The sequence below is a fragment of the Gordonia sp. IITR100 genome (genome assembly GCF_002009645.1).
Taxonomy (GTDB): domain Bacteria; phylum Actinomycetota; class Actinomycetes; order Mycobacteriales; family Mycobacteriaceae; genus Gordonia; species Gordonia hongkongensis.
This window is the reverse complement of the sequence record NZ_MVKV01000013.1, coordinates 57,672-114,303: the sequence shown is the minus strand read 5'-3', so window position 1 is coordinate 114,303 and position 56,632 is coordinate 57,672. Positions and strand designations below refer to the sequence as shown.

The following is a 56,632-nucleotide window of genomic DNA, read 5'->3' as shown; positions in this document are numbered from 1 at the left end:
GTAACCGCCCCACGACGTGATGTTCGCGGCTGTCTGCTGCCGCTTCTTATGGGACGTGAAAGTGGTTGTGGTCGACCACAGCCTGGTCTTCGGGTTGTAATCGCGCAGGTTCATGCCTACCCCGACGGTGCGCGGCGACATCCGGTTGAGGCCGTCGACCCACCAGTAACTGTAGGTGCTCTGCTGATGCGAGGCGACCTGCACCGTGATCCGATCACCGGCGGTCGGATACCGAGGGCTGGCGTGCGCCGTCCCCGGGATGGCAAGTCCCAGCACGACGGCCACCGCGGCCGTCACAATCGTCGTCCAGCGTCGAATACCCATACTCGTCCCCTTCTTCGATCCCCGACCAAGGTGCGAGTGCTCCCCGGGCGGAACGACCTTAGCGGAGGCCGCCCAACACTCGGCGCCCACTCTCCACAGGTGGCCGTCCGAGTGCCTGGGTGACCGAACCTCGGCGGGCAGTCATAGCATCGTGGAAATGGCCCGCCTTCTCGCCGACACCGCGCCCCTGCGCAACCAGTACTTCCGGCGGCTGTGGCTGGCGAACATCGTGACCGTGATCGGCGCACAGCTGAGCGTGGTCGCCGTGCCGGCACAGATCTACGAGGTCACCGGCAGTTCGGCCTATGTCGGCCTGACCGGTGTGTTCGGCCTCGTCCCGCTCGTCGTCTTCGGATTGTGGGGCGGCGCGCTGGCCGACGTCGTCGATCGCCGCACCCTGTTGATCATCACGACCACCGGTCTCATCGTCTGCAGTGCACTGTTCTGGGCCCAGGCCGCGGTTGGCGGGCAGAATGTCTGGATCGTGTTGGTGCTCTTTGCTGTTCAGCAGGCGTTTTTCGCCGTCAACCAACCGACGCGGACCGCGGTGCTCCCACGACTGCTCGACACCAAGGACCTGCCCGCCGCGCTGTCGTTGAACATGACGGTCATGCAGGCGGGTGCCATCGCCGGGCCGCTGGTCGGTGGGTCGCTGATCCCGGTGCTCGGGTACTCGCTGCTGTACTTCGTGGACACCCTGTTTCTCTTGCCGACGCTCATCGCCGTGATCATGCTGCCGTCCCTGCGGCCGGAGAGTGACGCCGCGCCCAAGGTCGCGGGACTGCGTTCGGTCATCGACGGCCTTCGGTACCTGGCCGGGCACAAGATCCTCCTGGCGTCGTTCCTCGTCGACCTCATCGCCATGATCTTCGGCATGCCGCGGGCGCTGTTCCCGCAGATGGCCCACGAGAACTTCGGCGGCCCCGAGGGCGGCGGGATCGCCTTCGCCCTGCTGTTCACGGCGATCGCCGCGGGAGCCGTCGTCGGCGGGATCTTCTCGGGGTGGGTCGCGCGCGTGCAGCGACAGGGTCTCGCCGTCATCGTGTGCATCATCATCTGGGGTCTCGCGATCACCGGGACCGGGATAGCGGTGTCGTTCGCCGACGGTACGGCCATGCCGATGCTCGTCGTGGCGGTCGTGCTGCTGATGATCGGCGGCGCGGCCGACATGGCGTCGGCGGCGTTCCGCCAGACCATCCTGCTGGCTGCCGCGACCGACGAGGTCCGTGGCCGGCTGCAGGGTGTGTTCATCGTGGTGGTGGCCGGCGGCCCGCGGATCGCCGACGTCGCCCATGGCGCCGCAGCCGCCTCGATCGGGGTCGCCGCCGCGACAGCATTCGGCGGCATCGCGGTCGTGATCGCGACGATCATCGCGGCGTTGCTGATCCCGGCCTTCGTGCACTATCGCGCCGGTCAGCGGACCTGAGAACGGGTTCCGCCGACCAGCGCAGCCTCGCAATCGGTGCCACCATGGACGCCATGACCGCCGCCCCTGCCACCGGATTCGACGTGCCGCTCATCGACATCTCGCCGTATACGCGGAACGGCGATCCCGCCGATCGGGCCGTGGTCGCGGCGAGGTTCGACGACGCGGCGAGTTCGGTCGGCTTCATCCAGGTCGTGGGGCACGAGATACCGGCGGCGGTGATCGACGAGTTCACCGCGGTCATGGACGACTTCTTCGCCCTTCCACTCGAGCTGAAGAAGACCTACCGCACGCCTCCCGAGATCAACCGGGGATACGCACCACCGAAGTCGGAGTCTCTCTCCCTGTCGCTGGGCGTCGAGTCCGCAGGGCGTATGAACGACTTCTTCGAGGCGTTCAACGTCGGTGTCGAGGCGACGCAGTACCCCGAACTCGACCTGCCGGCCGACCAGTACGCGACGAACACCTGGCCGGCGGTCGCCCACTTCCAGGCGGCGGTCTCGGCGTACTTCGGCGAGGCCAGACGCGTCGCGCACACTCTGACGAGGATCTTCGCCGACGCCCTCGACCTGCCCGCGGACTTCTTCGAGGGATTCACCGACCACTCGCTCGACGTGCTGCGGATGAACAACTACGCCCTGCCCCCGGGCGAGATCGAACTCGACGGCGAGCTGACCGGCATGGGGGAGCACACCGACTACGGCATCGTGACGGTGCTGTGGGCCGACCAGGTCAGGGGTCTCCAGGTCCTCGACCAGGGCGGTGTATGGCACGACGTGACCCCCGCCGACGGTGCCCTGCTCATCAACCTCGGTGACCTCATGGCGCGCTGGACCAACGAGCGCTGGACGTCGACCCTGCATCGGGTGAAGCCGCCGGTTGTCGACGGCACGGTGGAGCGGCGTCGATCGGCGGCCTACTTCCACGACGGAAACCTCGACGCCATGATCACGACGCTGCCGTCGTGCGTCGGAGCCGGCAGTCGCTATTCGCCGATCACCGTCGGCGAGCACATCGGCGCCAAGCTCGCCGGCTCGCGCGCGGGGCGTCCCAATCCGCATGCCAGTCGTGAGGCGGGCCGCGTCCGGCAGGCGATGCGCCGGAGTCAGGGGCAGCAGTAGTCGTTCGGGCGTATGTCAGTCCGCGGTGAGCACACCCGGGTACGACGCCCGCCGTGCCGCGGTCACCGGGCAATAGTGCATCGGGTTGCCGCGCTCGCTCTGCGGCGGAAGATTGCGTTTGGGCGTGTGCACGATCGGTGCATCCACGGCGACCTTGCCGTGCACGCGATCCCACGCATCGCGCGGTCGGGGGTGGCGCAGTGCCCGCTTGGGTAGGAGCTTGTGCATCACGAGGTTGATGCCCTTACCCACCAGACGGAATCGACGTTCGTCCTTGTCGGTCCACTCGAGCCCGAGGATCTCGCGGATCGGCTCGTCGTAGAACCCGGTGGTCAGCCACATGAACAGTTTCTGGTTCTGCGGCACCAGGTACCGGTCCCACAGCCACGTCGGGACGAAGCTCAGGAACGGCGGGGGCGGCAGCTGGGTGATGTCGAGGACCGTGCGGACCGACACGTGATCACGAAGCACGTTGCGGCACATGTGGTCCCAATACTCCAGGAAGTCCTCGTAGGTCTCCGGGACGGGACGCATGGAGACGCCGTACTGGGCGTACCATGCTTTGGACTCCTCGAAGAGCTGACGCTTCTGGTCCTCGGTGAGGAAGGGGCCGAAGCGTTCGCACAGTCGGACGTTGCCGTACCAGAACGTGGCGTGGGCCCAGTAGAAGACGTCGGGATCCAATGCGTGATAGCGGGACCCGTCCTCCATGGTGCCCTTGACGGTGAGGTGGTAGTCGCGCACCTCTTCCCCCGTCCGGGCACCCGGGATGACGGAGTCGAAGACGACGCCGCTGATCGGGTACAGGGAGCGCATCAGGCGCTGCCACCGTTCGCCGAAGAAGTCCGAGTGGTCCCACACCGCCGCACCCAGCTTGGGATGCATGTTCTGGATCGACCCGGCCCACAGACCTTGGAACATCCCCGTCCAGGTCCCCCAGATCTGCCAGGTCAGCGAATCCGGGCCAAGGGGTTCGTAGCCGTGTGTCGCCGACGACGCCGCGCCGGCCGGGCAGGTGGCCTCGGCCGACGCGGCGTCGACGGGACAGGTGTCCTGGGAAGCGTGCAGAACCTCGGCCATGAGACGAAACGATAGGTTCGTCTCACTCGGGTGTCAACCGAGGTCTACCGGGAGTCACTCCGGATTCTCGTGGGTCACCGCCCGGTACCCGCGCGCTCCGGCGCGGTCGACGGCGGCGCGAACGAGACCGAACACGAGTCCTTGCAGCGCGGCGGCCACGAGAACCTCGGTGTTGCTGCGCTCGAGATCCTTGGGATCGGGCGCCGACTCGTCGTCGGAGATCCGCTTCCAGATCTGCCCGAACACCGCGCCGGCGGCGATACCGCCGAGCACGCTGGTCGCGAGGGACATCGGTTTGTACATCGCCTTCGATACGGCACTCATGACAGCTCCTTGCTCTTGGCTCGACTACAACCGTCCGACGGCGGACTCTCAGCGACGACGGCCGGTCAGCGACGACGGCGGCGGATCACGATGAACGCGCCCAGCGCCACCACCGCGGCGACGGCCGCACCGATCAACACGGTCTGGTTCTCCTGGGCCTTCACCTGCGCGGTATGCGCGGTTTTCGACGCCGCCTCGTTCACCCGCGCCGGGACATCCAGCTTGGCCGCGAGAGCGTCGACCGTCTCGGCCAGCTCCTCCCGCTGTTGTTCGATCGGCGGCGGATCGTCGGTCGGATTCTGGTCGGGATGTGTCTCACTCATCTACAGGTGCTCCTTCACAGTCGCCACGTCACGCTGGACACTCTCGACGGTTCGCTCCGGTGCCGGGGGCACAGCGGATTTCGCGCGCTTGGCGCCGATCGCCGCGGCGGCCCCGCCGATGACCAGCAGCACGACGCCGACGATCACCGCTGCCAGCCACGCCGGCACGGCGTTCGCCAGTCCGAGCACGGCCGCCGCGACCAGCGTGCCGAGGCCGAACAACACCAGCAGCGTGCCCGCGCCGGAAATCCCCGCACCCACCCCGATCCGGGTGCCCTTGCCCTTCATCTCCGCGACGGCGTGCTGCAGTTCGGTCTTCACCAGGGTCGTCGTCTGCTGTTGCAGACGTTCGACGAGTTGCACGGTCGACAAGTCGTTCACAGACGGATCACTCACGCTCGTACCTCCTATCGGGACGCTCGTATGCATTCCCGCGGCGGTCGAAGCCGAAACGTCGTGTCCGCGAGATCAGCACCGACGGAATCGGATCTCCGATCAGCATCGACGAAATCGGATCTCCGATCAGCACCGACGAAATCGGATCTCCGATCCGGGCACCAGCTGCGCGGCCAGGTCCACCGCGCCCGCGGCGAGGACCGCCACCACGGGGTAGCCGCCGGTGACCGGGTGATCGGCGAGGAAGATCACCGGACGGCCACTGGGCGGGACCTGGACCGACCCGTGGGCGATCCCCTCCGAACGGAGTTCGGCGGCGCCGGCGCGATGGGCGAGGAGCGGCTGCGCCGATCCCTCCGCGCGGTCGATCCGCACCCCGACCCGATTGCTGTCGGATCCGACCAGCCACGTTCCGACGAACAGGTCGGACGGCAACTCGAGATGTCCGGCCCGCGGGCCCTCGTGGCACTCCAGCACGACGACACGCGGGTGCTCGCGGTCGGCGGGGGCGGACAGAGTGGTGGGCCAGTCGCCGGCCGCATCGCCCACGGGCAGACGGTCGTCCGTGCCGAGAGGTGGCGGTCCGAGCCCGGACAGCGTATCGGTCGACCGGGAACCCAGTACGGGCTCGACGTCGATCCCACCCCGCACGGCGATGTAGTTGCGCAACCCCCAGCCAGGGGTGTCGAGCGCCAGCTCGTCACCGCCGCGCAGTACCAGTGCCGCGGCGAGCCCCGCGGGGACTCCGTTGTGGCGCACCACGGTATCCGCCCCGGTGACCGCCACCAGGACGTCGGCGTCGACGCATGCCCGGAACCCGCCCAGCGTCGTCTCGACGACTGCCGCCCACTCCGCGTTGCCCACAAGGCGATTGGCCAGCGCGAGGGCCCCACGATCAGCACCGCCGGAACCGGGGACACCGAGATCGGCGTAGCCGGGTCGGCCGTGGTCCTGAACAGTCGCGAGGGGTCCCGTCGCGAGAACGGTCAGCGAGGTCATGTGTCGTCGCGTCCGGCGTCGACGAAGCGGACCACCCGGCCCGCAGCGAGCCGGGCGGGGGGATCGGCACCGGCATCCCACAGCCGAACATGGGTGCGGCCCAGCAACTGCCACCCGCCGGGACTCGACCTCGGGTACACCGCGCTGTACCCGGCGGCAATCGCGACCGACCCCTCCGGAACATTCGTGCGGGCCTCCCGGCGTCGGCCGACGGCGTCGAACGGATGCGCTGCCTCGTCGTCGGCGACGAGATACCCGAAACCCGGTGCGAAGCCCATGAACTGGACGCGCCATCGGGTGCGACAGTGCAGCCCGATCACCTCGTCGGTCGTCATCTCCAGTGTTGCAGCGACATCCGGGAGGTCGGCACCGTCGTAGACGACCGGGATGACGATCTCGTGGGTGCTGTGGGTGTCGGGATCGCCCGCGCGCTTCCGACGCCGGAGCGCCCGGCGGACACCGAGTTCGTCCAGCCCGCGGCCGGGACGGGCCTGGACCAGGACGGTGTGCGCGCTGGGCACGAGGTCGGTGACCTCGGGGAGTTCACCACCCCGGATCGCTTCGCGGAGCGCCGCGACCGCGCTGAGTACGGCGGCCGACGGTGAGTCGTCGGCCGAGAAGTCGAGGACCACCGCGTCGGGGCCCGCCGGCAGTTCGTGCATCCAACGAACTTACCCCGCGCGACACGGTGTCCCACCGATTGAACTCGGGCGGAGGGGCCTGCGTCCGGTGGCAGACTCAGAGAGGACGGGCGCGGGATGGCCGACGCGGAACGTGAGGAGAGACAGTGAGAGAGATCGTCGTCTGCGGTGAGGCGCTCGTCGATGTCGTACAGCAGGGCGGTGGCCGGCACGACGCGACCGCCGGCGCTCTGGCGCCGTTGCAGCCCGCCCTCGGGGGTGGCCCGTTCAATGTGGCAATCACGCTGGGCCGGTTGGGGAGTGCGGTCTCTCTGCTGTCCGCGGTGTCCACCGACACCTATGGCGATGCGGTCCTCGACGCACTCCGGGCCGCCGGCGTGGGAACCGCGTTGGTCCAGCGTCGTGACGAGCCCACCTCGTTGGCCCTGGCGACCATCGCCGACGACGGTTCGGCGCACTACTCCTTCTATGTGGAGGGCACCGCGGATCGCGCGATCGGCGATCCCGGCGCACTGCCGCCGACGGTGGCGGCGGTGACCTTCGGGACCCTATCTCTGGTCCTGGAGCCCGGTGCCACGGTGTACGAGAACCTGATGCGCAGATGCCGGGCCGAGGGCCGAGTCGTGGTGTTGGACCCGAACATCCGGCCCGCGGTCATCGCGGACCCCGAGGCCTATCGTCGGCGCTTCCGGAGCTGGATGTCGTCGGTGGACGTGGTCAAACTGTCCGACGAGGACGCGGCCTGGCTCAACAAGGGGTCCGCGGGAAGTTCGACGACAGACTGGCTGGCCGACGGCGTCGCCGCGGTGGTCACCACGGCGGGAGCCTCGGGCATCACCGTCCGGACCGCGGTCGGTGAGGTGAGTTCGCCGGCGCCGGCCGTCGACGTCGTCGACACGATCGGTGCCGGGGACAGCGTGCTCGGGGGCCTTGTCAACCACCTGGATCGGCGTGGTCGACTCACGCCCGGAGCAGTGCGATCCCTGACCCTCCAGCAGTGGCGGGAAGCGGCTGAATTCGCAGCTCACGTGGCTGCGGTGACGGTCTCGAGGCCCGGCGCCGACCCTCCGTGGGCGGGCGAGCTGAGAAGCGACTAGGTTGTACCTGTGTGTCCTACCCGGTCACTGTAAAAATCTCTGATCTGAATAAGGGGTTCGTGTGTCTGCTGAAACAGTCCCAGCCGACCAGGCGTCCGACACGGCCTCAGCGACCTTCACCTACCCCGGTGGACAGCTGGAGCTCCCGATCCTGAAGGCCACCGAGGGCACCGACTCGGTCGCGCTCGGCAAATTCCTGGCCGAGACCAATCTGACCACCTTCGACGGTGGCTTCGTGAACACCGCGTCGACCAAGTCGGCCATCACCTACATCGACGGTGACGCCGGCATCCTGCGCTACCGCGGAATCCCGATCGACCAGCTGGCCGAGAAGTCGACCTTCATCGAGGTGAGCTACCTGCTCATCTACGGGGAGCTCCCGACTCCGTCGCAGCTCGAGGACTTCACCACCAAGATCCAGCGCCACACCCTCCTGCACGAGGACCTTAAGCGCTTCTTCGACGGATTCCCCCGCAACGCGCACCCGATGCCGGTGCTGTCGAGTGCGGTCAACGCGCTGTCGGCCTACTACCAGGACTCGCTCGATCCCAAGGACGACGAGCAGGTCGAGCTGTCGACGATCCGCCTCCTCGCGAAGCTGCCGACCATCGCGGCGTACGCGTACAAGAAGTCGGCGGGACAGCCGTTCCTGTATCCCGACAACTCGCTGAGCCTCGTCGAGAACTTCCTGCGGATGACCTTCGGCTTCCCCGCGGAGCCCTACGAGGTCAACCCCGAGGTCGCCAAGGCCCTCGACATGCTGTTCATCCTGCATGCCGATCACGAGCAGAACTGTTCCACCTCGACCGTCCGCCTGGTGGGCTCGTCGCAGGCCAACCTGTTCACGTCGATCTCCGGCGGCATCAACGCGCTCTGGGGCCCGCTGCACGGCGGCGCCAACCAGGCCGTGCTCGAGATGCTCGACGACATCCGGGCCGACGGTGGCGACACCAAGGACTTCATGAAGCGGGTGAAGAACAAGGAGGCCGGCGTCAAGCTGATGGGCTTCGGTCACCGCGTCTACAAGAACTACGACCCGCGCGCCGCCATCGTGAAGAAGACCGCCGACACGATCCTGGAATCGCTTGGCGTGCAGGACGACCTGCTCGACATCGCCAAGGGTCTCGAAGAGGTCGCCCTCAACGACGACTACTTCATCGAGCGCAAGCTGTACCCGAACGTGGATTTCTACACCGGTGTCATCTACCGTGCGATGGGCTTCCCGACGCGCATGTTCACCGTGCTGTTCGCGCTGGGACGCCTGCCGGGATGGATCGCGCACTGGCGCGAGATGCACGAGGACCCGACCACCAAGATCGGCCGTCCGCGTCAGCTCTACACCGGCTACACCGAACGCGACTACGTGCAGATGGGCGATCGCTGAGCGACCGTTCCGACGCACCGCCTGACCGCCGAACACCCGACTCAAAGGAGAGTCCAGTGACCAGCACCGAGAAGCCAGTGGTCGAGTTCCAGGCGGGACCCCCGCCGGCCGACCTCACCATCTCCGACCTCATCGTCGGCGAGGGCGAGGAAGCCGCTCGCGGCGGCATCGTCGACGTCCACTACGTCGGGGTCGACTACGAGACGGGCGAAGAGTTCGATTCGTCGTGGGATCGCGGCCAGTCGGCCAACTTCCCGCTGGACCGGTTGATCCCGGGCTGGCAGGAAGGCATCCCCGGGATGAAGGTCGGCGGACGCCGCCAGCTGACGGTTCCGCCCGAGCTGGCCTACGGCTCCGCCGGTGCCGGACACCGTCTCTCGGGACGGACCCTCGTGTTCGTCATCGACCTGCTCGGAGTGGGCTGACGTCCGCCACCGAACTGGTCTGGCTCAGGCGCGATCTACGCCTGAGTGACCTCCCGCCGCTCGCCGCGGCCGCCTCAAGGACCGATTCGTCGGTCCTCGTGTGCTTTGTGGTGGACCCGCGGCTGGAGAAGTCCGCGGGCGAGCGGCGGCTCGCGTTCCTGTTCGACTCCCTGCGGGAACTGGACGACAAGCTCGACGGCAAGCTGCTGGTCGTGCGGGGCCGACCCGAGGTCGAGATCCCGAAGCTGGCCCGAGCGGTCGACGCCGAACGGGTGCACATCTCCGAGGACTTCGCCCCGTTCGGCCGCCGACGCGACGAGGCCGTCGCCGACGCGCTCGGCGACATCGAGCTCGTGGCGACCGGGTCGCCGTACCTCGTCTCACCCGGTCGCGTCACCAAAGACGACGGGGAGCCGTACAAGGTGTTCACCCCGTACTTCAAGCGGTGGCGTGACCACGGCTGGCGTGCGCCCGCCGACTCGTCGGTGCCTGCGAAGGAGATCGTCGACCCGTCGGACCTGACGAAGACCGGGCGCATCAAGGTACCGAAGTCGCCGACCGGTTTGTCGTTGCCCGCCGGTGAAGACGCGGCGCTCGAGCGGTGGGCCGAGTACGTCGACAACGGTCTCGCCGACTACGACTCCGGCCGCAACGATCCCGCGGGTGACAGCACCAGCCGGATGTCGGCGTATCTCAAATACGGCAACATCCATCCCCGCACGATGGCCGCCGATCTCGGCAAGGGCAAGGGGCCGCAAGCGTATCTACGCGAACTCGCCTTCCGCGACTTCTACGCCGACGTGCTGTTCCACTGGCCACATAGCTTGTGGCACAACTGGAATCGACAGTTCGACGGCATCGACCTCGACACCGACAAGAAGGCCTACGAGCGTTTCGACGCGTGGAAGGCAGGGCGTACCGGTTTTCCGCTCGTCGACGCCGGGATGCGTCAGCTCGCGGAGACCGGGTACATGCATAATCGGGTGCGCATGGTGACCGCGTCCTTCCTCGTCAAGGACCTGCACCTGCCGTGGTGGTGGGGAGCGGAATGGTTCCTCGAGCAGCTCATCGACGGTGACATGGCGTCGAACAACCACGGCTGGCAGTGGGCCGCCGGTACGGGAACCGATGCGGCGCCGTACTTCCGGGTGTTCAACCCCGAGGCGCAGGCCAAGAAGTTCGATCCCGACGGCGAGTACATCCGACGCTGGGTCGGTGACGTCGACGCCGACGACTATCCCGAGCCGATGGTCGATCACAAGGCCGAGCGCGAGGAAGCGCTCCGCCGTTTCGGCCAGATCTAGCTGACCTCAGAGGACGAGTCCGTCAGAATGGTGGCGGGTTCTTGAGGAAGTCGCGACGGTCGGCTTCGAGTTCGGCCTCGCGTCGTTTCTTGTTTCGGGCGCGTTCTTGTCGCCGGCGGGCCAGTTTGGCGTCCAGTCGGCTGTGTGTGCGGTCCGGGTTGTCGTCGGAGGTGATGACGTGTGGTGTGGGTGGGGCTTGGGCGGCTTGCTCGAACCGGATCCGCCGCAGGTTGGGGAAGGTGTCTTCCAGCGTTTCGGCATCGCCGGGCAGGGTGACCCCTTCGGGGGTTTCGTATTCGGTGACCAGGCGGCCGTCGTCGTCGCGGTATTGCACATCGACCCAGTCCCCGTGGGTTTTGAACAGGTGACTAGGTCGGCATTTGGCGTTGAGGTTCTCACTCGACGTCGCCCCACCGCGGGCGGGGTCGGTGTGGTCGTATTCGGTGACGTGGTCGAGATCGCAGGCGAATGCTGAACGGGTGCAGCCGGGTTCGGTGCAATAGCCGTCCCGCACCCGCACGAAATCCGCGCACGACGAAGTGGGCCGGTACCCGTTGCCGGGATGGGTCGCCGGATACACCACTGCTACGCCCGCGGCGAGGCCACCGGTCCCGCCGACATCACCGGGTTCGGCTGCTTCGACATCAGTGCCGCCGTGGACAGTCGACTCGACTGTGTCAGCCGGCGCGGGGCGATGGGCTGTTCGCTGTGCTGCATCGTCGGCGGTGCTGCCGGCCACGTAGGTGGGTTGGGTGCGGGCGGGGGTGACCGGGGACAGCGTGGCGTCGGGGCGGGCGGCGAGGTCACGGACGTGTTCGTCGCTGATGATGCCGTGTTCGTCGAGGAACCCGACCCCGGGTGCCCCGGCCAGGGTGGCGGCATCGGTGACCACATGGATCACGATCTCGGCGCGGACCGCGTCGAGGACGCTCTGTGGATCCGGGATGTCGGCAGTGCAGGGATCGTCGTCGTCGCACTGGCAGTCGAAGCTGGTGCGGGTCAACAGCGCGAACATCGCATCGGATCGTCGTATCCCCTGGGTGCGGGCGTCTCGCTGACAGACCGTGTCGGCGAGGATGGCGACGGCTTTGGCCGAGATCCGCACGTTTTCCGCCGACATGACGGCGGTGAGTTCGGCGGTGCCGTCGGGCAGTTCGTGGGTCCACACCCCACGCTGATCCATCGCGTCTTTGCGGCGTTGGCGTACCGCGTCGGGGTCGTGGCGGAACACGAGGCGGTCGACCATGTCGCGCAGGCGCGCCCGATCCCACACGCCTTTTCGGCGACGCACAGTGTCGGCGATCTCGGCATCCAACGCGGGGGTGATCGGGTCATCGGTGGGGATCAGTTCGGTGCGGGAGATGATCAGCCGGATCTGCCACTGCGACAGGACCCCGTCACGCAACGTGTCGGCAACCTCGGGGAGCCGATCCCGCAGCGCGATCGCCTCATCGATCAGGGTCTCGGCATGCCGGCGGGACACCCCGGCCTGGCGGGCGATGCGGGCCGCGCAGTCAGCATGGCCGTCCATCACGAACCCGGACGCGCTGGTGGTGATCAGGCGGTCGGTCATCGCCGCGATCGTCTGATAGCGGTGCCAGGCGAGGTAGGACTCGCCGCGCCGGGTGGCGTCGAGGCCGGCCATCAACATGACCATGTCGGTCTCGGCGGCGTGGGCAGGATCGACCCCGGCGATGTACTCGCCCGGTAGATCGGTCCATGCCTTCACCACGCCCCCCCGACGCCTCTTCTGTCACCCGCTGCGACCAGGTGATCCGTTGAAAAACAATGTAAACCCGGCCACCGACAAGTCCGGTTGAGTCTCCACAGGAGTGACATCGTTGTCGACGAAATAGATTCTGGGCGTTGCGGTGTGGTGTCGTCCGGGTTGGCGACGGTTGAGATCGTCGGGTCGCCGAGTGGTTTCGACACGGCGACTCGCCTAGCGGCTCGTTGCCGGCTCAACCAGCGGGGGTGGGCGACTAGCCTAGCGGCTCGTTGCCGGCTCAACCAGCGGGGGTGGGCGACTCGCCTAGCGGCTCGTTGCCGGCTCAACCAGCGCAGGGGGGTATCGGCTCGACCAGCGGAGGGCGCGGCGAAGGGTCCTGTCACGCATCGCAACAGGACCCTTCGTGACGCTCGCAAGCTCGCTCCTCAGGGATCGGAGGGTGACGCTCGCAAGCTCGCTCCTCAGGGATCGGAGGGTGACGCTCGCAAGCTCGCTCCTCAGGGATCGGAGGGTGACGCTCGCAAGCTCGCTCCTCAGGGATCGGAGGGTGACGCTCGCAAGCTCGCTCCTCAGGGATCGGAGGGTGACGCTCGCAAGCTCGCTCCTCAGGGATCGGAGGGTGACGCTCGCAAGCTCGCTCCTCAGGCTCAGCGGGCGAGCTTGAGTACCTCGCCCCAGCCGATCCGCGAGCCGGTGCGCAGGATGGACCGCTGGTAAATCCGCGCGGCGATCCACGTGGCGGCCGCGCACGCGGCGCCCATCAGGCCGAAGGTGACGATGATCTGGACGGCATCGGTGTCACCGGTCGCGATGCGCATCGGCATGAGTGCCGCGCTGAACGGCGGTATCCAGCTGAGCACCTCGATCAACGTCGAATCCATCGCCTGCACACCGAAGATGCCGGAGTACAGCACCGCCACCGCAAGGAATGTCAGCGGCGCGGACGACGAGTTCAGCTCCTCCTGCCGGGAGACGATGGCCCCGGTTGCCGCGTAGAGCGAGGAGAAGAACAGGAAGCCGAGCAGGAACCAGGCGATCACCGCCGCGAACATCCCGATGGCGGCGCCCGGAAGGGTGAGGATTCCGGTCGCGGTGCCCGCGATCAGCGCGGTGGCACCGAGCAGCACCACCTGCCCGAGGGCGACCACACCGATGCCGATGATCTTGCCCCACAGCAGATGCAGCGGCTTGATGGTCGCCAGGAGCAGTTCCACGACGCGCGACGTCTTCTCCTCGACGACGCCGACGGCGACCATCGTGCCGCCCATCATGATCGCGGTGACGAGCAGCACCACGCCGACCATCGCGATGAGCAGGCGCTGTCCCTCGTCGGGGTTGTCCGGTTCGGTCTGCGAGACCGAGATGTCCACGGTCGGCAGGGTGGCGGCATCGACACCGCGTTCGGCCAGTGCCGCAGAGAGATTCGCCTGCGACACCGCGGTGCGGATCGGGCCCTCCACAGCCGGTTCGAGGCTGTCCTTGGTGATGATCACATACGATCCCGGCGTCTCTCCGGGCACCAGCGCGGCCTTCACGTCGCCGCTGTTGACCCGATCGCGTGCCTGTTCGACGGTGTCGGCCGGCTCGGTGGCGATCGTCGTGCCGGAGGCCTCACCGACGGAGACGATGGATTCGGCGACGGCGGCCGGCTGACCCACGACGGCGACCTTTTCGACGTCGTCGCCGCCGGAGAACAGGTTGATGATGATGGACCCGGCGACGATCACGATCATCAGCAGCGCGGTACTGACGACGAAGGACTTGGTCTTGGCGCGCGTGGTGATCTCGCGGCCGGCGACGAGTCGGATCGCCTGTGCGGCAGATGCTCTCGGATCGGAACCGGTGGTTGCCACCGGGGTGTCGGGTAGCGTGGTCATGCGGAAACCACCTCTCGGAACAGGTCGGTCAGGGACGGGGTCGAGGTCGCGAACCGGTGCACCGGCCCGTTCTGGAGGGCGGTCGCCAGGATCAGCTGATCGTCGGCGATCTCAGGGTCGATCAGCAGGCGGGTCGTCTCGCCGTAGTCGACGCCGCGGACGCCGGGCAGGGAGTCGGCCCACGCGACATCAGCACGCGGCCCGGTGATCTCGAGGGTGATGCCCTCGCGTGCACGCAGGTCGTCGACCGTGCCGAGCGCGCGCATCTCACCGCGCGCGATGATGCCCACCCGGTTGCAGAGTCGCTGCACGAGGTCGAGTTGGTGCGAGGAGAAGATCACCGGGATGCCCTCGGCAGCCTTCTCTTTGAGCACGTCGCTCATCACGTCGACGGCGACGGGGTCCAGGCCCGAGAACGGCTCGTCGAGCACCAGGACGCTGGGATCGTGGACCAGGGCGGCGGCGAGCTGGACCCGCTGCTGGTTGCCGAGGCTCAGGTCGGCGACGTTGTCGTCGTGGCGGGCGCCCACGCCGAGGCGATCGGTCCACCGCTGGACGGAATCCTGCGCCTCGGCCGCCGACATCCCGTGCAGCCGTGCGAGAAAGGTCAGCTGTTCGCCGACCTTCATCTTGGGGTACAGGCCTCGCTCCTCGGGCATGTACCCGATTCGACGACGCAGATCGAGGTCGATCGGCTGGGTGCCGAGGCGAACCTCTCCGGCGTCGGCGGCCAGCACGCCGAGGATGATGCGCATGGTGGTGGACTTGCCGGCGCCGTTGCTGCCGACGAACCCGAAGATCTCACCCGGGTCGACGGAAAAGGTCATGTCGCGCAGCGCGATGAGGTCTCCATACCGTTTGTGGAGCCCGTCGACGATCAGTGGTGCGGTCATTGCGCACTCTCCTCACTGGGAATGGTTGTCGTATCCGATGGCAGTGCTTCGAGATCCTCGGGGTCCGGATCCGCCATCCACCAGGCGGTGAGCATGGTCGGTACGCAGATCGCGGCCAGGACGAGCGTGATGAGCAGGATGGCCGATCCGTAGACCGCCTGGCCGGACACCTGGTCGTCGAAGCTGAGGACGACCAGCACCGCGTACGGGATGAACATCAGGCTGTACAGAACGGTGAAACCGATGGAACGCGCCGAATTGCGTTGCGCCACCTGGATCTCATCGAGAGCGGTGACCGGCGTGTCGGCGATCGACCCGGTGACGATCCGCGTCAGGTACAGGGTCGTGATGATGCCGGCGAGTCCGATCAGGAAGGGCACCAGAAAGATACCGGTGTCGAAGAACGCGAGAATCGAGCTGAGGATCAGCAGGATGGCGAAGAACGCCTGCACGAGCACGAGTCGTCGATAGGTTCGCCGGGTGCGCCACGAGGTGAGGCGGTGTGCGTTCTTGTCGTTGAACTCCTGGTGCCGGCGGCCCCGCCACTCCTCGTAGCGGCGCCAGAGGGCGGGTGTGGCCTCCTCGGGGATGGCCGAATTGGGGTCGTTCATCGTTCACCTCCGGACTCGTCGGTGTGGGTGGCTGGGTGCAGTTCTTGACGGGGCGACGATTGGCGCCGGTACAGCGCCGACGACATCGCCTCGAACTCGTGCCGGCTGAACACCGCCTCCACCGGTAAATCGAAGACGTCGCAGATGCGGAACGCCAGGTCGAGGCTGGGGTAGTTGTCGCCGCGCTCGAGTGCGCCCACCGATTGGACGTTGATGCCGACGACTGCGGCGAGTTCGGCCCGCGACATCCGACGCTCCGCCCGCAGCACGCCGATGCGGTTGTAGATGGGGAGCTTTTCCCCACGGCGTATTGGACTCACCTGACTCAGTGTTGTGAAAACACAACACCTTGTCAAGTGGTGACAACTACGCCGTGTTCCCAGAAGAGCGTAAGGGCACCCCGAGCAGCTCGGCCGCGACCCGTGCCGCCTCCCGCCCGGCGCGATTGGCCCCGATCGTCGAGGCCGACGGGCCGTAGCCGAGCAGTTGGATCCGGGGATCGGCGTCGACGACCGTCGCGAGGCGGCCGGCCATCGTGATGCCGCCACCCGGCGCGCGCAGGCGTAACGGGGCGAGATGGTCGATGGCGCTGCGAAAACCGGTGTTCCAGAAGATGACGTCGACATCCAGGTGCTCCGGGACGTCCGGGTGATCGGGGGAGTCGCCGGATGGTCCGTCGCAGTCCCAGCACACCCCGGTCTCGGTGATGCGTGTGAACATCGGGCGCCACGCGAGGATTCCGTCGCGCTGCGCGGCCGCGATCGCGGGGGTGAGTGCCAGCCCGGTCACCGACACCACCGAGGTGGGTGGGAGCCCGGCGCGCACCCGCCGTTCGACGCGGGCGACGGCCTCGCGCCCCTGCTCGGGGGTGAACGGTTCCGGGTTGAAGACGGGCTCGCGCCGGGAACACCAGAACGTCTCGCTGCCGGGCGCCTCCCGGGCGATCTCGATCAACAATTGGATGGCGGAGATGCCCGCGCCGACGACCAGGACCCGCTTGCCCTCGAACTCCGCGGGCGAGGTGTAGTCGTGCGTGTGCAGCTGCCGGCCGCGGAAATCGGCGGCCCCGGGGATATGTGGGATGAACGGACGGTCCCAGGTGCCGGTGGCGTTGACGATGAGTTTCGAGGTGACCGACCCGCCGTCGCCCAGCTCGGCGCGGAAGCCGTCGTCCTCGCGGCGCACGGCGCGCACGTGCACGGGTCTATGCACGGTCAGACCGAACTTCTCCTCGTACCGCCCGAAGTACTCGGGGACGGCGGTGGCCGCCGGGAGCTCATCACAGTCCAGGCCGAGAGCCTCGACGAGGCCCCACCCCGGCAGGTCGTGGACGCGGTTGGCGGTGGCGAGGGTGAGCGTCGGCCACCGGAACTGCCAGGCCCCGCCGGGCCCGGGGGCGTGGTCGAGCATCTGGTAGCGATCGCCGAGGCCGAACCGCTCGAGAAAATAGGCCGCCGACAGTGCGGCCTGTCCGCCGCCGATGATCAACACATCCGAGTGCGGTGCGGGCGCTGCGCCGGCCGGGGAGATCTGCACGTCCCCACCTTGTCACGACGTGTCGAATGGGTGCGGTGGGTAGGTTGGGGCCCATGATTCACTCCACCACCGACGGGGCGGTCGTCACGATCGAGCTGGACCGGGCCGACAAGCGCAACGCCCTGAACGACGAGATGCTCGCCGGCCTGTCCGATGCGTTCGACGCCGCCCTCGCGTCCGGCGCGCGCGCCATCGTGGTGACCGGGCGGGGGCCGGTGTTCAGTGCCGGCGCCGACCTGTCCGGTCCCGTGTACGAGAAGGGCTTTCTCGACACCCTCGTCGGGACCCTGAAGAAGATCGAGTCATCCCCGGTGCCCGTGCTGGCGGCGCTGAACGGCTCCGCGATCGGCGCAGGATTGCAGCTGGCGATGGCCGCCGACCTCCGGGTGATGGCGCCGGATGCGATTGCGGGCATACCGGCGGCGAAACTCGGTGTCGCCGTTGATGAATGGACCATCCGACGCCTGGTGTCGCTGGTGGGGGCGGGGCAGGCCCGGGGGATGCTGATCGGGTGCGATCCGCTGACCGCCGACCGTGCGCACGCACTCGGGTTCGCCAACCGCATCGGCGACCTCGCCGACGCGCAGCATTGGGCGGACACGATCGCCGGCCTCGCCCCGTTGACGCTGCAGCATTACAAGCTCGTGCTGAACGGCGACGGTGCGCGCGACGCCGCGCCCGAGGATCGGGCGGCGGCGATGATGCGCGCGTGGGAGAGCGACGACCTGCGGGAGGGCCGTGCGGCCCGGGCCGAGAAGCGTCCGCCGCGGTTCACCGGGTCCTGACCCGGAGGGACGCTACCGGCGGTGGATCGGTCCGTCGCCGGCGTGCAGCGGTGCGCCGGTGGCGCCGTGCCGCTCGGCGATGAGTTGCGCCGAGATGGCGACTGCGACCTCGCCCGGGGTGTGTCCGCCGAGATCGAGGCCCAGGGGTGAGCGCAGCCGGGCGAGTTGGATGTCGTCGACGCCCGCCTCGCGGAGGCGTTGGTCGCGATCGGCGACCGTCCGCCGCGACCCGAGTGCACCGACGAAGCCGAGTTGCCGGCAGCCGAGTGCCACCTGCAGGGTCGGGACGTCGAACTTCGGGTCGTGCGTCATCACGCAGACCGCCGTCGACGGACCCACCCGGCCGTCCCGGATCTGTTCCGCCAGATAGCGATCCGGCCAGGAGACGACGACCTCGTCGGCGTCGGGGAAGCGTTCGGGGGTGGCGAACACCGGTCGTGCGTCGACGACCGTCACCCGCATGCCGAGGCCGGCCCCGATAGAACTGAGTGCACGCACGAAGTCGTTGGCGCCGACCAGGATCAACCGGGCCGGCGGCCCGAAGGTCTGCACGAAGGTCCGGGGACGTTCGTCGGACGGGGCATCGCAGTCGTCGACGCCGATGAGGCCGGTCCGGCCGGTGGCAAGGAGGTCGGCGACGTCGCGGTCGAGGCGGCGCCACGGCTGCTGTGAGGCGGCGGTGGCGAAGTACCAGTCGGTCTCGTCGGTGAGGGTCGTGGCCCACGAGACGGGTTCGCCGGCGTCGATCGCCGCCGCGAGTCGGTCGAGCTGGCCGCGCCGACCGCTGCTCGGTGCGACACGTTCGACGAGAACTTCGATCTGCCCGCCGCAGGTCAGACCCGGCGCGGGACTGTCGGGATCGTCGACGCCGTACTGTTCGACGATCGCGACCCCGTCGGCGAGGACGTCGCGGGCGGTGTGCACGAGAGCTGATTCGACGCAGCCACCGGACACCGAACCGATCACGGTGTCGTCCTCGGTCACGATCATGGCCGCGCCGAGCTCGCGGGGTGCCGATCCCGACGCGCCGACAACCCGGCAGAGTGCCACCGGACGCGCGTCGTCGCCGTCGAGGAGTTCGGTCAGGGACCGCAGGACGTCGCGCATGTACTCCAGTGGACCAGATCTCCCCGACTGCGGCCACGTGGGCGGCGGCCGGCCGACGTCACGACTTCTCGATGATCCCGGGGGCGCTGGCCGAACCCGCCGCACGGTAGCCGAACATGCGGCTGAGATCGGCGGCCGCGGAGACGACGGTCGCGGTCAGCTCCTCCGTGTCGTCCGGGTCGAGCCGATAGCGCGGGCCGGAGACGCTCAGGGCCCACACGATGGTGCCCGTGTGATCGCGTACCGGTGCGGCAATCGCCACCAGCCCGACCTCGAGTTCCTCCACCGCCATCGCCCAACCCCGGCGCTCGACCTCGCGCAGGTCGGCGACGAGGTCGTCGATGTCGACGACCGTGTGGTCGGTGAACCTGGTCAACCCGCCCGCGAAGGTCTCGCGCGCCTCGTCTTCGGACAGACCTGTGAGCAGGACCTTCCCCGAGGACGTCGCGTGAGCGGGGGAGGCCTGGCCCACCCAGGTGCGGAGGGCGACCGCGGACGGTCCTTTGGCCTCGACGACGTTGATCGCCTGCGACTCGGCGAGGACGGCGAGATTGGTGGTCTCACCGGTCTGCGCGGCCAGCGCGTCACAGGTGTCCTGCCCACATCTGGTCATGTCGAGGGTTGCCATCGTCGACCCGGCGAGGCGGACCACCGTGAGGCCGATCCGGTACTTGCGACCGTCCGGTACCTGCTCGACGAAACCGCGTGCCTCGAGTGAGGAGACGATTCGGGAGACGGTGGATTTGTGGACGCCGAGCTCGTTGGCGAGTTCGGTGATGCCGGCCGACCCGGCGGACCCGATGAGCTCCAACACCTGCAGTGCCCGATCGACCGCGCCCCCCGGACGTTCGGTCTCCGCACTCTGCTCAGTCATCGCAGCGCCCAGGGTACCGGTCGGGGCGGGTGGGACCGGAACCGCGTCGCGAACCGCGGCAAGCCGTCCCGGGCGGGTCACGGGCGTCGGTGGGTACCCGGAACCGCTCATCTCCGGGTCCGGGTCATCTGAGGATCGACCACCGGGTCGGCGATGACGACGGCCGTGTGATGGGTGGTCTGGTAGGCGACGTCGACCGAGGTGTCGTCGGGGAGGTCGGCGGGCAACCAGGCGTAGGCCAGGCACGCGCCGACCGTCGCCGACCACCCGGCGCTGGTGACGTAGCCGACGACCCGGCCGCCCACCGATACCGGCTCCTTGCCCAGGACGACCGCCGCCGGATCGACGAAACGCAGGGTGCGCAGCGTGTTCGGCGCATCACGCTCGGCCAGGGCGGCGCGGCCGAGGAAGTCGTCCGCGGTCTTGCGGATGGCGAAACCGAGCCCGGCAGCAGCGGGCGTGTGCTCGGTGGTCATGTCGGAACCGGCCGCCCGATAACCCTTCTCGATCCGCAGGCTGTTGAAGGCGATCCGGCCGGCCGCGATGATGCCGTGGGGATCGCCCGCCGCTGCCACCGCGTCCCACAGCGCCGGTCCGTCGGCCGCGGAAGTGTAGATCTCCCAACCGAGTTCGCCCACGTACGAGACCCGCATCAATGTCACCGGGATTCCGGCCACGGTGGTGGTGAGCGCACGGAAGTAGCGGAGGCCGTCGTTGGTGAGGTCGGCCGGCGTGAGCGGTGCCAGCACGTCGCGCGCCAGCGGGCCCCAGAGACCGAGACAGCAGGTGGCCGTGGTGATGTCGCGCAGGACGACCGAGCCGTCCGCCGGGAGGTGCCGGTTGATCCAGTCGAAGTCCAGCGGACCGTTGGCGCCCACCTGGAACACGTCGGCGGCGAGCCGGGCGACGGTCAGATCCGAACGGATGCCGCCCTTCTCGTCGAGCATCAGCGTGTAGGTCACCGAGCCGACGGACTTGTCCATCTTGTTGGTGGTGAGGTGTTGGAGAAGGGCGAGCGCACCCGGACCCGACAGCTCGAACCGGGTCAGCGGGGTCATGTCGTACATCGCGACGTGGCTGCGGGTGTGCGCCGCCTCGGCGACGGAGACAGGCGACCAGTGCCGGGCCGACCAGCTGTCGCGCTCCGGTATGACGAGCCCGTCGGCGAGCTTCTGATCGAGCAGCGGACGGTTGGCCTCGTACCAGGCGGGTCGTTCCCAGAGCCCGCTCTCCCAGAACTCGGCGCCGAGTGCGGCCTCGCGGTCGTGGAACGGGCTGAGACGCACGTTGCGCGGGGCCTTGCGCTGATCGTGCGGGTGGATGATGTCGTAGACCTCCACGAAGGCCTGCGAACTCGTGGTGAGGATGAAGTCGTCGGTGAGTGCGTCGTCTTCGAAGCGGTACAGGTCGGTCTCGTGGACGTCTATACCGGGGGTGCCGTCGATCATCCACTCCGCCATCGTCTTCGCGACGCCCGCCGAGTGGGTCACCCACACGGCCTCGGCGACCCAGAAACCGGCCAGGTCGCGATGTTCGCCCATGACCGAATGGCCGTCGGGGGTGAACGAGAAGATCCCGTTGAAGCCCTCCTCGACCTTGCCGTTGCCGAGTTCGGGTAGCAGGGCCACCGAGTGCTGCCACGCGTCGTCGAAGTCCTCCGGGGTGAACATGAGCTTGGAGGGCATGTCCGCCAATGTGATCGCGGTGTCGTGGTCCAGATCGCCCACGTCCGAGGGCATCGGCCGGTGACCGTAATAGCCGATGCCGATCCGGTCGCCGTGTTCGCGGTAGTACAGGTCGCGGTCCTGGTGGCGCAGGATCGGCAACGTCGCCTCGGCCAAAGCGGAGTTGACGCCCCTGCGAGAGGCGACGGGGGTGGTGATCGCGTATTGATGGGCCATCGGTACCAACGGGATGGTCAGTCCCACCCGGCGGCCGAATTCGCGGCCCCAGAAACCGGTGCAGCACACCACGATGTCGGCGTCGACGACTCCGGTCGTGGTGCGCACCCCGCGCACCTCGCCGTTGGCCTCGACCACGTCGATGACCTCTTGTCCGCCACGGAACTCGGCGCCGCGCGCCATCGCGCGGCGGGCCTGGGCCTCGACCGCGCGCAGCGCTTTCGCGAGGCCGTCGTTCGGCGTGTGCAGCCCGCCGAGGACGGCGTCGCGTTCGAGGAGCGGATGCATCGCAGCGCATTCCGCGGGGTCGACGAGTCGGTGTTCGATGCCACGAGCGGCCGCCCACCCGGCCTTGCGATGCAGGTCCTCCCACCGTTCCAGGGTGGTGGCCAGTTCCAGTCCGCCCACCGGGTTGAAGCACCAACCGTCGGGATGAGCGAGCGCGGAGAACTTCTCGATCGTATAGGAGGCGAGCGCGGTCATCGTCTTGGACGGATTCGTCGCGAAGACGAGGCCCGGCGCGTGCGACGTCGACCCGCCGGTGGCGAAGAGCGGGCCGCGGTCGAGGACGGTGACGTCGGTCCAACCGCGCTGGGTGAGCTCGTCGGCGAGTGAGGTACCGACGATGCCGGCGCCGACGATCACGACTTTCGGTGCAGCCATGGGGAACAATCCTTTTCGGGCAGGTGTGGGGTCTGTAGGAGCCGGGTCCGGGGCCGGTCAGGTGAAGACGACGGTGCTGGTCCCGTTCATCAGCACCCGGTACTCGCTGTGCCACCGCACGGCGCGCGACAGGGCGAGTGCCTCGGCGTCGCTGCCGACGGTGGCAAGGCGCCGCGGATCATGCGTGTGGTCGATGCGGATGACCTCCTGCTCGATGATCGGGCCTTCGTCGAGATCGGGGGTCACGTAGTGCGCGGTGGCGCCGACGTACTTGACGCCGCGCTGGTGCGCCTGGTGATAGGGCTTGGCGCCCTTGAACCCCGGCAGGAACGAGTGATGGATGTTGATCGCCCGGCCACGCAAGGCCGAACAGGTCTCGTCGGAGATGATCTGCATGTACCGGGCGAGGACGACCAGATCGACGTCGTAGGACGACACCAGGTCGAGCATCGCGTTCTCGGCCGCCGGCTTGGTCTCCGGGGAGACCGGGAGGTGGTGGAACGGAAGGCCGGCCGATTCGGTCATCGGGGCCAGGTCGGTGTGGTTGGAGGCGACCGCGACGAGCTCGCCGCCGAGGGTGCCCGACCGCCAGCGGAAGATCAGGTCGTTGAGGCAATGCCCGAGTCGAGAGACCATCACCAGGATCCGCCGCGGCGTCTGGTCGTTGATCGAGAACTCGGCGCCCAGGCCGCTGGCGAGATGATCGAAGGCTGCCGACAGCTGCTGCGAGCCGGACTCGTGGGCGGACGCGAATTCGGTTCGCACGAACAGGGTGTGGGTCATCGGGTCGTCGTACTGCTGATGGTCGAGCACCTCGCAACCGTGTCTGTAGAGGAACGAGCTGATCGCGTGCGTGACGCCGCTGCGCGACGGGCATCGCAGGGTGAGGGTGAATCGGTGAGACATGGGGTTCCTCTACGGCAGCGGGGAAGGAGCGGGCACGATGGCGTACTCGGTGGCGGCGTCGACGAGCCACGCGGCGAGGTAGTCGGCGTAGGAGTTGCGGACGAGGAGGGCGAATCCGTCGGGAACGCGATGCACGATCACCGCGGCCTGGGCCAGCAGTGTCTGGGCCACGTCGTCGGGCCCGAAGGTCCTCGGCGACAGATCGATCGCGCAACCGTGGGCGAGGATCGTCTCGGCGTGCGGGCCGCCGACGACGAGGCGGGTGCGCTGGCCGGAGGCATCGGCGACATACGCGCCGCCCTGCGCACGGTCGGCCATCGCCGCGGCGAACTCGTGCGGTGCGATGCCGGCCGCGTAGGCGAGATACTCGTCGGGACCCAGCCAGACGACCGTGGTGTCCCCGTCGCGCGTCATTCGGCAGGCGCCGGGCAGGTCGAGCTGCTCCGCCGCGACGGGTTCAGTCGGTCGGATCACCGTCTGCGCCACCGGGGTCGGGCGCAGCAGTACGGCCGGGGCCAGTTCGGCGAGTCGCGCCGACCAGTTCTGCAACGGTGGGACCGGTTCGAGCGCGCCGGTGTCCGGCAGAGAGTGCACGGTGGTGTCAGCCATCGCGTCGGGCTCCTTCCGCGTCGACGAAAACGGTTGTGGTGATCTCGACTTCGCACAGCGTGTCGCCGATGGGGACATCGAGCCGGCTGCCGATGAGGTCGCGACCGCCCTTCACCAGCGCAAGGGCGAACGGGCGGTCCAGCTCGGCGCTGCGATAGCTCGACGTCACGTGCCCCAGCATCGGCACCGGCGGCGGTGGCAGGGTGCGGTCGACGCGGTGGGAGATGATCTGCGAACCCTCGGGGAGCCGGGTGCTGCCGTCGACCGGCAGCAGTCCGACGAGGTGCTTGCGGTCGGGCGCCGTCGCGGATTCACGCGCGAATGATCGCTTGCCGATGAAGTCCGGCTTCTTCTTCGAGACCACCCAGCTCATCCCGAGGTCGTGGGGCGTGACGGTGCCGTCGGTGTCCTGGCCGATGATGGGATAGCCCTTCTCGGCGCGCAGGACGTGCATCGTCTCGGTCCCGTAGGGGGTGATGGCGTGCGGTTCACCGGCGTCGATGAGTGCCTGCCACACCGCTTGGGCATAACCGGCCCCGACGTTCACCTCGTAGGCGAGTTCCCCGGAGAAGCTGATCCGCCCGATCCGCACGGGCACGCCGCGAAAGGTGGTGTCCCGCCACGTCATGAACCCGAACGCATCGTTCGAGACGTCGAGATCGGGGAACACGGTGCCCACCACGTCGCGCGAGCGTGGGCCGACCACCGGGAACGTGGCCACCTGGTCGGTCAGCGAGGTCATCCACACCCGGAGGTCCGGCCATTCGGTCTGATGCCATTCCTCCATCCAGTCGAGGACGGCCGCGGCGTTGCCGGTCGTGGTGTACAGGGTGTAGCGGTCGTCGGCGATCCGCATCGCGGTGCCGTCGTCGAACACCATGCCGTCCGCGCCGCACATGACGCCGTAGCGGACCTTGCCGACTGCGAGGGTGCTCATCATGTTGGTGTAGAGCAGGTCGAGGAAGGCCGGGGCGTCGGGCCCGGCGACATCGATCACGCCGAGGGTGGAGCCGTCGAGGATTCCCACTCCCGTTCGTACGGAGGCGCATTCGCGGAGGGCCGCGTCGTGCATGTTCTCGCCGCCACGCGGGTAGTACCGCGGCCGTTTCCACTGGCCGACGTCCTCGAAGACGGCGCCGCGCTCGACGTGCCAGTCGTGGATCGGGGTCCGCCGCACCGGGTCGTACCGGTCGCCGCGATCACGTCCGGCGAGTGCGGCGAAGGTCACCGGGGTGTATGGAGGACGGAAGGTGGTGGTGCCGGCGTCGTTCACGGGGATGCCGAGCATCTCCGCGACGATGCCGGAGGTGACGATGCCCGAGGTCTTGCCCTGGTCGTGCCCGGTGCCGATGGTGGTGTAGCGCTTGACGTGTTCCACCGATCGCATCCCGGCACCCAGCGCCCGGGCGATGTCGGCGACGGTCGCGTCGCGCTGGAGGTCGACGAACGAGAGTGTGTCGTCGTCGGGACTGCCGGGCACGTACCAGCAGACGGCCGGCGCGGCCGGAATCCGCTCGGTGACGCGCGGGATGGCGCGCAACTCCGGTGGCGCCATACCGAGTCCGGCGAGGGTCGCCACCGCACCGCGTCGACCGTCGGCCAGGCAGTCGCCCAAGGTGGTCGAACCCGCTGCGGCACCGACGATCTCGGTCTTAGACACGGTTCCCGTGGGCAGGAAGGTCGCGGCTCGGTCGTCGAAGGCGATGGTTCCGCGCAGTTGACTCCAGAGGTGTACCGCCGGATTCCAACCGCCACTGACCAGGACGGTGTCGCAGACCAGGGACGAGCCGTCGCTGAGGTCGATCCCGGTGACCGCATCGGTGCCGTGGGCTCGGATCACGGTCGTACCCGCGAGGATCGGGATGCCGCGCAGGCGGGCCTTCTCGCCCAGGTCTGCGCTGACGGCCGGGCGGACGTCGACGACGGCGGGAACCGAGACCCCGGCGTCGACGAGCGTGAAGGCCGCGGTGTAGGCGGAATCGCATGCGGTGAAGACCACGGCCGTCCGGCCGACCCGGACGCCGTAGCGGCTGAGGTAGTCACCGCCGGCGCCGGCCAGCATGACCCCGGGCACGTCGTTGCCGGCGAAGACGATCGGTCGCTCGTGGGCGCCGGTGGCGAGAACGAGACGACGAGCCCGGATACGGTGCACCCGTTGCCGGGAGAGGTGTGCGGAGGCGTCGCTGCCGAGGTGGTCGGTGCGGTGTTGGACGGCCAGGACGAAACCGTCGTCGTAGGCACCGAACGCGGTCGTACGGGTCAGGCGCGTGACGTGCGGGTGCGAATCGAGTTCGGCGACGGCTTCGGCCACCCAGCCGACGCCGGGAGTACGGCCACCGGGTTCGCTGCGCTCGTCGACCAGGAGAACGTGGGCTCCGCCACGGGCGCAATTGAGGGCCGCCATCAGGCCCGCGGCGCCCGCACCGACGACGAGCACGTCCGGATGGTGGTGGAGCGAGTCGTATCGGGCGTCGTCGACGGTGCTGCTCAGCTTTCCCCAGCCCGGTACCCCGTGGGCGACGAGGCCGGGACACAGGGCGACGGTGGTGGCCGGCACCATCGGTTCCACGAACGGGGCGTCGATGCCGACCTGCGCGGTGGCGTCCTCGGCCCAGGCTCCGGTGACGCCGCGCGGGCGCCCGAGGTTGACGCTGGTGGTGACCACCCGCACCCCGTTGGCGAGCAGGGCCGACGCGAGGGTGTCGCCCGCGTAGCCGCGGTAGGTGACCCCGTCGAAGACGAAGTCGATCGGGGTGCTCCGGTCGATACGCCCGCCCGATCCGGTCCGGAAGGGCTGGGCGAGCGGCGTGTCGGGGGCGGAGGTGCTCATCGGGTTGCTCCGGGTTCGGGCGCGGACGGCGTGCCGGCGCGGGATCGCGAGGGCGCCGATTCGCCGGTGAAGGCGTAGGTGAGGGTGTCGCGCCCGACGGTGAACCACTGGCGGCACCCGGTGGTGTGGCACCACCGTTCGGTCATCGACCCCTTGGGATTGGGCCGGAAGAACAAGTAGTGTGCCCACGCGGTGTCGTCGAGGTCGGCGGGTCGCTCGGGATAGGCGACACCGGCCGCGGCACCGTAGTGGAACTCGGCTTCCTCGCGGGGCCCGCAGTGCGGGCAGCGGATCATCTGCATCGTGGTGTCCTCGGCGGTGGCGGGTTCAGTGGGCGACGGCGGCCGCGCCGTGCTCGTCGATGAGGCGGCCGGTGACGAACCGGTCGAGGGTGAACGGTGCGTTGACGGCGTGCGGGCTGCCGGTGGCGATCGTGTGCGCCAGCGCCCAACCGACGCCCGGGGTCGCCTTGAATCCGCCGGTGCCCCAACCACAGTTGAGGTAGAGGTTCTCGTACGGGGTGGCACCGACGACGGGCGAGGCGTCGGGGGTGACGTCGACGATCCCGCCCCATGTCCGCAGGAGGCGGGCCCGCCCGAACACCGGGAACAGCTCCACCGCGGCAGCCATCTGACGCTCGATGATGTGGAAGGCGCCGCGCTGCCCGTATCCGTTGTAGGAGTCGACCCCGGCGCCCATCACCAGCTCACCCTTGTGGGCCTGGGACACGTAGACGTGCACCGCGTTCGACATCACCACGGTCGGGTGGATGGGCTCGAGGAGTTCGGACACCAGGGCCTGCAGCGGGTGACTCTGGATCGGAACCCGGAAACCGAGCTGGTCGGTGAGCGTCGAGGTGTGTCCGGCGGCGCACAGCGCGACGGTGCCCGCAGCGATGCGGCCGCGGGTGGTCTCGACGCCGACCACCCGGTCGCCGTCGGTGACGAACCCGGTGACCTCGCAGTTCTGGATGATGTCGACCCCCGCATCGCTGGCGCTGCGGGCGAAACCCCAGGCGACGTAGTCGTGTTTGGCAATGCCGCCGCGGGGTTGAAAGGTCGCGCCCAGCACCGGATAACGGATGTCGGAGGATGTGTTGACGATCGGGCACACCTCCGCGACCTGCTTGGGATCCAGCCATTCGGCATCGATGCCGTTCAGTCGATTGGCCTCCACCCGCCGGATGCTGTCGCGCACATCCTGTTCGGTGTGGGCGAGGTTCAGCACGCCGCGCTGGCTGAAGAGGATGGGGTATCCGAGCTCGTCCTCGAGACCCTCCCACAGCTTCAGCGAGTGCTCGTAGATCCCGGCGCTCTCGTCCCAGAGATAGTTGGATCGGATCAGGGTGGTGTTGCGCGCCATGTTGCCGCCGGCCAGCCAACCCCGTTCCAGGACGGCGACATCGGTGATGCCGTGGACGCGGGCGAGGTAGTGGGCCGTGGCGAGACCGTGGCCGCCGCCTCCCACGATGACGACATCGTAGGAGGACTTGGGTTCGGGTGCGCGCCAGAGGAACTCGGGGTGGTGGGGGAGGTGGGCGCCCAGGGGCGCCGTGCCCGCGGGACGCGGTGTTTTCTGGCTTGTCATCGTCGGGTCTCCCTCAGAAATCGATCACGACCGGGGACAGGGGTTCGGCGCAGCAGAGCAGGATCTTGCCCTGCGCGATCTCTCGTGGGCGGATACCGCCCTGGTGGTTCATGACCACGTCGCCGGAGACCTTGCGGACCTTGCAGGAACCGCACAGGCCCACACCACACGTCGATGGCAGGGTGACGCCCGCTTTGGCGGCGGCGGCGAGGATCGTGGTGCCGGGACCCACGGTGACCCGCCGGGCGCGTCGGGAGAAAGCGACGACCACGCCGGTGTCGGACTCCGACTCGTCATCGGTGGGCAGGCTGAACCCGAAGCTCTCCTCGTGGATCCGAGCGAGAGCCGAGCCGGCCGACACCAGTGCGCCGCGCACGTCGCTGCGAAAACGCCCGGGGCCGCAGAGAAACACCTCGCGGTCACCGAGGTCGGGGCAGACCCGTTCGAGCATCGCGCGGTCGATGCGCCCGCGGTGTCCGGTCCAGTCGGGGAAGTCGCCGGCGCCCATGCGCGTCGCCGCGAACGCCAGTGTCACGTTCGGATGCCGACGGGCGAGTTCCTCGAGTTCGTCCCGGAATGGGATGTCGTCGACATTGCGCGCACTGTGCACGAAGGCGATGTCGAGCGGGGACTCGCTGTCGGTGACCGATCGGAGCATGGACATCACCGGCGTGATGCCACTCCCGGCCGAGACGAACAGGTACTTCTCGGCCGGACGAGCGGTGTAGGTGAATCGACCCAGCGGTCCGGAGGCGGTGATCATCATGCCTTCGACCATGTTGTCGTGCAACCAGTTCGAGACATGGCCCCCGGTCACGCGCTTCACCGAGATCGACAGGCCCCCCGGCCGGGTCGGGGGTGAGGAGATGCTGTAGCAGCGCTGGACGGGCCGGCCGTCGATCTCCACGGTCATCGCCAGGAACTGACCGGGGGCGAAGACGAAGGTCCGGTGGTCGTCCGGGCCCCCGGCAGCGGAGCGCGACGGCGACCCGCCCGCGACCCGGAAGGTGAACGTCGCCATGTCCCGGGTGGTGTCGGTGCGGGACACGCACTGCAGGAAGATGTTGTCGGCCATGGTCGCTCTCAGGCTCCCGCCGCGCCGGAAGAGCTGTCGGCGGCCGGAATGTCGAGCCGGTGGCGCAGCATCGTGACATACCAGTTGACGAAGGCCTCGACCTGGATCTCCGACGTACTGTAAGGGCCGGGAACGTAAGCGGGATCGCTGATCCCGCTGTGCGCGAGCGCAACGAGGTCGGCGTCCTGCTGATTCGTCGTCTCCCAGACCCCGGTGAGCTGGTCGAGGTCATAGTCGACGCCCTCCACGGCGTCACGATGGACGAGCCAGGTGGTGCGCACCAGGGTCTGATCGGCGGAGACCGGGATGACCGCGAAGAGCACGGCGTGGTCGCTCGTCACGTGCAGCCACATGTTGGGCTGCAGGTGCATCGACAGCCGGCCGAGTCGCGCGTCGGGGATGTCGGTGAGGAGGCGGCCGCAGGCCGCGGAGCCGTCGAGGGTGAACGACTCGCCGGCGAGGTCGAGTGCGTCGCGCTCGATGTGGAATCCGGTTGCGCGCGTGTCGAGTTGGACGACCCGGGTGTGGGGTAGGCCGTGGCGGTCCCAGATCTCGGTCTGTTCCGCGGTGGCGCGGTGGAACCGGTCGAACGCCGGCGCCAGCCGGCTGGGGATGGCGTCGGTGTCGCTGTATCCCCAGGTCGGGAAGAACACGTTGAGGAGTTCCGGATGGCCACCGCAGTGGTAGCACTCGCGGTTGTTCTCCATCGTCAGTTTCCAGTTGCCGTCTTCGACGATGTCGACCTGTTTGGCCACCTTGGCCTCGGCGAGACGGTGCGGCGTCAGATAGGGCTCGACGACGGCGGCGACCTCGTCGATGTCGGCCGGCGGGTCGTCGGCCAGGCAGATGAACACCAGGCCGCCGATCGTGCGGACATGTACCGAGCGCAGCGAGTAACAGGACTTGTCGAAGCCGGGCGCCTGGTCATCGGCGAACTCGAGGCGCCCGTCCATCCCGTAGGTCCACGAGTGGTAGGTGCACACCAGGGTCCCGGTCGATCCGCTGGGCTCGGTGAGCAGGCGGGCCCCTCGATGCCGACACACATTGTGGTGGGCCCGGACCCGGCCGTCGTCGTCTCGGACGACGATGACCGACCGGGTCGAGAAGGTGATGGTGACGTAGTCACCGGGATCGGTGATCTCGGCTTCGGTGGCCACGAAAATCCATGACTGAGAGAAGATCTCGTCGACATCGAGGTCGAAGAACTCCTGGCTCACATAGAACTCCGCCGGCAGGCTCTCGCCTGCGCGGCGGTCGGCGATCAGAGCGCGGGTGCCGGTTTCCGGTGCCCTGGTGGCGGCATGCGCGACGAATGGTGCAGTCATCAGCAGTGCGGGCCTCTCTGCACGGTCGGTGACGGATCTGTCGGGATGGCGGTTACATCGAGATCAACTGCATTGCAGTCGATCTCGAGACAGTCGGACGGCGCGTGGATTCGGCCGGGCCAAGCTGGGGGAGTGTTGATTTGTTGCGTCATACGCAACGACGCGCATGCTATGCAACAAGTGTGAGTCTCGGGTCTTGCGGTGTCAAGCGGGACGTGCGACCGTTTCTCCACGAGCCACACAGGCGTCGAGGGACCGTCGAGAGCCAGGCTCGGCCGCTCTACCCGACAGGGGTCGCATCATGACCGTCTGCGTCTTCGAACTGTTCTCCGTCGGCGTCGGACCGTCGAGTTCGCACACCGTCGGGCCGATGCGTGCCGCCCAGCGATTCGTGGCCGGCCTCGCGCGGACGGGAGACCTCCTCGAGGTGACGCGTCTCGAGGTCGACCTCTACGGATCACTGGCCGCCACCGGAGCGGGACACGGCACGCTGACCGCGGTGCTGCTGGGTCTGGAGGGCCACGAGCCCGAGAGCATCAGCTCCGAGACGAAGGCGGCGCGGATCGCCGACATGGAACGCACCGGGCGAATTCGACTCGGCGGGCTGGTCGAGTTGCCGTTCAGAGCGAACGACATCGGTTGCCATCCGCGGGTCATCCGTCCGCGGCACCCGAACGCGATGGAACTGCGGGCATCCACCCGGGGCGGTGCGCGACTGCCTGCTGAACGGTATTACTCGGTCGGCGGCGGTTTCGTCGTGACCGACGCGAGTCCGACAATCCGTCGGTTGGTACGGACGTACCATTCGGCAACGGCTCCCGACGACGTGACCGTCCGGTTCCTGTTGGCCGCGGGTGCGATCGGCGGGCTCATCAAATCGGGGGCGTCGATCTCGGGTGCCGACGTGGGTTGCCAGGGCGAGGTGGGTTCCGCGGCGGCGATGGCCGCCGGTGCACTGGCCGAGATCCGCTCAGCGTGGTGGAGTGCTGAAGCCGGACGCTAGTCGCCCAGCACCCGCCGCAGGTAGTCGTTGGCGAACACGCGGGACGGGTCGTATCGGTCCCGGACGGAACGGAATTCGTCGAACCGTGGATAGACGCCGCGTAGATACTCGGCGTCTCGGGCGTGCATCTTTCCCCAGTGGGGCCGGCCGCCGAGACCGGTGAGGATGGCTTCGACGTCGGCGAAGTAGGCATCGGAGTCGGCGGGATCGTCGCGGTGATAACGGTGTACGGCGATGTAGCCGCTGGTGCGTCCGGAGGCGGTGGAGAGCATGAGGTCATCGGCCGCGGCGGCGCGGACCTCGATGGGGAAGCTGACGAGGTGGTCGCGCCGGTCGAGGAGGGCGCGGATCTCGCGCAGCGCCTCCGGCACGGCCTCGAGGTCGACGGCGTACTCCATCTCGCGGAACCGGACGTCGCGGTCGGAGACGAAGACCCCGGTGGAGGAGTCGGTGAACTCTCGTGCGGAGAGCGCGCGACCGGTGACCCCGTTGATCGTCGGCACCAAACGCGGCGCGCGCGCACCGATCTCGCACAGCAGACGAAGGGCCTTGTTGCTCAACAGTTCGTCGTCGATGTAGCGCTTGACGCGCGACGGCCCGGTGACCGGGGCGTCGGGACCGACCCGCGTGTTCGTCTTCACCAGAGCGCAATTGGTGTGCGGGAACAGGTAGAACTCGTGGTGGTCGGTGGTCGCGACGCGCTCCTGGAAGGCGGCGATCGCCGCATCGGCCGTCTCGGGACCCTCGACCGCGTGCAGCCGGAACTCGTCGACACAGTCGATGGTCAGTTCCACAACGACTCCGAGCGCGCCGAGGCCGAGTGCGACGGCCTGCATGTCGGCGTCGTCGGCGGTCACGGTGACGATCTCGCCGGAGCCGGTGACGATGGTCGCGCCGACGATCTGGGTGCTGATGCCGCCGAAGGCGAGCCCGGTGCCGTGGGTTCCGGTCGAGGTGGCGCCGGCGATCGTCTGACGATCGACGTCGCCGAGATTGGTCATCGCGAGTCCGAAAGGTGCCAGGATCCCCGGGATCTCGTGCAGGTGTGTGCCGGCGCGCACGGTCACTCGGTGGCCGTCGACCGCGACCAGACCACGCAGGCGCGACAGATCGAGTTGCACGTCGTCGGCCACGGCTATGGGGGAGAAGCTGTGTCCCGCGCCGACGGTCTTCACCGTGCCGCCGCGAGCGGCCGTCTCCCGGACGATGGCGGCGATCTCGGCGGCACTCGCCGGGTGCAGCACCTGGTTCGGCGTGCAGGCCGCGGTGCCGCCCCAGTTGCGCCAGCCGGGCGCCGAACGCGCAGCGGTCCTGCTCACAGGAAGCACCTGCCCTCTCCTCGGTAGGTCGGTACGACCTCATCGACCACCGCGTGCCCGGCGTCGTCGCGGCCGACGATCGCGACCTCGCGCGCTCGTTCGCACACCTCGCCGGACTTGGTGTGCCGGAACCACACCCGACTCCCGACGGCGATCTCGTCCGCGACCGCACCTCGCAGTGGGGTCTGCACCTCGCCGGCGGCCTCGGTACCGACGTAGGTGAGTCCGTGCGGCCACACGGGTGTGGGCAACCGGTCGGCAGCGGGCGGGCCGGACGCGATCCAACCGCCGCCCGCGCAGGTCACGACGCCGGGCGCCGGGCGGCGGACGACGTCGAGACCGAAGGACAGCGCGGGGGCGGGACGGAACCGCGCGTACCCGTCGAACAGATGGCCGCCGAACAGACCGCTGCCCGCGGCGATGTCGGTGACCGAGCGGTCGCGCGCGGTCTCCTCCAGGGAACCGGTGCCGCCTCCGTTGACGAACTCCAGGTCGGCGATCCGGCGCACGTCGTCGATCACCTTGCCGCGGCGACGGCGCAATTCGGCCATCGAATGTCGTTGCATCGCGCGAATGGCCCGGTTGGCCAACGCCTTACCGGGCGCCGCATCGGCCACCCCGGCCACCTGCGCTTCGTAGGACATGACCCCGACGAGATCGAAGCCGGGCCGTGCCACGATGATCCGTGCCAGCTCGAGTGCGTCACGACGGGAGTGCACCGGCGAGCGGCGAACCCCGATGTGCACCCGCCCGCCCAGTAGACGGTATGACGCGTCGAGGTCGATCGCGACGCGGATCGGCGGCCGGGCGGACGGAGGCACGACGGCGTCGATGAGGTCGAGTTGGTCGACGGAATCGACGAGCACACTCACCCGACGGGTCGCGACCTCGTCGGCGGCCAAGGCCGCCAGCGCATCCCGCCGCACACTGGGGTATCCCATCAGCACGTCGTCGATCCCCGAGGTCGTGGCGAGCCAGTGTGCCTCGGCCACGTCGTAGGCGAGCACCCCCGCGAAACCGGCGCGCGCGGTGATGTCGTCGATGACCGAGCGGACACGGACGGATTTCGTGGCCAGGCGGATCGGGACACCCGCCGACCGACGGGTGAGATCGGCGACGTTGTGCTCCAGGGCGGCCCGGTCGAGCGCGAGGACCGGTGCGTCGAGTCCCGCATCGGCGACCGCTTGATCAATTGCCGCCCAATAGGATTCGGGATCACTCAGCCACGGCGCGGGCGTCGGCGTCACCGGTGCCGCGTCGGGCGCCTCACCCGAAGCTGACATGGGTCATGAGCTGATCGGTGATCGAGCGGATGATCGCGTCGACGACCTTGTCGTCGGCGGTGCTGAGGTAGACGAGGGTGATCGAGTTCGTCGCCGCGATGATCAGCGGACCGAGGTCCTCGACCGGCGTGGTCCACTCCATGGGCGTCAGGTGGGCCATCGACCGCAGCCCGGCCGAGGCCACCCGGTAGAGCTGCTCGTACATGTGCTTGCCGACCTGCTGCAGCTCCGGGTGATTGTGCGCATAGATGCCGAGCGCGATGGTCGCCTGCATCCGGCCGGGATCGGCTTTGAGCAGGTCGTAGAACGCGTGGAACTGGCTCACCATGCTCGACCGCATCGTCTCCACGCCCGGCTCGGGTCCGTAGTCGGCGGCGGGCAGCACCGCGTGCAGCATGCGCTCGATGTCGGTGGGGACCGCCGTCTCCATGACCGCGCACAACAGTGCGGTGCGACTCTCGAAGGCATAGTGGAAACGTGCGAGCGGCATGCCGGCGTGGGCGCAGATGCGACGCGTGGTCGCGCCCTCGACCCCATGGTCGGCGATCACACGGTACGCCGATTCGAGAAGCGCGCTTCGACGTTGGTCGACGGACATCCGTGCCACTGCGGTATCTTCCTGACCACATGCGCCGGCGCATGCTCGGGTGGACAATATCGCCGCAGCCTATCAGTGCCGGTGAGGCGCACAATGCCGTTCACCCGGAAGAAATCGCAGATCACACCGGGGACACTCGGGAGGCGTGCACCGCACGGCGCGACCGCCGTCTGCCCGGGGTGACGCCACCGAACGCACTACTGTGTGAACGTGACCTCCACGACCGGTAGAAAAGGCACCAACGACCTGCGCCGCGACGTCCTCGCGCGTGCGGGTTCGGCGGGAGTGGCGGTGGCCGACGCCGTCGTGGCGCGGCTCGCCGCCGAGGGACTCGGTCCCGCCCGCGCGCTGGGCGCCTCCCGCGACCAGGTAGCGCCGCACGTGCGGCGGAGCCCGCATCTGCGGAACGGCGCCTTCGTCAACCCGGAACCCCCGTCGATCGCCGATCCGAGCCTGCAGGTCCTCACCGACATGGCCCGGCGGCCCGGCCGGCCGCGCCGACCGGTCATGGTGACGGTCCCACGCTTCGAGGCCCCCGGCGACCTCGCCGTCACCTGGCTCGGCCACGCCACCGCCGTCGTCGACATCGACGGCGCGCGGGTCATCACCGATCCGGTCCTCAGCCGCCGCTGCTCGCCCAGCCAACTCGTCGGGCCCGGACGCATGCACTCCGCCCCACTGGCGCCGCCACAGTTGCCGCCACTCGACGTCGTCCTGATCAGTCACGATCACTACGACCATCTCGACATGGACACCGTCGTCACGATCGCCGACACCCAGCCCGACGCGGTGTTCGTCACGACGATCGGGGTCGGCGCGCACCTGGCCTCCTGGGGGATCGCGGAAGATCGCATCCGGCAGGCGGATTGGTGGGATGAGGTGGTGGTGCCGACCGGCGCGGGCGAGCTGCGGTTCACCTGCGGTCCGGCGCGACACTTCTCGGGGCGGTGGCTGGAGCGGAATCTCACCCAGTGGGGCAGCTGGGCGATCACCGGACGGGAGCACAAGGTCTTCTTCTCCGGGGACACCGGCCACAGCGAGCGCTTCGCCGATGTCGGCGACCGACTCGGCCCGTTCGACCTCACCCTCATCGCCGTCGGAGCCTACGACGTGATGTGGCCGGACATCCACGTGAACCCCGAGGAGGCCCTGTCGATCCACCGGATGGTCTCGCCCGGTACGGGATCCGACTCGGTCTTCATCCCGATCCACTGGGGCACGTTCAATCTCGCGCGCCATCCCTGGGGGGAGCCCATCGCGCGGTTGCAGGCGGACGCCGGGCCGGACAAGCCGACGATCCTGGTGCCGCAACCGGGCGGTTCGATCGACCTGATGACGCGGACCGGTAGCGGTGTGGCACAACCCAATTGGTGGGAGGCTTCGGCGTGAGCTCGCCGACCGAGATCGCGGACGCCGGCCTGACCGCGGCCGAGGTGGCGCAGCGGGTCGCGGCCGGCCAGGTCAACGCGCTGCCCGACCGGTCCGGCCGCAGTGTGGCCGACATCGTCCGCGCGAATGTCTTCACCCGGATCAACGCGATTCTCGGGGTGCTGTTCGCGATCGTGGTGTTCACCGGATCGCTCATCAACGGCCTGTTCGGACTGCTGATCATCGCCAATTCCGGGATCGGCATCATCCAGGAGGTCCGGGCCAAGCGGACGCTCGACAAGCTCGCGATCGTCGGCCAGACCCGACCTCGAGTCCGGCGCGACGGCGAGGTCACCGAGGTACCGCCGGACGAGGTGGTGCTCGACGACATCATCGAGATCGGTGCCGGCGATCAGATCGTCGTCGACGGCGAGGTCGTCGAGGCCATCGCACTCGACGTCGACGAGTCACTGCTCACCGGCGAGGCCGACCCGATCGACAAGGACCCGGGAGACGCGGTGCTGTCGGGCAGCTTCGTGGTCGCCGGCGGTGGCGCGTACCGCGCCACCAAGGTCGGCGCCGATGCCTACGCGGCCCAGCTCGCGGCCGAGGCGTCGAAGTTCACGCTGGTCTCCTCCGAGTTGCGCTCCGGCATCGATCAGATCCTGCGGGTGATCACCTGGTTGCTGATCCCGGCCGGTGTCCTGACCATCGTCAACCAACTCTTCGTCAGCGACAACGGGTTGCGGCGGTCCCTGCTCGGCATGGTCGCCGCGCTGGTGCCGATGGTGCCCGAGGGGCTCGTCCTGATGACCTCGATCGCCTTCGCGGTGGGTGTGGTGCGGCTCGGTCAGCGGCAGTGTCTGGTGAACGAACTCCCGGCCATCGAAGGGCTCGCGCGCGTCAATGTGGTCTGTGCGGACAAGACCGGCACCCTGACGGAGAACGGGATGCGGCTGGCCGAGGTGCGTTCCCTCGGGACGGTGCCCGCCGAGACCGCGGGACAGGTGCTGGCCGCGCTCGCCGCCCACGATCCGCGGCCCAACGCCAGCATGATCGCGATCGCCGAGGCACATCCGATCCCACCCGACTGGTCGGTGGCGGCCATCAAACCGTTCACCTCGGCCACCAAGTGGAGCGGGATGTCGTTCCGCGGGAGCGGGTCCGGCCCGACCGCCGGCACCGACGACGGTCACTGGCTCATCGGTGCGCCCGACGTCCTGCTGGACCCGGAGGGCGAGACGGCCCGCCTCGCCTCCGACATCGGCGCCGCCGGACTCCGCGTGCTGCTGCTGGCCTGCACCGACGTGCCCGTGGACACCGAACCCGCGCCGGGTCGCGTCGCACCGGGGACCGTCTCCCCGGTCGCCCTCGTGGTCCTCGAACAGCGGGTCCGGCCCGATGCGCGCGACACGATCGACTACTTCGGACAGCAGCACGTCGCGGTGAAGGTCATCTCCGGGGACAACGCCCGGTCGGTGGGGGCGGTCGCCGCGTCGCTCGGGCTCGGATCGGCAGAGTCCTCGGTCGACGCGCGCGAGTTGCCCTCAGAAACAGGCGAACTCGCCGACGTCGTCGAACGGGGCGTCACGTTCGGGCGGGTCCGGCCGGATCAGAAGCGGGCCATGGTGAAGGCGCTGCAATCGCGGGACAACACCGTCGCGATGACCGGCGACGGCGTCAACGACGTCCTCGCGCTCAAGGACGCCGACATCGGCGTGGCGATGGGCTCGGGCAGCTCCGCCGCCCGGTCGGTGGCGCAGATCGTGTTGCTGGACAACAAGTTCGCGACCCTGCCGTATGTGGTGGGCGAAGGTCGGCGTGTGATCGGCAACATCGAACGCGTCTCCAACCTGTTCCTCACCAAGACCGTGTACGCGGTGTTGCTCGCACTGTTCGTCGGCGTCGGCGGACTCCTCGGCGCACTGTTCGGGTCCGACCCGCTCAGCTATCCGTTCCAGCCGATCCACGTGACCATCTCGGCCTGGTTCACCATCGGCATCCCGGCGTTCGTCCTGTCGCTGGCCCCCAACAACGAGCGGGCCCGGCGTGGTTTCGTACGGCGGGTGCTGCTCAGCGCCGTGCCCAACGGCATCATCGTCGGCCTGTGCACCTTCGTGACCTACGTGATCGTCAACCCCGGCGGCGCCGGCGTCGAGGTGGGTGGTGACGCCGTCGAACTCTCGCAGCCTCAGACGCAGGCCGCCACCGCGGCGCTGATGACGCTGATCGCGATCGCGGTCTACGTCCTCGCCGTGGTCGCCCGTCCGTACAACTGGTGGAAGGCGGTGCTCCTCGCGGTCTCCGCCGCCGCATACGTGCTGATCTTCGCGTGGCCGTTCACCCAGGACCTGTTCCGGCTCGACTCGTCGAACTGGGGGATGAACACGGTGGCCCTGCTCTCGGCGGCGGTCGGCATCGCGTGTGTCGAGGTCGTCTCGCGGGTGGCGCCCCGATGGGTCGCCACGCATGACAACGATCAGCACGGGGACGAAGCGCAGGTCAGCGGGGTGCTCACGTCCGACCGATAGAATCTGCGGCAAGTGGCCGGAAGGTGTCCGGCACGTCGATCAGAGGAGACGTCATGGATCTCAAGGGACTCGTCAACAAGGCCAGGGCCACGCTGCAGAAGAATCCGAGCCTGATCGAGAAGGGCGGCGACGCCATCGACAAGGTCACCAAGAACAAGTACTCGGGTCAGGTGGACAAGGCGCAGGACGCCGTGCGCAAGGCCGTCGGCGCGCCGGGACAGGGAAACCCGGGACAGACTCCGCCGACCAATCCCACCAACCCCGGGGAGCCGCTACCGGGTCAGCAGAGCCCGCAGCCCCAGAATCCCCGGCCGCAGAACCCCCAGCAGCCGCAGCACCCGCAGCGGTAGTCCGAGTAGTTTTCAGAGCTGCGCCCGCGGATGTCGGCGATACGCCGACACCGTGGGATCGGCGTCGATCCAGAACCGCCACGCCAGGTCGGCAGCGCGGCGGACCCCGACCCGAGGCCCCGCGACGACGCGTTCCCCCGGACGCGGTGCCCCGGGGTCGAGGGTGACCGGGGTCGACGGGTCGGCGAGATCGGTGTCGAGGTCGGCCATCGTGAGCCCGAGGGCACGGCACAGGTTGCCCGGCCCGCTGGCGAGCTTCGCGTCGGGGACCGGCCCCGAGCGCGTCGCACCGCGCCGGGCGCGTGCGAGGTCGACGCCGTCGACCACCGCGCCCGCGCGCAGCAACACCGCAGCAGCGGGTCCCGGCCCGGCGACGACGACGTTCGCGCAATGGTGGCCGTGGATGCGATAGACGTACAACCGTCCCGGGGGCCCGTACATGATCTCCGAGCGGGCGGTTCGGGTGTAGGCATGCGACGCCGGGTCGTCGGGACCGGCGTACGCCTCGACCTCGGTCAGCCGGATCGTCACCCCGTGCCCGGTCACCCGCGAGCCCAGCAGCGAACGTGCCTGTTCGGCGGCGGAGGCGGGGGCACTACTCTCTTGGGTCATGGCGAAGACGAGTGACTCCATCGGCGTTGATCTGTCACCGGAAGATACCTGGGCCGCGGCATCGGATCTCTCGCGGTACAGCGAATGGCTGGTGATCCACGAGACGTGGCGCAGCCCGATCCCGGCGTCCGCCGACCTTCGCAAGGGCACCGAGGTCTCCTCGATCGTGCGGGTCAAAGGCACCCGCGTCCGCTTCGACTGGGTGGTCGAGAAGTTCGAGCCGGTCTCGCACGTCCGCCTCAAGGGCAACGGCAAAGGCGGGGTCAAGGCGAAGCTGGATCTGGGCATCGCTCCCACTTCCAGCGGATCGGAAGTAACCTTCACTGTTGATCTGGGTGGGCTGCCGCTGATCGGGCCCGTGGGTAAGACCGCGGCCATGGCGGTGTCGGGGGATCTGCGTAAGTCGCTGCTGAAATTCCGCGAGGTGTTCGGCTGAGCCACGCGTGAACACGCGGGCCGCGACCGCCGATGCGTCGATGCGTCGTGCGGCGACCACGCGAGAGGCGGGTCTGCAGACCGCCGCCGTACGAGGGGAACGGGAAAAGAACAATGGGGCGTCACAGCTCCGGCGCCGATCGCGCCGGAAACGAGTGGAACGGGAACGACCGGTCGGGTGGGGCGGTTCCGCCACGCGCCCAGACTTCATCGGACAGAGGCAGGTCGAACGATGCCCGGTCGGGAAGCGATGACGACTTCGGCTTCGAGCACCGCAACACCGATGGGGGCCGCCGCGGGGGATGGCTGTGGGCGGGTGCGGTCCTGCTGGTCGTCGTAGCCCTGGTGACCGGCGTCATCATTTGGCAGACGGGTGCGGGTGGCTGCGGGGACCGGACCCGGGTCGCCGTCGCGTCGGACTCGGCGATGACCGGTCCGCTGCGCGAGGTGGCGCGGCAGGCGTCCGCGGACTCGTGTTTCGACTACGACGTGCAGACGGCCGCGGGTGCGGATGTGCCCGGCCTGCTCACCCAGGGTGCAGCGGCTCCGGACCTCTGGGTCGCGGACTCGCAGGTGCAGGCTCGCCGGGTGACGACCCAGGTGCGTCGTGACCTCGATATGGTGTCGCCGTCGATCGCGTCGACCCCGACCGTCGTCGCCGGCACCGACGTACCCGAGCTGGGCACCTGGGTCGAGGTCATGAAGTTGCCTGATCTGCGAACCGGCAGCCCGGTGGACACCAGCACCGGCGACGCCCCGATCATCGGTGCTCTCGCCGCGGTCGACTCCGGCGAGCTCGCCGACGAGGACTTCACCGAGGCGATGACCATCCTCGCCATCCAGCAGAACAATGCGCGCCTGGCCAACGACAACGAGGGCACGCGTCTGAACCTGGCCAACACCTCGGGCGTCCCGGTGGTCACCACCGAGCAACAGTTCGATCTGTTCATGCGCACGCACCAGGGTTCGCAGTTGACGTCGACGATCCCCGCGGCGGGCACGGTCATGCTCGACTATCCGCTGGTCAACACGGCTCCCGCGGCGCGCCAGCAGGCGGCCGCCGACGCCGGGGCGGCCCTCGTCACCGCGCTGAACACCGATGCCGGTCGCGCAGCGCTGGCCGACTCGGGATACCGCGACACCGACGGAAACGGTGTCGGTCAGCCGGTCAAGGAACTGGAGCTGCGCGACCCGTCGTCCGTCGACAAGGCATTGCGGCAGTGGCAGGTACTTGGTGTGCCGATCCGCTCGCTGGTCGTCCAGGACACCTCCGGCTCGATGGAGACACCGGCCGGCGGCACCACCCGGGCGGACCTGCTCATCGACGCCTCCCAGACCGGACTCAAGCTCTTCCCCAACAACACGATGATCGGCGGCTGGGCGTTCAGCGTGAACAAGGGCGGGCCCGGACAGGACTGGGAGGAGCTCGCCCCGATCCGCCGCCTCGATGCCCGCTCGGGGAGCGGTACGCATCGGGACGCGCTCGGCCGGGCCGTCGAAGAGGGGTTGTCGGACCTCGGGGGCGGGACGGGTCTCTACGACACGACCCTCGCGGCATTCAAGAAGGTGCAGGACACCTACGACCCGAACTACTCCAACAGCGTCATCATCATGACCGACGGTCAGAACGAGGACCCGGACAGCATCACGCTCGACAATCTGCTCGCCGAACTGAAGCGCCTGGAGGATCCGGCACGACCGGTGCTGGTGCTGACGATCGGTATCTCCGACGATGCCGACTCCGATGCGCTGAAGCAGATCGCCGAGGCCACGGGTGGCACCACCTACGTCGCGGAGAACGCGGCCGACATCCGCACCGTCTTCGTCGACGCCATCCAGGCGAGGGTCGCAGCCGCGGGACGCTGAGACCGTTCGGAACGCGCCGCGGCCGTCGCCGGGACCAATGGCCGCGCAATCGGCACAATTGGTGCATGACGCACACCCCAGAGCCAACCGAGACCCTCGACCCGAGCACGATCGCCGAACCGGGCCCCGGTTCTTCGCGCCCGTCCCGCAGCCCGCGGGGATCGTCCGTCCTCGCCCGCACCGGCGGGGTGGTCGCGGCGATGGCGGTGGTCGGACTCGTGGCGGGCGCATGCTCGTCCGAGGACTCCGGGTCGGACGACTCGGCCACCGGCACGACGACCGGCGCCGCGACGGGCAGCTCCGCTGCCACCGAGGCCGCCGACGCGGGCTCCGGCGAGTACGAGGACGGCGAGTACACGGCGCGCGGTGAGTACATCTCGCCGGGTGGTCCGCAGAGCGTCGGGGTCACCGTCACGTTGTCGAACTCGGTCATCACCGCCGTGTCGGTGGACACCAGCCAGACCAAGGGCCCGTCGCTCGAGTACCAGGGCAAGTTCGCCGGCGGCATCTCCGACGTCGTGGTGGGCAAGAACATCGACGAGATCGAGGTCGACAAGGTGTCCGGCTCGTCGCTCACCTCCGGCGGTTTCAACGAGGCGATCGAACAGATCAAACAGGAGGCGCAGGCCTGACCTCCGTCGGCACCGCGCACCACTGGGCGTTCGATGCGATCGGCACCCGGTGGACGATCAGCACCCCGGAAACACTTCCCGCCGATGTCGTCGACGCGGTGAACACCGAGATCGACCGGATCGACCGGGCCTGGTCACGGTTCCGGGACGATTCGACGGTCGCGCAGATGGCCAGAGAGGCGGGGCGATACCCGATCGCCGACTCCGACCAACCGCTGGTCGACTGGTACCGCCGTCTGTACGGCCTCACCGGCGGCGCGGTGTCGCCGTTGGTGGGGCGCACGCTCGCCGAGGCCGGTTACGACGCGGCGTACACGCTCCGCGCGTCGGCGCGGGTGCCGACGGCGCCGGCCTGGGAGGCGGTGATCGGTGAGCACGTCGGTGCGCTGGAGATTCGCGAACCGGCTCTGCTCGACGTGGGCGCAGCCGGAAAGGGATTCGCGGTCGACCGGGTGGCGGAGATCGTCGGCGGCCACGTCGACGACTTCGTGGTCGACGCAGGTGGGGACATGGTGATATCGCCGCGTTCCCGCGGACTGCGGGTGGCGCTGGAGCATCCGCTGGACACGACGAAGGCGATCGGCGTCGTGTCCGTTGCCGGCGGCGCGGTCTGCGCCTCGGCGAGCAATCGGCGGGTGTGGGCCGACTGGCACCACATCGTCGATCCGCGTACCGCCTCGCCCGCGCGGGAGGTGCTGGCGACCTGGGTGATCGCGCCGTCGGCGATGGAGGCCGACGGCCTGGCGACGGCGCTGTTCTTCACGCCTGCGGCGTTCCTGCGCGGCGATTTTGACCATCACCGTGAGGGATTTCATCACGTGACCATCCGACGCAACGGGAGCGTCGAACACACCGCCATCCCCGGATTGGAGTTGTTCCTGTGACAACGCTTCTGCCGCAGCTGCTCTCGCCGATCGACGCGGCCCGGCGGCACCTGACCCCGTATCGGGCGGTGCTCTGCGGGCTGGTGGTGCTGGCCGCAGTCGCTTTCGTCGTCTCGGCGACCGATGCCGACTTCGGTTACGGTCCGGACGAATTGGCGGTGTGGCTGGTCGTCGCGGTCGGGGTCAGCGGGGTCGTGAGCTACGTCTGCGCCGGCGTGCTGCGGGTGCCGCCGAACTCGGATTCGTGGCTGATCACGGGACTGATCCTGTTCTTCGTCCTGCCCGGCGGCTCGGAGGACACCGCCGTCGCCACCGTCGCGGTGGGCGCCGCCATCGCCGCGGCGTCGAAATATGTTCTCGCATGGCGTCGTCGGCTGATCGTCAATCCCGCGGTCACGGGTGCGGTCGGTTGTTACGCGCTGGCATACGCCGGTGTCGAGGGCATCAGCTTCCCGTTCTGGTGGGTGGCCGCCGATCCGCTGTTCGTCCCGATGGTCGTGATCGGTGCGGTGGTCGTGACGTTGATCCGCGAGTGGCGACTGGCCCTGGTGTTCATCGGCGCCTCCCTTGTCACGATCGGGGTCGTCGAACTGGTACGCGGCGGCCAGGATCTGTCCACATGGGTGGTGTCGAGTCCGATGCTGTTCGTGGCGGCGATCATGCTGCCCGAGCCGCTGACGTCGCCGGCCACCGAGCTGCACCGACTGTTGTACGCGGCGTTGGTCGGTGTGCTCATGCACTGCCAGTACACGATTGCGATCACCGACGCGTACACGTTGGCGTTCGTGCCCGAGGTGGCGTTGCTCGTCGGATGCCTGTACGCGTTCCTCGTCCGACTGGTGTCGGGCACTGCGCGCCGGGTGCCGCTCGACGTCGTCACCGTCCCGGTTGCCGACCGAACCTACGCGGTGCGCGGTGAACCGGTCGGTGGCGCAGCGGTGTTCCGGGCGGGGCAGTGGTCGAGTGTCAGTGTGCCGCGGTGGTCGGCGCCGGTGTGGTCGGGTTCGCGGCGGGTCTTCTCGTTCGTGTCCGCGCCTCGGCAGCAACCGGTGGAGTTCGGCTTCAGCGTCGCCGCGGCGCCGTCGACCTACAAGGCAGCGCTGGTCGACGGCAGCGTACGCCGGGTCTACGTCGACGAGATCGGAGGGGACTTCGTGCTGCCGCGGTCGTTTCCGGCGACCGGATCGGTGGTGTTGATCGCCTCCGGGATCGGGATCACTCCGTTCGTGGCGATGGTGCGGGAGCTGGTGCAGTCGGGCCACGATCTCTCCGGCCTGACCATCGCGCACGTGCTGCGAGATCAGGGGCGCGCCGTATACGCCGATGACCTGGAGAGCGCCCGGGCCGCGAACGCGCGCATTGCGGCCGTCGAGGCACCGGAACTAGCCGACGGGATCGACGATCCCGCCCGGCTCGCCGAACTCATCGGGCCCAGCGCTGCCGGCGCCCACTACTACGTGTCAGGTACGCCTGCGTTCGTCGAACGGACGTCGGCGGCGGTCCGCCGCCTCGACGGTACGCGGCGGTCCCGGCCGTGGCGTGTCCACACCGACTCGTTCTCCGGATACTGACCGCGTCTGATGGAGTTCGAATACCACTGCGAGATGGTCATATTCGTCGTCTCGCCGAAGCATGCCTACTTCGGTAGGCCGAAAGACGGCCCGGCCGACGAGGTCGAGACGCGCACCCCCGAATCGGTGGAGATCGTCGCCGACAAGGGGATTCGTGGTGATCGCTTCTACGGAATCCGGGCCCACACCGAGGCGGCCGTGACGTTTCTGGCGCTCGAAGCATGGATGGCGGCGGCGGCTGACGCCGATCCTGTTCTGGCCCGCCGCAACGTCGTCGTGCGCGGTGTCGAGCTCGATCCCTTGCGGGGACGGGAGTTCGAGCTGGACACCGGGTCGGGTCCGATCCGGTTCCGCGGCGGACGCCCTGCTCATCCGTGTTCGTGGATGGACACCGTTGCCGGGGACGGGGTGCGCAAAGCCCTGATCGGACGTGGTGGACTTCGGACGCAACCGCTGACGTCGGGGACGCTGAGCGTCGGTCCCGCGGTCTTGCGCACCGACGTCGAACTCGACGCCGCCCGCGCCGCCGACCAGGTGCGGCGGGCGCAGCCGATGTAGCTAGGGGCGACGATGGTCTGCCCCGCGGACTCCGTTCCCCTCTACATGTTGAGGGGAACGGAGCCGACTGCTATGTCTCTGTGGAGTTGTCAAGGGACGGATGCGGTCCCGGGGTGTGGCCCGGGTTCGGAAGGTGCTACGCGAAAGTGTGTGTCGGACGGCCGGTCAGGCGGCGTCGTCGAGTCGCATGGTGCGGCGGTTGTAGGCCGGTAGCGGTCGGCGGTGCGGGTCGATATTGGCGGGCGGGACGAGCCACGGGTGGCGGTCGAAACCCATGACAATGTCCCAGCCGTGATGGTGGACCTGGGTGTGGCAGCGTTGGCAGAGCAGGCAGCCGTTGTCGAGGTCGGTGGGTCCACCCTCGGCCCACGACTTGATGTGATGCACCTGCGTATGGGACGGCGGTGCACCACATTTGACGCAGCACGCGTCGCGGACGATGATCGCTTTGCGTAGGTGTGACGGATACAACCGGCGGGTGTGACCCATCTGTAGTGGTACGCCCTCACTATCGAGGATGATCTCCGTGAGCGAGCCGTCGCACGAGACCTGTTTCGCGGTGGCATGGCTGACCGATCCGGTCCACGGCAGCGTTGCGAGGTCTCCGGTCGCGGGGATGGTCAGCATCAATTGAGTGCGCGGGGAACCAACGGTATCGAGGGTAGCGCCGATCGCGGCTTGGTCGAGGATCAACTCGAAGGCGTCGGCGCGGCGTTGCTCGGCGGTGCGTCGATCTTCGGCGCCGTCGGGTTCGGGCCTGGGGCACGAGCGCTCATCGATCATCGTCAGGAACTTCTCGCCGACCACCTGGGTGAGCTCGGCGCGGACTTCGACGCGGCCGTCGTCGGTGGTGTGTGCGTTGACCGAGTTCAAGCTTGCATCGTCCGACGCTCGGATTCCTGCGCCACAAGCATCGGCGAGAGCGTTGCCGATGACGTGAGCATGCTTGAGCACCTCAGTCGGTGTTGCACCGGATAGTGCTTGGGCGATGAGTTCGAGCTCAAACCGCGAGCGCTCGTCGCCGGAAAGCGCCTCACCACAACGTCTATCGAGCTCGTTCATGCCGCGGACGATGGCATCGACGACCTCGCCGGACAGCCGCCCATCGGCGGTATGACGCGCCAAAGCGGGCAGGTTGGGCAGCGCGTCGACACTCCGCATGGTGCGGAGGGCGGAGGCCGGCGCATGTCCAGACTCGATCAGCAGCTTCTTGGTGGTGCTACCGGTCTTCTGTGCGACTCCGAGGGCGTCGAGTTGCGCTGCGTGCGCGGCGATCTGGTGGTCTGCGAGGTTGCGGATCAGGCGCCACGTGTCGAGGGCGTCGAATGTTGCTCTGCCCGTTGGGTCGTCGGTGGGTGGGGTGGTTCCGATGAGTTGATCGAGGAGAGTGGCTAGCTCTGGCATGACTCCAAGGTACAGGAACATTCGTTCGATTTCGAGGGTTTTCCACAAGCCGAGAACCGCGAATTCGTCCGCTGTGCAGTGTTTTTGGTTGACAGTGCGTCGATTCGCGTTGACTGTCGGGACTATCTCGCGTATCTGCCCGAATTGTGACCGACAGACTTCAACTCGACTCCCAGACCTCGATCGAAGTCTGCCGGTCGAGTTGAAGTCTGTCGGTCGCCGGCCCACCGCCCTCTGGTAGTTGCTGTGCTCGACCCCGCGGGCGGCTTTCAGCGCTCCGGCAACCGCAGATCCAGCGTTTCGGATCAGGAAGCAGTGGCCCAGTGCCGCACAGTCAACGAAAACCGACGCACAGTCGACTGGTCGGGGGGCCTCACCCGGCCAGTGCGCGCAGAAAGAACCCCAGGTTCGCCGGACGTTCGGCCAGGCGTCGGACCAGGTACCCGTACCACTGCTCGCCGTAGGGGATGTAGACCCGGACGCGTGCGCCGGCGGTTGCCAACCGGCGCTGCTCGTCGGCCCGGATTCCGTACAGCATCTGGTGTTCCCAGCTGTCCGGGGCGCGACCGAATTCGTCGGCGAGGATCCTCGCGGCGTCGATCATTGTGGGGTCGTGGCTGGCGACCATCGGATAACCGGAGCCCTTCATCAGTATCCGGAGGCACCGCAGATAGTTGTCGTCGACCTGGCGGCGGTCGGTGAACGCGACCGCGGCCGGCTCGGCGTAAGCACCCTTGCACAACCGGATTCGGGCGCCCGACGCCGCGAATTCGGCACAGTCGTCCTCGGTGCGACGCAGGCAGGCCTGCAGCACGGTCCCGGTCTCCGGGAACTCGGAGCGCAACGACCGCACGATCGCCAGCCGCTGGTCGACGGTGGTGTGATCCTCGGCGTCCACGGTGACCACGACATCCAGGCCATCGGCCGCCTCGACGATCGTGCGCGCGTTCTCCTCGGCGATCTTCGCGCCGTGCTCCGGCAGTGCGAGACCGAGCGCGGTCAGCTTCAGCGACACCTCCAACGACCCGGCAGGTGCCGGACGGCGTCCCGACAGAGACTCGAGCAGAGCCAGATACGCGGTCACCGTGGCGTCGGCCTGGGATTCGTCGGGGGTGTCCTCGCCCAGGAAGTCGACCGAGACGGAGAGTCCGTCGGCGAGTTCGGCGACGACGGCGGTCATGGCGGCGTCGAGCGATTCGCCCGGCACGAATCGGCGGACCACTCGTCCGGTGACCGGCCACCGCTGGGACGCGTCCTTGATCCGCTCGCTGCGCGATGCCGCGACGATCGCGGGCCGCAGCACCGTGTCGAAGACGGACCCCATCACAGCGCCGTCCAGTCGGCGACCATGTGCGGGTACGACGAGGTCGTGGGAGGTGAGAACGTCTCCTTGATCGTGCGGGTCGAGGTCCAGCGCATCAGGTTCTGCTTCGACCCGGCTTTGTCGTTGGTCCCCGACGCCCGGCCGCCGCCGAAGGGTTGCTGCCCGACCACCGCGCCGGTGGGCTTGTCATTGACGTAGAAGTTGCCCGCCGCGTTCCGCAGCCGGTCGGAGGCGAGCGCGACCGCGGCGACATCGGTCGCCATGACCGACCCCGTGAGTGCGTACTGCGCCGTCGAATCGACCAGGCCGAGAATGTTCTCGTAGTCGGCGTCGTCGTAGACGTGAACCGCGAGGATCGGACCGAAGTACTCTATGGCGAACGCCTCGTCGGTCGGGTCGTCGGACACCAAGACCGTGGGTCGGACGAAGTACCCCTCGGTGTCATCGCAGACGCCGCCGACCGCGACGGTCAGCGACGCCGACGACTTGGCCCGGTCGATGGCCGCGACCTGCTTGTCGAACGCGCGCCGATCGATCACCGCACCACCGAAGTTCGTCAGATCTCGGACGTCGCCATAGGCGAGTTCGTCGGCCTCGCCGAGGAACTCGTCACCCATCCGCTCCCACACCGACCTGGCGACATACGCGCGCGACGCCGCCGAACACTTCTGTCCCTGGTACTCGAAAGCGCCGCGCGTCAACGCCGTTCGCAACGCATGAGGTTCGGCCGAGGCGTGCGCGACGATGAAGTCCTTGCCACCGGTCTCGCCGACGAGGCGCGGGTAGTTCCGGTAGTGCTCGATGTTGGCACCGACCTCACGCCACAGATGACGGAACGTCCTCGTCGACCCGGTGAAATGGATCCCGGCCAGATCCTCGTCGGCGAGAACGACGTCCGAGACCGCGGCACCGTCGCCGTGGACGAGGTTGATCACCCCGGGCGGTAATCCGGCGGCCTCGAGCAGCGCCATGGTCAGCTGCGCGGAGTACGCCTGGGTGGGGGAGGGCTTCCAGACGACGGTGTTGCCCATCAACACGGGGGCGGTGGGCAGATTGGCGGCGATGGCGGTGAAGTTGAACGGGGTCACGGCGTAGACGAACCCGTCCAGTGGACGGTGGTCAAGCCGGTTCCACACCCCGGGCGACGACTCCGGTTGCTCGGCGAGGATCTCACGCGCGAAGGCGACGTTGAACCGCCAGAAGTCGACGAGCTCGCAAGGGGCGTCGATCTCGGCCTGCTGCACCGACTTCGACTGACCGAGCATCGTCGCCGCCGCGATCCGCTCGCGCCACGGCCCGGCCAGCAGCTCGGCGGCGCGCAGGATCACGGCCGCGCGGTCGTCGAAGCTCGTGTGAGCCCAGTCGGGGGCGGCGGCGCGAGCGGCGTCCACCGCGGCGCGGGCGTCGTCGTGGGTGGCGTTGGTGATGAAGCCGAGTACCTCGCGGTGTGCGTGGGGCTGGACGACGTCGATCTCCTCACCCGCCCCGAGGCTCAGGTGGCCGCCGATGATGTGCGGGAACTCGCGGCGGCCGGCATGCGACTGTAGCGCCAGCTCGTCGACGATGCGCGCACGCTCGGGCGAACCGGGGGCATAGCTGTGGACGGGTTCGTTCGACGGTCGAGGGGGAGTGGTGATGGCATCCATGACCTCAGTCCACCGTCCCTTTCGACGTCGCGATATGGCCGATCAGCCGAGGTGGGTCTCTTAGTCTTGTCCGTATGGACAAGACTGCCGGTATCGCGCTCGGGCGGTTGGTCCTCGCCCTTGACCAGACTGTCGCGACCCTGGTCTCGTCGCCCCGCGGTCTCGACGCGCCGGTGTCGACGATGGCGATGGTCGACGCCGACGACGTGCACTACGGGCTCGGGCACGCCGCCCGATCCGCCGACCTGTTCCTCCTGGTCGGACTCGCCGACGACGTCGTCGTGGAGTGGCTCGGCGGCCTCGGGGCGCACCGCCCGGTCGCCGTACTGGCCAAGAACCCCGCACAGACCCTGGTCGGCCTCGCCGATCGACTGGGCATCGCGGTCATCGCCATCGATCCGCACGCCCGCTGGGAACGCATCTACAACCTCGTCACCCGGGTGCTCGACGCCGCACGCGGCGCGGTCGGGAGCGGCGAGTCCATGGAGTCGGGAAGCACCGGCGACCTGTTCGAGCTCGCCGCGGAGGTCGCCCGCCGGACCGGTGGTCTGGTGAGCATCGAGGACGAGCACGCGCACGTCCTCGCCTACAGCTCGGCTGGCGAGGAGGCCGACGAGTTGCGCAGACTGTCGATCCTGGGCCGCGAGGGGCCGCCGGAGATGCTGGCCTGGTTGCGGGAGTGGGGCGTGATGGACGCGGTCCGGAAGTCGTCCGGAGTCGTGATGGTCGACGCACGCACCGATCTCGGACTTCGGCCGCGTCGCGCGGTCGCCATCCGTCCGGCGTCGGGCCCACACAGCGATCGCTCCGACGTCCTGATGGGGGTCGTCTGGCTGCAGGAGGGGTCGCGCCCGCCGGCCCGCGACACCGACGAGGTACTCGTCGGCGCCGCAGCTGTGGCGGCCCGGGTGATCTCGCGACGGCGTTCGGCAGGCTCCGACCACGATCAGCGGGTCCGGCGACTCCTCGGTGTCGGCGGAGTCCCGGTCGACACAGACCACCTCGCCGCCCAGCTCGGCATCGCGCCGACCGCCACGGTGACGGTCGTGGGGTTCACGGCCCCCGACGGCATCCGCGCCGGGCAGGTCTCGGCACTCATGCTGCACGCCAGCGCTTTCAGTCCGCTGTCGGTCACGGTCACGATCGGTGACCGCGCGTACGTCGTGCTCCCAGGCGTCCCGCTCGACGACGCCGTCACGTGGGCGCGGATCTCCGTCGACGCCGCCGACCGCCAATTCGGCGTGCCGGCACGCGCGGTCGTCGCCGGCCCCGACACCATCGCCGCCGCAACCGATCTGCGCTCTGCGATCGATCGTGTCCTGGACGCCGCCGGTCGCGACGCCGACCTGATCGACGACGTCACCACCGTCGAGCGATCCCGCACCGGGGTGCTGCTCGCCGAGATCATCGGATTGCTCTCGGAGAACCCCGATCTCGTCGACAGCCGGGTCGCCGGGCTCGCGGATCTCGATACTCGCAGCGGCAGCGAGTTCACCGCGTCGTTGCGCGCCTACCTCGACCATTTCGGTGACGTCCGCGCGGCGGCGGCGGCGCTGCACGTCCATCCGAACACCTTGCGCTACCGCATCCGTCGAGTGCAGACCCTGACCGGGATGGATCTCGACGACCCGGCGACGCGTCTCGTCGTGGCGCTGTCCCTGCGCGTTCGGTGAGAGTCGCTGCGCCCCCGAGTCCCACCCCGACCGAGTGCCACCCCGCCCGGCCGGCCGGTGGGTACCGTGGCGCCCATGCCCTCATCGTCGAAGTCCCTGTCCGACCTGACCGGCTCGCGGGTCGTCGTCACCGGTGCGACGAACGGTATCGGGATGGCCACCGCCCGCGCGCTCGCCCGGGCCGGTGTGCAGGTGGTCCTGGCCGTCCGCGACACCGATCTCGGCGCCCGGCGCGCACGGGAATTCGGCGGTGACTGCGAGGTGATCCGGCTCGATCTCGCCGACCTCGCCTCGGTGCGGACCTTCGTCGAGGAACTCGACGGCCCGATCGATGTGCTGGTCAACAACGCCGGCATGTTCCCGCATCAGCATCGGACGACGCGGGACGGATTCGAACTCGGGATGGGCACCAATTTCCTCGGGCCGTTCGCCCTGACCAACCTGCTCCTGCCACGCATCAGGCGGCAGATCGTGTCCGTGGGTTCGGAGGGGCATCGCCGCGCCCGCATCGACCCCGCCGACCTGGACCTCCGACGCACCCGGTGGTCGTCGCCGCGGGCCTACACCGGGTCGAAACTCGCGGTGATGCTGTGGGGTCTCGAACTCGACCGACGGTTGCGCGACGTCGGGTCGCCGGTGACCTCGATGCTCACCGATCCCGGCTGGGCCGCGTCGAACATCTCGAACAAGCCGGGCCTGGGCGTTCTGCACCGCGCGGCGCAGGGCCTGGCGGGTGTCGTCGGCAACGATCTCGACGCCGGCGCGGCACCCACCCTGCATTGCCTGACCGAGCCGATCCCGCCGGGCAGCTACGTGGGGGTCGACGGACCGTGGGGACTGCGCGGCCGACCGGTGCTGTCGGGCCGATCGCTCGCGGCGTGCGACTACGAGCTGGCCGGTCGACTCTGGACCGAGGCCGAGGCCGAGGCCCGCACCGGCACCCGGTGGCCGCTGGGGTAGGGCCCACGTGCCCGGCCGGATCACGCCGGATCGGTCAGTCGATCCGACAGCTGAGCGGTGAGTTCGTGCGCATATTCCAGTTGCCGCTCGAGCTTCTCGCACGCCAGTCGTGCGCGCTGCCGGAACTCCGCGACCGCCTCGAGCGCCGCCCGCCGGTCCGCCGGCGCCGCGTCGGAGTCGTCGAGGACGCTCTCGGCATGCAGGAGTGCGCGCATGTCGTCGAGGGTGAAACCGAGTGGCTTCATCCGCCGGATCACGAACAGCCGATCGATGTCGGCCCGGGTGTACAGCCGGAAGCGCCCGGCCGAGCGGGCGGACGGGACGACCAGACCGACCTCGTCGTAGTGGCGGATCGTCTTGATGGACAACCCGGTTTCCGTTGCCACCGTGCCGATCTGCAGGTGCTCGGCGGTGTCGGTCCCGTCGTCGGTCACGACCTGTCCTCTCTACCCGGTCAGCCCTCGCCGCCGAGCTGTCCGCTGAGGCGTCGATGACGCTCGGCGCTGTGGTCGTCGAGGCCGACGATGGTGGCGGTCTTGCCCTTGGCTGCGTACTTGGTGGTGACGGCATCGAGCGTAGCGACCGTCGACGCGTCCCAGATGTGTGCGCCGCTCATGTCGATGACGACGTCGTCCGGGTCGCCGACATAGTCGAACTGGTACACGAGGTCGTTGCTGGACGCGAAGAACAACTCGCCCCGCACCGCGTAGACGCGGGTTCCGGGTTCGGGATCGGCGACATCGACCACCTCCGTGAAGTGGGCGACCCGGCGCGCGAACAGGACCATCGCCGTCAGGACGCCCACGATCACCCCGTACGCGAGATTGTGGGTGGTCACGGTGACGACGACGGTCGCGAGCATCACGGCCGTCTCGCTCTTCGGCATGCGCCGCAGGGTCTTCGGGTTGACGCTGTGCCAATCCAGGGTGCCGACCGACACCATGATCATGACGGCGACGAGCGCGGCCATCGGGATCAGCGCGACGATGTCACCCAGCCCGACGACCAGGATGAGCAGGAAGAGTCCGGCCAGAAACGTCGAGATGCGGGTGCGGGCCCGGGACTCCTTGACGTTGATCATGGTCTGGCCGATCATCGCGCACCCGCCCATGCCGCCGAAGAGACCGGTCACGATGTTGGCGATGCCCTGACCGGTGGCTTCACGCGTCTTGTCGGAGTGGGTGTCCGTGAGGTCGTCGACGAGCTTGGCGGTCATCAGCGATTCGAGGAGGCCGACGAGTGCCATGGTGAAGGCGTAGGGCGCGATGACCGACAGCGTCTCCCAGTTCAGCGGGACGTCGGGAAAGAACAACGTGGGCAGACTGTCCGGCAGGTCGCCCTCGTCGCCGACGTCGGGGACGGAGAACCCGACCGCGAGCGTGACCGCGGTGAGCAGCACGATCGCGACGAGTGGTGATGGGATCGCCGTGGTGAGCCGCGGCAGACCGACGATGATCGCAAGCCCCGCCGCGACGAGGGGATAGACCAGCCACGGCACCCCCAGCAGGTGGGGGAGTTGAGCCGTGAAGATGAGGATGGCCAGTGCGTTGACGAATCCGACCATCACGCTGCGCGGGATGAACCGCATCAGACGGGCGACACCCACTGCGCCGAGGACGATCTGGATGACCCCGGCGAGGAGCACCGCGGCGATCAGGTGATCCAGGCCGTGACTGGCGACCAGGGGGGCCACCACCAGCGCCACCGCCCCGGTGGCGGCGGAGATCATCGCCGGACGGCCGCCGACGATGGCGATCGTCACCGCCATCGTGAACGAGGCGAACAGGCCCACCCGCGGGTCGACCCCGGCGATGATCGAGAACGAGATGGCCTCGGGGATGAGCGCGAGCGCCACCACGAGACCGGCGAGGACCTCGGTACGCAGGCGCCGCGGGGAGCGCAGGGTCGCCAGCACCGACTGTTGTCGGGCAGGAGTCAGCACCTCGGCCGTCATCGGCGTCTCGACTTTCGTGAGGTAACGGAAACGTCTGTCGCGGAAGGGGTCACCCACCCTCGCGGGCGTCGGGCGATTCCGACGGCCGACGCCGCCCCGCAGGACGGACCAACTCTACCCTCACGGGAGGGTAGAGATACAAATGCGGGTGTGCGGCTGGGCGTCACGCCACACAACTCCAGGCGCGCAACAACACGCCCCCTGCGCGATGCGCAAGGGGCGTGTCGACGATGCGGGATCAGAGAATCGTGAGCATCTCGTTGTAGGTCGGCAGCGGCCACAGATCGTCGGCGACGATGGACTCGAGGGTGTCGGCGACCTCGCGGACCGCGGCCATGGCCGGGACCAGTTTCTCCAGCGCGTACTTCGACTCCTCGAAGGTGGACTCGCCGTGCATGCCGGCGATACCGGCATCGAGGGCCGTCAACCCGTCGTGCAACGTGCTGATCAGTCCGGTCAGTTCCTCGAGCAACGGTGTGGGAGCCTCGATTCCGGCCATCTTGAGCGACGCCGCCGTCCCGGCGAGCTCACCCTGGTACCGGATCGCGGCCGGCATGATCATCGTCTTGGCGATCTCCGCGGTCTCCTTGGCCTCGACGAGGAGGGTGAGCGCGTAGTACTCGAAGATGACGTCCTCGCGGGCCTCGAGTTCGCGGGCCGACAGCACGCCGTACTTCTCGAAGATCTCGACGACGTCCGGCGAGGTGTACTCCGTCACCGCGTCGACCGTCGTCCGTAGGTTCTTCAGTCCGCGGGCGGCGGCCTCTTCCTGCCATTCGTCGGAGTAGCCGTTGCCGTTGAAGATGACCGAGCCGTGGGCATTGGCGATCTCCTGCAACACCTTCTGGACGGCGTCCGCGAGTTCGAGACCGTCGGCGAGGAGCTTCTCGAGGTCCGAGGCGATGAAGTCGATGGAGTCGGCGAGGATCGTGTTGATGGCGACCATGGGATCGGAGATCGACTGATTGGAACCCGGTGCGCGGTACTCGAATCGGTTGCCGGTGAACGCGAAGGGGCTGGTGCGGTTGCGATCCCCCGGATCGGCTTTGAGGGGCGGCAGGGTGTCGACCCCGAGTTCGATGACCCCCGCGGCCTTGGAACCGGTGGCGCCGCCCTTGGCGATCTGCTCGAAGACGTCCATCAGCTGGTCGCCGAGGAAGATCGAGATGATCGCCGGCGGAGCCTCATTGGCGCCGAGACGATGATCGTTCGACGCCGACGCGACCGCCGCGCGGAGGAGCCCGCCGTAGAGGTGCACCGAGCGGATGATCGCGCCGCAAAAGGTCAGGAACTGCATGTTCTCGTGCGGGGTGTCGCCGGGATTGAGCAGGTTGCCCTGATTGGCGTTGCCGAGCGAGAAGTTGACGTGCTTGCCCGAACCGTTGACGCCGGAGAACGGCTTCTCGTGCAGCAGGCATTTCATACCGTACTTCTCGGCGACGGCCTTCATCGTGGTCATCATCAGCTGCTGATGGTCGTGGGCGAGGACCGACCGCTCGAAGACCGGTG

The 56,632-nt window shown here is 68.5% G+C and carries 53 protein-coding genes (2 of these 53 only partly in view); 20 read left to right on the top strand and 33 right to left on the bottom strand.

What is annotated here, in order from left to right; translation table 11 throughout:
- A protein-coding gene (locus tag B1818_RS17330) for a hypothetical protein (protein ID WP_139363043.1) crosses the window boundary here: on the bottom strand, window positions 1-324 show its 5' portion. 123 nt of this gene lie to the left of the window's left edge; 324 of the gene's 447 nt are visible here — the first part of the coding sequence; its start codon is at window positions 322-324; the stop codon falls past the left edge of the window.
- 157 nt (window positions 325-481) lie between these two features.
- Here B1818_RS17330 and B1818_RS17325 point away from each other — a divergent pair, with 157 nt between their 5' ends.
- Complete coding sequence (locus tag B1818_RS17325) at window positions 482-1,750, top strand: MFS transporter (RefSeq protein ID WP_058251598.1); 1,269 nt, start codon at window positions 482-484, stop codon at window positions 1,748-1,750.
- A gap of 44 nt (window positions 1,751-1,794) precedes the next feature.
- Window positions 1,795-2,871 (top strand): isopenicillin N synthase family oxygenase, encoded by a 1,077-nt coding sequence (locus tag B1818_RS17320; RefSeq protein ID WP_078113448.1) that lies wholly within the window; start codon window positions 1,795-1,797, stop codon window positions 2,869-2,871.
- 15 nt (window positions 2,872-2,886) lie between these two features.
- Here the strand turns inward: B1818_RS17320 and B1818_RS17315 are convergent, their stop codons facing one another.
- From B1818_RS17315 to B1818_RS17290, 6 genes are all read right to left on the bottom strand, one after another.
- The gene (locus B1818_RS17315; RefSeq protein WP_078113447.1) at window positions 2,887-3,951 is read right to left on the bottom strand and encodes an oxygenase MpaB family protein; all 1,065 of its coding nucleotides are present in this window, start codon (window positions 3,949-3,951) and stop codon (window positions 2,887-2,889) included.
- A gap of 54 nt (window positions 3,952-4,005) precedes the next feature.
- Window positions 4,006-4,275 carry a DUF4235 domain-containing protein gene (locus B1818_RS17310; RefSeq protein ID WP_058251595.1) on the bottom strand — a complete coding sequence of 90 codons (270 nt, stop codon included), beginning with the start codon at window positions 4,273-4,275 and terminating at the stop codon, window positions 4,006-4,008.
- Window positions 4,276-4,340: 65 nt separating this feature from the next.
- Window positions 4,341-4,598 (bottom strand): DUF3618 domain-containing protein, encoded by a 258-nt coding sequence (locus B1818_RS17305; protein WP_065630768.1) that lies wholly within the window; start codon window positions 4,596-4,598, stop codon window positions 4,341-4,343.
- Complete coding sequence (locus tag B1818_RS17300) at window positions 4,599-4,994, bottom strand: phage holin family protein (RefSeq protein WP_035718303.1); 396 nt, start codon at window positions 4,992-4,994, stop codon at window positions 4,599-4,601.
- Between the two features lie 126 nt (window positions 4,995-5,120).
- Window positions 5,121-5,993, bottom strand: a complete 873-nt coding sequence (locus tag B1818_RS17295) for a biotin-dependent carboxyltransferase family protein (RefSeq protein ID WP_078113446.1) — start codon at window positions 5,991-5,993, stop codon at window positions 5,121-5,123.
- Window positions 5,990-6,655, bottom strand: a complete 666-nt coding sequence (locus B1818_RS17290; RefSeq protein WP_078113445.1) for an allophanate hydrolase subunit 1 — start codon at window positions 6,653-6,655, stop codon at window positions 5,990-5,992. Before B1818_RS17290 ends, B1818_RS17295 begins: the two co-directional genes overlap by 4 nt.
- A 125-nt stretch (window positions 6,656-6,780) precedes the next feature.
- Here B1818_RS17290 and B1818_RS17285 point away from each other — a divergent pair, with 125 nt between their 5' ends.
- The 4 genes from B1818_RS17285 to B1818_RS17270 all read left to right on the top strand — a co-directional run bounded on the left by B1818_RS17285 (window position 6,781) and on the right by B1818_RS17270 (window position 10,844).
- Complete coding sequence (locus B1818_RS17285; protein ID WP_078113444.1) at window positions 6,781-7,731, top strand: carbohydrate kinase; 951 nt, start codon at window positions 6,781-6,783, stop codon at window positions 7,729-7,731.
- Window positions 7,732-7,792: 61 nt separating this feature from the next.
- On the top strand, window positions 7,793-9,115 hold the full coding sequence (locus B1818_RS17280; protein ID WP_078113443.1) for a citrate synthase: 1,323 nt from the start codon (window positions 7,793-7,795) through the stop codon (window positions 9,113-9,115).
- Window positions 9,116-9,171: 56 nt separating this feature from the next.
- Window positions 9,172-9,540 (top strand): FKBP-type peptidyl-prolyl cis-trans isomerase, encoded by a 369-nt coding sequence (locus tag B1818_RS17275; protein ID WP_058251588.1) that lies wholly within the window; start codon window positions 9,172-9,174, stop codon window positions 9,538-9,540.
- 14 nt (window positions 9,541-9,554) lie between these two features.
- Window positions 9,555-10,844 carry a deoxyribodipyrimidine photo-lyase gene (locus B1818_RS17270; RefSeq protein WP_058251685.1) on the top strand — a complete coding sequence of 430 codons (1,290 nt, stop codon included), beginning with the start codon at window positions 9,555-9,557 and terminating at the stop codon, window positions 10,842-10,844.
- A gap of 22 nt (window positions 10,845-10,866) precedes the next feature.
- On the opposite strand, the gene B1818_RS17265 is transcribed toward B1818_RS17270, so the two are convergent.
- A complete protein-coding gene (locus B1818_RS17265) occupies window positions 10,867-12,576 on the bottom strand; it encodes an HNH endonuclease signature motif containing protein (protein ID WP_078113442.1) in 1,710 nt (569 codons plus the stop codon).
- Window positions 12,577-12,976: 400 nt separating this feature from the next.
- Between B1818_RS17265 and B1818_RS17260 the strand changes: the two genes are divergently transcribed.
- The gene (locus tag B1818_RS17260) at window positions 12,977-13,237 is read left to right on the top strand and encodes a hypothetical protein (protein WP_139363042.1); all 261 of its coding nucleotides are present in this window, start codon (window positions 12,977-12,979) and stop codon (window positions 13,235-13,237) included.
- Here B1818_RS17260 and B1818_RS17255 read toward each other — a convergent pair.
- Genes B1818_RS17255 through B1818_RS17235 form a run of 5 tightly spaced genes read right to left on the bottom strand, consistent with a single transcriptional unit; the run spans window position 13,221 to window position 17,490 of the window.
- Window positions 13,221-14,450: an ABC transporter permease gene (locus B1818_RS17255; RefSeq protein ID WP_058251586.1), complete on the bottom strand. Its 1,230-nt coding sequence runs from the start codon at window positions 14,448-14,450 to the stop codon at window positions 13,221-13,223. The two genes, B1818_RS17260 and B1818_RS17255, sit on opposite strands and share 17 nt — an antisense overlap.
- Window positions 14,447-15,343 carry an ABC transporter ATP-binding protein gene (locus B1818_RS17250; protein ID WP_058251585.1) on the bottom strand — a complete coding sequence of 299 codons (897 nt, stop codon included), beginning with the start codon at window positions 15,341-15,343 and terminating at the stop codon, window positions 14,447-14,449. Before B1818_RS17250 ends, B1818_RS17255 begins: the two co-directional genes overlap by 4 nt.
- The gene (locus tag B1818_RS17245) at window positions 15,340-15,954 is read right to left on the bottom strand and encodes a hypothetical protein (RefSeq protein ID WP_058251584.1); all 615 of its coding nucleotides are present in this window, start codon (window positions 15,952-15,954) and stop codon (window positions 15,340-15,342) included. The genes B1818_RS17250 and B1818_RS17245 overlap by 4 nt, the downstream gene beginning before the upstream one ends.
- The gene (locus B1818_RS17240) at window positions 15,951-16,274 is read right to left on the bottom strand and encodes a helix-turn-helix transcriptional regulator (RefSeq protein ID WP_058251583.1); all 324 of its coding nucleotides are present in this window, start codon (window positions 16,272-16,274) and stop codon (window positions 15,951-15,953) included. Before B1818_RS17240 ends, B1818_RS17245 begins: the two co-directional genes overlap by 4 nt.
- Before the next feature lie 46 nt (window positions 16,275-16,320).
- Entirely contained in the window at window positions 16,321-17,490 is a 1,170-nt protein-coding gene (locus tag B1818_RS17235) for an NAD(P)-binding domain-containing protein (protein WP_078113440.1), read from the bottom strand.
- Between the two features lie 53 nt (window positions 17,491-17,543).
- On the opposite strand from B1818_RS17235, the gene B1818_RS17230 reads away from it, so the two are divergent.
- Window positions 17,544-18,275, top strand: a complete 732-nt coding sequence (locus B1818_RS17230) for an enoyl-CoA hydratase (protein WP_058251581.1) — start codon at window positions 17,544-17,546, stop codon at window positions 18,273-18,275.
- Between the two features lie 12 nt (window positions 18,276-18,287).
- Here B1818_RS17230 and B1818_RS17225 read toward each other — a convergent pair whose 3' ends face one another.
- The 10 genes from B1818_RS17225 to B1818_RS17180 all read right to left on the bottom strand — a co-directional run bounded on the left by B1818_RS17225 (window position 18,288) and on the right by B1818_RS17180 (window position 31,152).
- Complete coding sequence (locus tag B1818_RS17225) at window positions 18,288-19,382, bottom strand: XdhC family protein (RefSeq protein WP_058251580.1); 1,095 nt, start codon at window positions 19,380-19,382, stop codon at window positions 18,288-18,290.
- 58 nt (window positions 19,383-19,440) lie between these two features.
- Window positions 19,441-20,256, bottom strand: coding sequence for an IclR family transcriptional regulator (locus B1818_RS17220; RefSeq protein WP_078113464.1), 816 nt, complete (start codon window positions 20,254-20,256; stop codon window positions 19,441-19,443).
- A gap of 107 nt (window positions 20,257-20,363) precedes the next feature.
- Window positions 20,364-22,820 carry an FAD-dependent oxidoreductase gene (locus B1818_RS17215; protein WP_078113439.1) on the bottom strand — a complete coding sequence of 819 codons (2,457 nt, stop codon included), beginning with the start codon at window positions 22,818-22,820 and terminating at the stop codon, window positions 20,364-20,366.
- A 57-nt stretch (window positions 22,821-22,877) separates the two neighbouring features.
- The gene (purU, locus tag B1818_RS17210) at window positions 22,878-23,726 is read right to left on the bottom strand and encodes a formyltetrahydrofolate deformylase (protein ID WP_078113438.1); all 849 of its coding nucleotides are present in this window, start codon (window positions 23,724-23,726) and stop codon (window positions 22,878-22,880) included.
- A gap of 9 nt (window positions 23,727-23,735) precedes the next feature.
- Window positions 23,736-24,335, bottom strand: coding sequence for a sarcosine oxidase subunit gamma (locus B1818_RS17205; RefSeq protein WP_078113437.1), 600 nt, complete (start codon window positions 24,333-24,335; stop codon window positions 23,736-23,738).
- Window positions 24,328-27,165 (bottom strand): 2Fe-2S iron-sulfur cluster-binding protein, encoded by a 2,838-nt coding sequence (locus B1818_RS17200; protein ID WP_078113436.1) that lies wholly within the window; start codon window positions 27,163-27,165, stop codon window positions 24,328-24,330. Before B1818_RS17200 ends, B1818_RS17205 begins: the two co-directional genes overlap by 8 nt.
- Window positions 27,162-27,467, bottom strand: coding sequence for a sarcosine oxidase subunit delta (locus B1818_RS17195; protein WP_078113435.1), 306 nt, complete (start codon window positions 27,465-27,467; stop codon window positions 27,162-27,164). The genes B1818_RS17200 and B1818_RS17195 overlap by 4 nt, the downstream gene beginning before the upstream one ends.
- A 25-nt stretch (window positions 27,468-27,492) precedes the next feature.
- Window positions 27,493-28,752, bottom strand: coding sequence for a sarcosine oxidase subunit beta family protein (locus B1818_RS17190; RefSeq protein ID WP_078113434.1), 1,260 nt, complete (start codon window positions 28,750-28,752; stop codon window positions 27,493-27,495).
- 13 nt (window positions 28,753-28,765) lie between these two features.
- Entirely contained in the window at window positions 28,766-29,827 is a 1,062-nt protein-coding gene (locus B1818_RS17185; RefSeq protein WP_078113433.1) for a hybrid-cluster NAD(P)-dependent oxidoreductase, read from the bottom strand.
- Between the two features lie 8 nt (window positions 29,828-29,835).
- Entirely contained in the window at window positions 29,836-31,152 is a 1,317-nt protein-coding gene (locus tag B1818_RS17180; RefSeq protein WP_078113432.1) for an aromatic ring-hydroxylating dioxygenase subunit alpha, read from the bottom strand.
- Between the two features lie 301 nt (window positions 31,153-31,453).
- Between B1818_RS17180 and B1818_RS17175 the strand changes: the two genes are divergently transcribed.
- Entirely contained in the window at window positions 31,454-32,155 is a 702-nt protein-coding gene (locus B1818_RS17175; RefSeq protein WP_249146025.1) for a serine dehydratase beta chain, read from the top strand.
- Here the strand turns inward: B1818_RS17175 and B1818_RS17170 are convergent.
- Genes B1818_RS17170 through B1818_RS17160 form a run of 3 tightly spaced genes read right to left on the bottom strand, consistent with a single transcriptional unit; the run spans window position 32,152 to window position 35,364 of the window.
- A complete protein-coding gene (locus B1818_RS17170) occupies window positions 32,152-33,483 on the bottom strand; it encodes a D-arabinono-1,4-lactone oxidase (protein WP_078113430.1) in 1,332 nt (443 codons plus the stop codon). The genes B1818_RS17175 and B1818_RS17170 overlap by 4 nt on opposite strands.
- Window positions 33,471-34,757 carry an alanine racemase gene (locus B1818_RS17165; RefSeq protein ID WP_078113429.1) on the bottom strand — a complete coding sequence of 429 codons (1,287 nt, stop codon included), beginning with the start codon at window positions 34,755-34,757 and terminating at the stop codon, window positions 33,471-33,473. Before B1818_RS17165 ends, B1818_RS17170 begins: the two co-directional genes overlap by 13 nt.
- A complete protein-coding gene (locus tag B1818_RS17160; protein ID WP_058251576.1) occupies window positions 34,741-35,364 on the bottom strand; it encodes a TetR/AcrR family transcriptional regulator in 624 nt (207 codons plus the stop codon). Before B1818_RS17160 ends, B1818_RS17165 begins: the two co-directional genes overlap by 17 nt.
- Window positions 35,365-35,559: 195 nt before the next feature.
- On the opposite strand from B1818_RS17160, the gene B1818_RS17155 reads away from it, so the two are divergent.
- From B1818_RS17155 to B1818_RS17145, 3 genes are read left to right on the top strand one after another with little or no spacing between them, the layout of a single operon-like run.
- Window positions 35,560-36,744, top strand: a complete 1,185-nt coding sequence (locus B1818_RS17155) for an MBL fold metallo-hydrolase (RefSeq protein ID WP_058251575.1) — start codon at window positions 35,560-35,562, stop codon at window positions 36,742-36,744.
- Window positions 36,741-39,254: an HAD-IC family P-type ATPase gene (locus B1818_RS17150; RefSeq protein ID WP_058251683.1), complete on the top strand. Its 2,514-nt coding sequence runs from the start codon at window positions 36,741-36,743 to the stop codon at window positions 39,252-39,254. Before B1818_RS17155 ends, B1818_RS17150 begins: the two co-directional genes overlap by 4 nt.
- A 53-nt stretch (window positions 39,255-39,307) precedes the next feature.
- The gene (locus B1818_RS17145; protein ID WP_058251574.1) at window positions 39,308-39,604 is read left to right on the top strand and encodes an antitoxin; all 297 of its coding nucleotides are present in this window, start codon (window positions 39,308-39,310) and stop codon (window positions 39,602-39,604) included.
- 12 nt (window positions 39,605-39,616) lie between these two features.
- On the opposite strand, the gene B1818_RS17140 is transcribed toward B1818_RS17145, so the two are convergent.
- The gene (locus tag B1818_RS17140) at window positions 39,617-40,237 is read right to left on the bottom strand and encodes a DNA-3-methyladenine glycosylase (RefSeq protein WP_058251682.1); all 621 of its coding nucleotides are present in this window, start codon (window positions 40,235-40,237) and stop codon (window positions 39,617-39,619) included.
- Between B1818_RS17140 and B1818_RS17135 the strand changes: the two genes are divergently transcribed.
- The 6 genes from B1818_RS17135 to B1818_RS17110 all read left to right on the top strand — a co-directional run bounded on the left by B1818_RS17135 (window position 40,215) and on the right by B1818_RS17110 (window position 46,162).
- On the top strand, window positions 40,215-40,652 hold the full coding sequence (locus B1818_RS17135; RefSeq protein ID WP_058251681.1) for an SRPBCC family protein: 438 nt from the start codon (window positions 40,215-40,217) through the stop codon (window positions 40,650-40,652). The two genes, B1818_RS17140 and B1818_RS17135, sit on opposite strands and share 23 nt — an antisense overlap.
- Window positions 40,653-40,765: 113 nt before the next feature.
- Window positions 40,766-42,517, top strand: coding sequence for a substrate-binding domain-containing protein (locus B1818_RS17130; protein ID WP_058251573.1), 1,752 nt, complete (start codon window positions 40,766-40,768; stop codon window positions 42,515-42,517).
- Between the two features lie 65 nt (window positions 42,518-42,582).
- On the top strand, window positions 42,583-43,149 hold the full coding sequence (locus B1818_RS17125) for an FMN-binding protein (RefSeq protein WP_139114203.1): 567 nt from the start codon (window positions 42,583-42,585) through the stop codon (window positions 43,147-43,149).
- A gap of 38 nt (window positions 43,150-43,187) precedes the next feature.
- Window positions 43,188-44,033, top strand: a complete 846-nt coding sequence (locus B1818_RS17120; RefSeq protein ID WP_078113428.1) for an FAD:protein FMN transferase — start codon at window positions 43,188-43,190, stop codon at window positions 44,031-44,033.
- Complete coding sequence (locus B1818_RS17115) at window positions 44,030-45,604, top strand: FAD-dependent oxidoreductase (RefSeq protein WP_078113427.1); 1,575 nt, start codon at window positions 44,030-44,032, stop codon at window positions 45,602-45,604. The genes B1818_RS17120 and B1818_RS17115 overlap by 4 nt, the downstream gene beginning before the upstream one ends.
- A gap of 9 nt (window positions 45,605-45,613) precedes the next feature.
- On the top strand, window positions 45,614-46,162 hold the full coding sequence (locus tag B1818_RS17110) for a molybdenum cofactor biosysynthesis protein (RefSeq protein WP_078113425.1): 549 nt from the start codon (window positions 45,614-45,616) through the stop codon (window positions 46,160-46,162).
- Window positions 46,163-46,327: 165 nt separating this feature from the next.
- Here B1818_RS17110 and B1818_RS17105 read toward each other — a convergent pair whose 3' ends face one another.
- The 3 genes from B1818_RS17105 to pruA all read right to left on the bottom strand — a co-directional run bounded on the left by B1818_RS17105 (window position 46,328) and on the right by pruA (window position 50,536).
- Entirely contained in the window at window positions 46,328-47,587 is a 1,260-nt protein-coding gene (locus B1818_RS17105; protein WP_078113424.1) for an HNH endonuclease signature motif containing protein, read from the bottom strand.
- 352 nt (window positions 47,588-47,939) lie between these two features.
- Entirely contained in the window at window positions 47,940-48,890 is a 951-nt protein-coding gene (locus B1818_RS17100) for a proline dehydrogenase family protein (RefSeq protein WP_078113423.1), read from the bottom strand.
- Entirely contained in the window at window positions 48,890-50,536 is a 1,647-nt protein-coding gene (pruA, locus tag B1818_RS17095) for an L-glutamate gamma-semialdehyde dehydrogenase (RefSeq protein WP_078113422.1), read from the bottom strand. The genes B1818_RS17100 and pruA overlap by 1 nt, the downstream gene beginning before the upstream one ends.
- A 74-nt stretch (window positions 50,537-50,610) precedes the next feature.
- Between pruA and B1818_RS17090 the strand changes: the two genes are divergently transcribed.
- Entirely contained in the window at window positions 50,611-52,209 is a 1,599-nt protein-coding gene (locus tag B1818_RS17090; protein ID WP_078113421.1) for a CdaR family transcriptional regulator, read from the top strand.
- Between the two features lie 75 nt (window positions 52,210-52,284).
- Window positions 52,285-53,169 carry an SDR family NAD(P)-dependent oxidoreductase gene (locus tag B1818_RS17085; protein WP_176455948.1) on the top strand — a complete coding sequence of 295 codons (885 nt, stop codon included), beginning with the start codon at window positions 52,285-52,287 and terminating at the stop codon, window positions 53,167-53,169.
- A gap of 20 nt (window positions 53,170-53,189) precedes the next feature.
- Here B1818_RS17085 and B1818_RS17080 read toward each other — a convergent pair whose 3' ends face one another.
- The 3 genes from B1818_RS17080 to B1818_RS17070 form a co-directional block, all read right to left on the bottom strand.
- Entirely contained in the window at window positions 53,190-53,603 is a 414-nt protein-coding gene (locus B1818_RS17080) for a MerR family transcriptional regulator (RefSeq protein WP_058251565.1), read from the bottom strand.
- A 20-nt stretch (window positions 53,604-53,623) separates the two neighbouring features.
- Window positions 53,624-55,123 carry a SulP family inorganic anion transporter gene (locus B1818_RS17075; protein ID WP_078113463.1) on the bottom strand — a complete coding sequence of 500 codons (1,500 nt, stop codon included), beginning with the start codon at window positions 55,121-55,123 and terminating at the stop codon, window positions 53,624-53,626.
- Between the two features lie 238 nt (window positions 55,124-55,361).
- A protein-coding gene (locus tag B1818_RS17070) for a glutamine synthetase III (protein WP_078113418.1) crosses the window boundary here: on the bottom strand, window positions 55,362-56,632 show its 3' portion. Its footprint extends 901 nt past the window's final position; only the last 1,271 of its 2,172 coding nucleotides appear in the window; its start codon lies beyond the right edge, outside the window; the stop codon is at window positions 55,362-55,364.

What these genes read in the sequence shown, in the direction of transcription:
- B1818_RS17325 (WP_058251598.1), top strand. Translation starts at nt 482, where the DNA reads ATGGCCCGCCTTCTCGCCGACACCGCGCCCCTGCGCAACCAGTACTTC.
- B1818_RS17320 (WP_078113448.1), top strand. Translation starts at nt 1,795, where the DNA reads ATGGACGCCATGACCGCCGCCCCTGCCACCGGATTCGACGTGCCGCTC.
- B1818_RS17315 (WP_078113447.1), bottom strand. Translation starts at nt 3,951, where the DNA reads ATGGCCGAGGTTCTGCACGCTTCCCAGGACACCTGTCCCGTCGACGCC.
- B1818_RS17310 (WP_058251595.1), bottom strand. Translation starts at nt 4,275, where the DNA reads ATGAGTGCCGTATCGAAGGCGATGTACAAACCGATGTCCCTCGCGACC.
- B1818_RS17305 (WP_065630768.1), bottom strand. Translation starts at nt 4,598, where the DNA reads ATGAGTGAGACACATCCCGACCAGAATCCGACCGACGATCCGCCGCCG.
- B1818_RS17295 (WP_078113446.1), bottom strand. Translation starts at nt 5,993, where the DNA reads ATGACCTCGCTGACCGTTCTCGCGACGGGACCCCTCGCGACTGTTCAG.
- B1818_RS17290 (WP_078113445.1), bottom strand. Translation starts at nt 6,655, where the DNA reads ATGCACGAACTGCCGGCGGGCCCCGACGCGGTGGTCCTCGACTTCTCG.
- B1818_RS17255 (WP_058251586.1), bottom strand. Translation starts at nt 14,450, where the DNA reads ATGACCACGCTACCCGACACCCCGGTGGCAACCACCGGTTCCGATCCG.
- B1818_RS17250 (WP_058251585.1), bottom strand. Translation starts at nt 15,343, where the DNA reads ATGACCGCACCACTGATCGTCGACGGGCTCCACAAACGGTATGGAGAC.
- B1818_RS17245 (WP_058251584.1), bottom strand. Translation starts at nt 15,954, where the DNA reads ATGAACGACCCCAATTCGGCCATCCCCGAGGAGGCCACACCCGCCCTC.
- B1818_RS17230 (WP_058251581.1), top strand. Translation starts at nt 17,544, where the DNA reads ATGATTCACTCCACCACCGACGGGGCGGTCGTCACGATCGAGCTGGAC.
- B1818_RS17225 (WP_058251580.1), bottom strand. Translation starts at nt 19,382, where the DNA reads ATGCGCGACGTCCTGCGGTCCCTGACCGAACTCCTCGACGGCGACGAC.
- B1818_RS17220 (WP_078113464.1), bottom strand. Translation starts at nt 20,256, where the DNA reads ATGACTGAGCAGAGTGCGGAGACCGAACGTCCGGGGGGCGCGGTCGAT.
- B1818_RS17215 (WP_078113439.1), bottom strand. Translation starts at nt 22,820, where the DNA reads ATGGCTGCACCGAAAGTCGTGATCGTCGGCGCCGGCATCGTCGGTACC.
- purU (WP_078113438.1), bottom strand. Translation starts at nt 23,726, where the DNA reads ATGTCTCACCGATTCACCCTCACCCTGCGATGCCCGTCGCGCAGCGGC.
- B1818_RS17205 (WP_078113437.1), bottom strand. Translation starts at nt 24,335, where the DNA reads ATGGCTGACACCACCGTGCACTCTCTGCCGGACACCGGCGCGCTCGAA.
- B1818_RS17200 (WP_078113436.1), bottom strand. Translation starts at nt 27,165, where the DNA reads ATGAGCACCTCCGCCCCCGACACGCCGCTCGCCCAGCCCTTCCGGACC.
- B1818_RS17195 (WP_078113435.1), bottom strand. Translation starts at nt 27,467, where the DNA reads ATGCAGATGATCCGCTGCCCGCACTGCGGGCCCCGCGAGGAAGCCGAG.
- B1818_RS17190 (WP_078113434.1), bottom strand. Translation starts at nt 28,752, where the DNA reads ATGACAAGCCAGAAAACACCGCGTCCCGCGGGCACGGCGCCCCTGGGC.
- B1818_RS17185 (WP_078113433.1), bottom strand. Translation starts at nt 29,827, where the DNA reads ATGGCCGACAACATCTTCCTGCAGTGCGTGTCCCGCACCGACACCACC.
- B1818_RS17180 (WP_078113432.1), bottom strand. Translation starts at nt 31,152, where the DNA reads ATGACTGCACCATTCGTCGCGCATGCCGCCACCAGGGCACCGGAAACC.
- B1818_RS17175 (WP_249146025.1), top strand. Translation starts at nt 31,454, where the DNA reads ATGACCGTCTGCGTCTTCGAACTGTTCTCCGTCGGCGTCGGACCGTCG.
- B1818_RS17165 (WP_078113429.1), bottom strand. Translation starts at nt 34,757, where the DNA reads ATGTCAGCTTCGGGTGAGGCGCCCGACGCGGCACCGGTGACGCCGACG.
- B1818_RS17145 (WP_058251574.1), top strand. Translation starts at nt 39,308, where the DNA reads ATGGATCTCAAGGGACTCGTCAACAAGGCCAGGGCCACGCTGCAGAAG.
- B1818_RS17135 (WP_058251681.1), top strand. Translation starts at nt 40,215, where the DNA reads ATGGCGAAGACGAGTGACTCCATCGGCGTTGATCTGTCACCGGAAGAT.
- B1818_RS17140 (WP_058251682.1), bottom strand. Translation starts at nt 40,237, where the DNA reads ATGGAGTCACTCGTCTTCGCCATGACCCAAGAGAGTAGTGCCCCCGCC.
- B1818_RS17130 (WP_058251573.1), top strand. Translation starts at nt 40,766, where the DNA reads ATGGGGCGTCACAGCTCCGGCGCCGATCGCGCCGGAAACGAGTGGAAC.
- B1818_RS17125 (WP_139114203.1), top strand. Translation starts at nt 42,583, where the DNA reads ATGACGCACACCCCAGAGCCAACCGAGACCCTCGACCCGAGCACGATC.
- B1818_RS17110 (WP_078113425.1), top strand. Translation starts at nt 45,614, where the DNA reads ATGGAGTTCGAATACCACTGCGAGATGGTCATATTCGTCGTCTCGCCG.
- B1818_RS17105 (WP_078113424.1), bottom strand. Translation starts at nt 47,587, where the DNA reads ATGTTCCTGTACCTTGGAGTCATGCCAGAGCTAGCCACTCTCCTCGAT.
- B1818_RS17100 (WP_078113423.1), bottom strand. Translation starts at nt 48,890, where the DNA reads ATGGGGTCCGTCTTCGACACGGTGCTGCGGCCCGCGATCGTCGCGGCA.
- pruA (WP_078113422.1), bottom strand. Translation starts at nt 50,536, where the DNA reads ATGGATGCCATCACCACTCCCCCTCGACCGTCGAACGAACCCGTCCAC.
- B1818_RS17090 (WP_078113421.1), top strand. Translation starts at nt 50,611, where the DNA reads ATGGACAAGACTGCCGGTATCGCGCTCGGGCGGTTGGTCCTCGCCCTT.
- B1818_RS17085 (WP_176455948.1), top strand. Translation starts at nt 52,285, where the DNA reads ATGCCCTCATCGTCGAAGTCCCTGTCCGACCTGACCGGCTCGCGGGTC.
- B1818_RS17075 (WP_078113463.1), bottom strand. Translation starts at nt 55,123, where the DNA reads ATGACGGCCGAGGTGCTGACTCCTGCCCGACAACAGTCGGTGCTGGCG.